The 55,114-nt window shown below is 61.8% G+C and carries 59 protein-coding genes and 1 pseudogene (2 of these 60 only partly in view); 23 read left to right on the forward strand and 37 right to left on the reverse strand.

Features of this window, described 5'->3' with window-relative positions:
- Positions 1-1,367 carry the 3' end of a DNA polymerase III subunit alpha gene (gene dnaE, locus D4A92_RS15260; RefSeq protein WP_203015032.1) on the forward strand. 2,134 nt of this gene lie to the left of the window's left edge, so the window shows 1,367 of its 3,501 coding nt (coding positions 2,135-3,501); its start codon lies beyond the left edge, outside the window; it ends in the stop codon at positions 1,365-1,367.
- A 3-nt stretch (positions 1,368-1,370) separates the two neighbouring features.
- Here the strand turns inward: dnaE and D4A92_RS15265 are convergent, their stop codons facing one another.
- From D4A92_RS15265 to D4A92_RS15285, 5 genes are all read right to left on the reverse strand, one after another.
- Entirely contained in the window at positions 1,371-2,603 is a 1,233-nt protein-coding gene (locus D4A92_RS15265; RefSeq protein WP_203015041.1) for a L,D-transpeptidase family protein, read from the reverse strand.
- Positions 2,604-2,742: 139 nt separating this feature from the next.
- Positions 2,743-3,537: a YoaK family protein gene (locus tag D4A92_RS15270; RefSeq protein WP_203015042.1), complete on the reverse strand. Its 795-nt coding sequence runs from the start codon at positions 3,535-3,537 to the stop codon at positions 2,743-2,745.
- 8 nt (positions 3,538-3,545) lie between these two features.
- The gene (locus D4A92_RS15275; protein WP_203015043.1) at positions 3,546-4,829 is read right to left on the reverse strand and encodes a DNA polymerase IV; all 1,284 of its coding nucleotides are present in this window, start codon (positions 4,827-4,829) and stop codon (positions 3,546-3,548) included.
- 90 nt (positions 4,830-4,919) lie between these two features.
- The gene (locus D4A92_RS15280) at positions 4,920-5,555 is read right to left on the reverse strand and encodes a hypothetical protein (protein WP_203015052.1); all 636 of its coding nucleotides are present in this window, start codon (positions 5,553-5,555) and stop codon (positions 4,920-4,922) included.
- The gene (locus D4A92_RS15285; protein ID WP_054150643.1) at positions 5,555-5,848 is read right to left on the reverse strand and encodes a DUF3572 domain-containing protein; all 294 of its coding nucleotides are present in this window, start codon (positions 5,846-5,848) and stop codon (positions 5,555-5,557) included. Before D4A92_RS15285 ends, D4A92_RS15280 begins: the two co-directional genes overlap by 1 nt.
- A 138-nt stretch (positions 5,849-5,986) precedes the next feature.
- Here D4A92_RS15285 and D4A92_RS15290 point away from each other — a divergent pair, with 138 nt between their 5' ends.
- Together D4A92_RS15290 and D4A92_RS15295 are read left to right on the forward strand one after the other, a co-directional pair.
- Positions 5,987-6,358, forward strand: a complete 372-nt coding sequence (locus D4A92_RS15290; RefSeq protein ID WP_054150644.1) for a response regulator — start codon at positions 5,987-5,989, stop codon at positions 6,356-6,358.
- Between the two features lie 12 nt (positions 6,359-6,370).
- Entirely contained in the window at positions 6,371-7,744 is a 1,374-nt protein-coding gene (locus D4A92_RS15295) for a PleD family two-component system response regulator (RefSeq protein ID WP_203015068.1), read from the forward strand.
- A gap of 753 nt (positions 7,745-8,497) precedes the next feature.
- On the opposite strand, the gene rpmG is transcribed toward D4A92_RS15295, so the two are convergent.
- The 5 genes from rpmG to topA all read right to left on the reverse strand — a co-directional run bounded on the left by rpmG (position 8,498) and on the right by topA (position 15,713).
- Positions 8,498-8,665 (reverse strand): 50S ribosomal protein L33, encoded by a 168-nt coding sequence (rpmG, locus tag D4A92_RS15300; RefSeq protein WP_006727600.1) that lies wholly within the window; start codon positions 8,663-8,665, stop codon positions 8,498-8,500.
- A 90-nt stretch (positions 8,666-8,755) separates the two neighbouring features.
- Positions 8,756-9,940: an MFS transporter gene (locus D4A92_RS15305; protein ID WP_203015071.1), complete on the reverse strand. Its 1,185-nt coding sequence runs from the start codon at positions 9,938-9,940 to the stop codon at positions 8,756-8,758.
- A gap of 240 nt (positions 9,941-10,180) precedes the next feature.
- The gene (locus tag D4A92_RS15310; protein ID WP_203015083.1) at positions 10,181-10,630 is read right to left on the reverse strand and encodes a DUF983 domain-containing protein; all 450 of its coding nucleotides are present in this window, start codon (positions 10,628-10,630) and stop codon (positions 10,181-10,183) included.
- 23 nt (positions 10,631-10,653) lie between these two features.
- The gene (gene rnr / locus D4A92_RS15315; RefSeq protein ID WP_203015098.1) at positions 10,654-13,017 is read right to left on the reverse strand and encodes a ribonuclease R; all 2,364 of its coding nucleotides are present in this window, start codon (positions 13,015-13,017) and stop codon (positions 10,654-10,656) included.
- The gene (gene topA / locus D4A92_RS15320; RefSeq protein WP_203015101.1) at positions 13,014-15,713 is read right to left on the reverse strand and encodes a type I DNA topoisomerase; all 2,700 of its coding nucleotides are present in this window, start codon (positions 15,711-15,713) and stop codon (positions 13,014-13,016) included. The genes rnr and topA overlap by 4 nt, the downstream gene beginning before the upstream one ends.
- 245 nt (positions 15,714-15,958) lie before the next feature.
- Here topA and D4A92_RS15325 point away from each other — a divergent pair, with 245 nt between their 5' ends.
- Positions 15,959-16,192 (forward strand): hypothetical protein, encoded by a 234-nt coding sequence (locus tag D4A92_RS15325; RefSeq protein WP_203015105.1) that lies wholly within the window; start codon positions 15,959-15,961, stop codon positions 16,190-16,192.
- On the opposite strand, the gene dprA is transcribed toward D4A92_RS15325, so the two are convergent.
- From dprA to D4A92_RS15345, 4 genes are read right to left on the reverse strand one after another with little or no spacing between them, the layout of a single operon-like run.
- Positions 16,145-17,299, reverse strand: a complete 1,155-nt coding sequence (dprA, locus tag D4A92_RS15330; RefSeq protein ID WP_203015118.1) for a DNA-processing protein DprA — start codon at positions 17,297-17,299, stop codon at positions 16,145-16,147. The two genes, D4A92_RS15325 and dprA, sit on opposite strands and share 48 nt — an antisense overlap.
- 9 nt (positions 17,300-17,308) lie before the next feature.
- Complete coding sequence (gene plsY, locus D4A92_RS15335) at positions 17,309-17,920, reverse strand: glycerol-3-phosphate 1-O-acyltransferase PlsY (protein WP_203015121.1); 612 nt, start codon at positions 17,918-17,920, stop codon at positions 17,309-17,311.
- Positions 17,921-17,942: 22 nt separating this feature from the next.
- On the reverse strand, positions 17,943-19,235 hold the full coding sequence (locus D4A92_RS15340; protein WP_203015124.1) for a dihydroorotase: 1,293 nt from the start codon (positions 19,233-19,235) through the stop codon (positions 17,943-17,945).
- Positions 19,232-20,188 (reverse strand): aspartate carbamoyltransferase catalytic subunit, encoded by a 957-nt coding sequence (locus D4A92_RS15345; protein ID WP_136558595.1) that lies wholly within the window; start codon positions 20,186-20,188, stop codon positions 19,232-19,234. The genes D4A92_RS15340 and D4A92_RS15345 overlap by 4 nt, the downstream gene beginning before the upstream one ends.
- Positions 20,189-20,402: 214 nt before the next feature.
- Between D4A92_RS15345 and D4A92_RS15350 the strand changes: the two genes are divergently transcribed.
- Positions 20,403-22,046 carry an acyl-CoA dehydrogenase family protein gene (locus tag D4A92_RS15350; protein WP_203015142.1) on the forward strand — a complete coding sequence of 548 codons (1,644 nt, stop codon included), beginning with the start codon at positions 20,403-20,405 and terminating at the stop codon, positions 22,044-22,046.
- Here the strand turns inward: D4A92_RS15350 and D4A92_RS15355 are convergent.
- A complete protein-coding gene (locus D4A92_RS15355; RefSeq protein ID WP_203015145.1) occupies positions 22,028-22,963 on the reverse strand; it encodes an AEC family transporter in 936 nt (311 codons plus the stop codon). The two genes, D4A92_RS15350 and D4A92_RS15355, sit on opposite strands and share 19 nt — an antisense overlap.
- A 143-nt stretch (positions 22,964-23,106) precedes the next feature.
- Here D4A92_RS15355 and D4A92_RS15360 point away from each other — a divergent pair, with 143 nt between their 5' ends.
- Both D4A92_RS15360 and D4A92_RS15365 read left to right on the forward strand, forming a co-directional pair.
- Entirely contained in the window at positions 23,107-23,352 is a 246-nt protein-coding gene (locus tag D4A92_RS15360; protein ID WP_203015147.1) for a hypothetical protein, read from the forward strand.
- Complete coding sequence (locus D4A92_RS15365; protein WP_006727613.1) at positions 23,349-23,684, forward strand: DUF6105 family protein; 336 nt, start codon at positions 23,349-23,351, stop codon at positions 23,682-23,684. The genes D4A92_RS15360 and D4A92_RS15365 overlap by 4 nt, the downstream gene beginning before the upstream one ends.
- Here the strand turns inward: D4A92_RS15365 and ruvX are convergent.
- Both ruvX and D4A92_RS15375 read right to left on the reverse strand, forming a co-directional pair.
- Positions 23,618-24,115, reverse strand: a complete 498-nt coding sequence (gene ruvX, locus D4A92_RS15370) for a Holliday junction resolvase RuvX (protein WP_203015150.1) — start codon at positions 24,113-24,115, stop codon at positions 23,618-23,620. The genes D4A92_RS15365 and ruvX overlap by 67 nt on opposite strands.
- Positions 24,116-24,128: 13 nt before the next feature.
- Entirely contained in the window at positions 24,129-24,425 is a 297-nt protein-coding gene (locus tag D4A92_RS15375; protein WP_006727615.1) for an alkylphosphonate utilization protein, read from the reverse strand.
- A gap of 146 nt (positions 24,426-24,571) precedes the next feature.
- On the opposite strand from D4A92_RS15375, the gene D4A92_RS15380 reads away from it, so the two are divergent.
- The 4 genes from D4A92_RS15380 (at position 24,572) to D4A92_RS15395 (ending at position 27,664) form a co-directional block, all read left to right on the forward strand.
- Positions 24,572-25,276 carry a metal-dependent hydrolase gene (locus D4A92_RS15380; RefSeq protein ID WP_203015152.1) on the forward strand — a complete coding sequence of 235 codons (705 nt, stop codon included), beginning with the start codon at positions 24,572-24,574 and terminating at the stop codon, positions 25,274-25,276.
- Positions 25,277-25,342: 66 nt separating this feature from the next.
- Positions 25,343-25,630, forward strand: a complete 288-nt coding sequence (gene gatC / locus D4A92_RS15385) for an Asp-tRNA(Asn)/Glu-tRNA(Gln) amidotransferase subunit GatC (protein ID WP_076395817.1) — start codon at positions 25,343-25,345, stop codon at positions 25,628-25,630.
- A gap of 76 nt (positions 25,631-25,706) precedes the next feature.
- Complete coding sequence (gene gatA / locus D4A92_RS15390) at positions 25,707-27,188, forward strand: Asp-tRNA(Asn)/Glu-tRNA(Gln) amidotransferase subunit GatA (protein ID WP_203015155.1); 1,482 nt, start codon at positions 25,707-25,709, stop codon at positions 27,186-27,188.
- Positions 27,182-27,664, forward strand: a complete 483-nt coding sequence (locus D4A92_RS15395; protein ID WP_203015158.1) for a GNAT family N-acetyltransferase — start codon at positions 27,182-27,184, stop codon at positions 27,662-27,664. The genes gatA and D4A92_RS15395 overlap by 7 nt, the downstream gene beginning before the upstream one ends.
- Positions 27,665-27,667: 3 nt before the next feature.
- Here D4A92_RS15395 and D4A92_RS15400 read toward each other — a convergent pair whose 3' ends face one another.
- The 3 genes from D4A92_RS15400 to D4A92_RS15410 are packed head-to-tail and all read right to left on the reverse strand — an operon-like array spanning position 27,668 to position 28,474.
- Positions 27,668-27,964: a type II toxin-antitoxin system RelE/ParE family toxin gene (locus tag D4A92_RS15400; protein WP_348649883.1), complete on the reverse strand. Its 297-nt coding sequence runs from the start codon at positions 27,962-27,964 to the stop codon at positions 27,668-27,670.
- A complete protein-coding gene (locus D4A92_RS15405) occupies positions 27,948-28,220 on the reverse strand; it encodes a hypothetical protein (RefSeq protein ID WP_203015164.1) in 273 nt (90 codons plus the stop codon). The genes D4A92_RS15400 and D4A92_RS15405 overlap by 17 nt, the downstream gene beginning before the upstream one ends.
- Entirely contained in the window at positions 28,217-28,474 is a 258-nt protein-coding gene (locus tag D4A92_RS15410; RefSeq protein WP_203015168.1) for a YjhX family toxin, read from the reverse strand. The genes D4A92_RS15405 and D4A92_RS15410 overlap by 4 nt, the downstream gene beginning before the upstream one ends.
- 274 nt (positions 28,475-28,748) lie before the next feature.
- Between D4A92_RS15410 and D4A92_RS15415 the strand changes: the two genes are divergently transcribed.
- Positions 28,749-29,258: a GNAT family N-acetyltransferase gene (locus tag D4A92_RS15415; protein ID WP_203015171.1), complete on the forward strand. Its 510-nt coding sequence runs from the start codon at positions 28,749-28,751 to the stop codon at positions 29,256-29,258.
- Here the strand turns inward: D4A92_RS15415 and D4A92_RS15420 are convergent.
- Complete coding sequence (locus D4A92_RS15420; RefSeq protein WP_203019980.1) at positions 29,255-29,590, reverse strand: DUF1294 domain-containing protein; 336 nt, start codon at positions 29,588-29,590, stop codon at positions 29,255-29,257. The two genes, D4A92_RS15415 and D4A92_RS15420, sit on opposite strands and share 4 nt — an antisense overlap.
- A gap of 138 nt (positions 29,591-29,728) precedes the next feature.
- Here D4A92_RS15420 and gatB point away from each other — a divergent pair, with 138 nt between their 5' ends.
- Together gatB and D4A92_RS15430 are read left to right on the forward strand one after the other, a co-directional pair.
- Positions 29,729-31,234 (forward strand): Asp-tRNA(Asn)/Glu-tRNA(Gln) amidotransferase subunit GatB, encoded by a 1,506-nt coding sequence (gene gatB, locus D4A92_RS15425; RefSeq protein ID WP_203015174.1) that lies wholly within the window; start codon positions 29,729-29,731, stop codon positions 31,232-31,234.
- Positions 31,235-31,240: 6 nt separating this feature from the next.
- Entirely contained in the window at positions 31,241-31,738 is a 498-nt protein-coding gene (locus D4A92_RS15430; RefSeq protein WP_203015183.1) for a GNAT family N-acetyltransferase, read from the forward strand.
- 27 nt (positions 31,739-31,765) lie between these two features.
- Here the strand turns inward: D4A92_RS15430 and D4A92_RS15435 are convergent, their stop codons facing one another.
- The gene (locus D4A92_RS15435) at positions 31,766-32,179 is read right to left on the reverse strand and encodes a hypothetical protein (RefSeq protein ID WP_203015185.1); all 414 of its coding nucleotides are present in this window, start codon (positions 32,177-32,179) and stop codon (positions 31,766-31,768) included.
- Between the two features lie 78 nt (positions 32,180-32,257).
- Between D4A92_RS15435 and D4A92_RS15440 the strand changes: the two genes are divergently transcribed.
- From D4A92_RS15440 to D4A92_RS15460, 5 genes and pseudogenes are all read left to right on the forward strand, one after another.
- Entirely contained in the window at positions 32,258-32,725 is a 468-nt protein-coding gene (locus D4A92_RS15440; protein WP_203015194.1) for a GNAT family N-acetyltransferase, read from the forward strand.
- A gap of 108 nt (positions 32,726-32,833) precedes the next feature.
- Positions 32,834-33,232, forward strand: coding sequence for an NADH:ubiquinone oxidoreductase subunit NDUFA12 (locus tag D4A92_RS15445; RefSeq protein ID WP_006727630.1), 399 nt, complete (start codon positions 32,834-32,836; stop codon positions 33,230-33,232).
- A 93-nt stretch (positions 33,233-33,325) separates the two neighbouring features.
- Positions 33,326-33,760 (forward strand): annotated as a pseudogene (locus D4A92_RS25115) (DUF2155 domain-containing protein); the annotation flags it as partial.
- Positions 33,761-34,299: 539 nt separating this feature from the next.
- A complete protein-coding gene (locus D4A92_RS15455) occupies positions 34,300-34,539 on the forward strand; it encodes a hypothetical protein (RefSeq protein WP_203015198.1) in 240 nt (79 codons plus the stop codon).
- Positions 34,540-34,660: 121 nt separating this feature from the next.
- Positions 34,661-35,695, forward strand: coding sequence for a sensor histidine kinase (locus D4A92_RS15460; RefSeq protein WP_203015211.1), 1,035 nt, complete (start codon positions 34,661-34,663; stop codon positions 35,693-35,695).
- A gap of 164 nt (positions 35,696-35,859) precedes the next feature.
- On the opposite strand, the gene D4A92_RS15465 is transcribed toward D4A92_RS15460, so the two are convergent.
- From D4A92_RS15465 to coxB, 3 genes are read right to left on the reverse strand one after another with little or no spacing between them, the layout of a single operon-like run.
- Positions 35,860-36,195, reverse strand: a complete 336-nt coding sequence (locus D4A92_RS15465) for a hypothetical protein (RefSeq protein ID WP_203015214.1) — start codon at positions 36,193-36,195, stop codon at positions 35,860-35,862.
- Between the two features lies 1 nt (position 36,196).
- On the reverse strand, positions 36,197-38,722 hold the full coding sequence (gene ctaD / locus D4A92_RS15470) for a cytochrome c oxidase subunit I (RefSeq protein ID WP_203015217.1): 2,526 nt from the start codon (positions 38,720-38,722) through the stop codon (positions 36,197-36,199).
- A complete protein-coding gene (coxB, locus tag D4A92_RS15475; protein WP_246753956.1) occupies positions 38,719-39,429 on the reverse strand; it encodes a cytochrome c oxidase subunit II in 711 nt (236 codons plus the stop codon). Before coxB ends, ctaD begins: the two co-directional genes overlap by 4 nt.
- 39 nt (positions 39,430-39,468) lie before the next feature.
- Between coxB and D4A92_RS15480 the strand changes: the two genes are divergently transcribed.
- Positions 39,469-39,966, forward strand: a complete 498-nt coding sequence (locus D4A92_RS15480) for a DUF2231 domain-containing protein (protein ID WP_203019982.1) — start codon at positions 39,469-39,471, stop codon at positions 39,964-39,966.
- Here the strand turns inward: D4A92_RS15480 and D4A92_RS15485 are convergent.
- From D4A92_RS15485 to D4A92_RS15495, 3 genes are all read right to left on the reverse strand, one after another.
- Positions 39,944-40,444, reverse strand: a complete 501-nt coding sequence (locus D4A92_RS15485; protein WP_203015220.1) for a CopD family protein — start codon at positions 40,442-40,444, stop codon at positions 39,944-39,946. The two genes, D4A92_RS15480 and D4A92_RS15485, sit on opposite strands and share 23 nt — an antisense overlap.
- On the reverse strand, positions 40,444-41,187 hold the full coding sequence (locus D4A92_RS15490; RefSeq protein ID WP_203015222.1) for a cytochrome c oxidase assembly protein: 744 nt from the start codon (positions 41,185-41,187) through the stop codon (positions 40,444-40,446). Before D4A92_RS15490 ends, D4A92_RS15485 begins: the two co-directional genes overlap by 1 nt.
- A 161-nt stretch (positions 41,188-41,348) precedes the next feature.
- Positions 41,349-43,628, reverse strand: coding sequence for an FdhF/YdeP family oxidoreductase (locus D4A92_RS15495; RefSeq protein ID WP_203015236.1), 2,280 nt, complete (start codon positions 43,626-43,628; stop codon positions 41,349-41,351).
- Positions 43,629-43,873: 245 nt separating this feature from the next.
- On the opposite strand from D4A92_RS15495, the gene D4A92_RS15500 reads away from it, so the two are divergent.
- Positions 43,874-45,358 carry a phospholipase D-like domain-containing protein gene (locus D4A92_RS15500; RefSeq protein WP_203015238.1) on the forward strand — a complete coding sequence of 495 codons (1,485 nt, stop codon included), beginning with the start codon at positions 43,874-43,876 and terminating at the stop codon, positions 45,356-45,358.
- Positions 45,359-45,368: 10 nt separating this feature from the next.
- Here the strand turns inward: D4A92_RS15500 and D4A92_RS15505 are convergent, their stop codons facing one another.
- The 8 genes from D4A92_RS15505 to D4A92_RS15540 form a co-directional block, all read right to left on the reverse strand.
- On the reverse strand, positions 45,369-46,451 hold the full coding sequence (locus D4A92_RS15505) for a MerR family transcriptional regulator (protein WP_203015240.1): 1,083 nt from the start codon (positions 46,449-46,451) through the stop codon (positions 45,369-45,371).
- 217 nt (positions 46,452-46,668) lie between these two features.
- A complete protein-coding gene (locus D4A92_RS15510) occupies positions 46,669-47,004 on the reverse strand; it encodes a helix-turn-helix domain-containing protein (protein WP_203015243.1) in 336 nt (111 codons plus the stop codon).
- A complete protein-coding gene (locus D4A92_RS15515) occupies positions 47,001-47,369 on the reverse strand; it encodes a type II toxin-antitoxin system RelE/ParE family toxin (RefSeq protein WP_203015246.1) in 369 nt (122 codons plus the stop codon). The genes D4A92_RS15510 and D4A92_RS15515 overlap by 4 nt, the downstream gene beginning before the upstream one ends.
- Before the next feature lie 121 nt (positions 47,370-47,490).
- Positions 47,491-48,105, reverse strand: coding sequence for a leucyl/phenylalanyl-tRNA--protein transferase (gene aat, locus D4A92_RS15520; protein ID WP_203015249.1), 615 nt, complete (start codon positions 48,103-48,105; stop codon positions 47,491-47,493).
- A 5-nt stretch (positions 48,106-48,110) separates the two neighbouring features.
- A complete protein-coding gene (gene accC / locus D4A92_RS15525) occupies positions 48,111-49,463 on the reverse strand; it encodes an acetyl-CoA carboxylase biotin carboxylase subunit (protein WP_203015252.1) in 1,353 nt (450 codons plus the stop codon).
- A gap of 4 nt (positions 49,464-49,467) precedes the next feature.
- Positions 49,468-49,944, reverse strand: coding sequence for an acetyl-CoA carboxylase biotin carboxyl carrier protein (accB, locus tag D4A92_RS15530; protein WP_054150688.1), 477 nt, complete (start codon positions 49,942-49,944; stop codon positions 49,468-49,470).
- Between the two features lie 23 nt (positions 49,945-49,967).
- Entirely contained in the window at positions 49,968-50,408 is a 441-nt protein-coding gene (gene aroQ / locus D4A92_RS15535; protein WP_054150689.1) for a type II 3-dehydroquinate dehydratase, read from the reverse strand.
- Between the two features lie 143 nt (positions 50,409-50,551).
- Positions 50,552-51,313, reverse strand: coding sequence for a DsbA family protein (locus tag D4A92_RS15540; protein WP_203015266.1), 762 nt, complete (start codon positions 51,311-51,313; stop codon positions 50,552-50,554).
- 193 nt (positions 51,314-51,506) lie between these two features.
- On the opposite strand from D4A92_RS15540, the gene D4A92_RS15545 reads away from it, so the two are divergent.
- On the forward strand, positions 51,507-52,673 hold the full coding sequence (locus D4A92_RS15545) for a pyridoxal phosphate-dependent aminotransferase (RefSeq protein WP_203015279.1): 1,167 nt from the start codon (positions 51,507-51,509) through the stop codon (positions 52,671-52,673).
- A 115-nt stretch (positions 52,674-52,788) separates the two neighbouring features.
- A complete protein-coding gene (locus tag D4A92_RS15550; RefSeq protein ID WP_203015281.1) occupies positions 52,789-53,346 on the forward strand; it encodes a GNAT family N-acetyltransferase in 558 nt (185 codons plus the stop codon).
- 75 nt (positions 53,347-53,421) lie between these two features.
- Here the strand turns inward: D4A92_RS15550 and D4A92_RS15555 are convergent, their stop codons facing one another.
- Positions 53,422-55,114, reverse strand: the 3' portion of a protein-coding gene (locus D4A92_RS15555; protein ID WP_203015283.1) for an Rne/Rng family ribonuclease. 1,229 nt of this gene lie beyond the right edge of the window; only the last 1,693 of its 2,922 coding nucleotides appear in the window; its start codon lies off the right edge, out of view — the gene reads right to left on this strand; its stop codon occupies positions 53,422-53,424.

Genomic DNA, 55,114 nt, shown 5'->3' on the forward strand with positions numbered 1-55,114 from the left:
CGCAGGTCCTGTCGGGTTATTCGCTCGGCGAAGCAGACCTTCTGCGCCGCGCCATGGGTAAGAAGATCAAGGCGGAAATGGACCAGCAGTCGGTCCGTTTCGTCGATGGCGCAATGAAGAACGGTGTCTCGAAGCCGCAGGCCAACAACATCTTCGAGCTGCTGGCCAAATTCGCCAACTACGGCTTCAATAAGTCGCACGCTGCAGCCTACGCCATCGTCTCCTATCAGACGGCCTATATGAAGGCGCATTATCCGGTCGAGTTCCTCGCCGCATCGATGACGCTCGATATGTCGAACACCGAAAAGCTGGTCGACTTTCGTCAGGATGCCGGCCGCCTCGGCATCGAAGTCGTGCCGCCTTCTGTCCAGACCTCCTACCGTCACTTCCAGACCGGGCCGAACCGCATCTACTATGCGCTCGCCGCCCTCAAGGGTGTCGGCGAAGGCGCCGTCGATCACATCGTCGAGGTGCGCGGCGACAAGCCCTTCGACAGCATGGAGGATTTCTGCCTCAGGATCGACCCGAAGCAGATCAATCGCCGTGTTTTCGAAAGCCTGATTGCCGCCGGCGCCTTCGACTGCTTCGGTCGCGACCGTGCGGAACTCGTCGGCAGCATCGATCGCATCATGGGTTATGCCCAGCGCGCCCAGGAAAATGCCGTCAGCGGCCAGTCCGACATGTTCGGCTCCGGCGGTGCAAGCGGCCCTGAGCGGATCGCTTTTGCCCCATATACGCCCTGGCTTTCCTCCGAAAAGCTGATGCGTGAATTCCAGGTGCTCGGCTTCTACCTGTCTGCCCACCCGCTCGACGCTTACCGAGACTTGCTCGACAAGCTGCGCGTCCAGAATTTCGCGGATTTCTCGGTGGCCGTAAAGCAGGGCGCCTCCGCCGGCCGCCTCGCCGGCACCGTCATCTCGCGCCAGGAGCGCAAGACCCGCACCGGCAACAAGATGGGCATCATTACCTTCTCGGATGCCTCTGGCCAGTATGAAGCGGTTCTCTTCTCTGAAGGCCTCAACCAGTATCGCGACCTTCTGGAAGCGGGGAAATCGCTGGTGCTGACAGTTCAGGCGGAAGAGCGGCCCGAGGGCATCGGATTGCGCATCCAGACGGCGCAGTCGCTGGAAGAACAGTCGATCCGCATGCAGAAGGCGATGCGCGTCTTCGTCCGGGATTCCGGTCCCTTGCGCGCTGTCGCCGCACATCTGAACGCAAGGGGCGACGGGCTCGTCTCCTTCATCGTGATCAAGGACGAAGGCCAGCGCGAAATCGAGGTGGAACTGACCGAACGCTTCCGAATCTCCCCCGAGATCGCCGCCGCCATGCGCTCGACCCCCGGCGTCCTCGACGTCGAACTGGTTTAATTGTCAGGCCCGCGGCTTGGCCCGGGTCACTGTGATGAAATCCGTCCCGTCGCCGGTCTCCGGGCCGATGCCGGTATCCGAGATTGTGATCGAGGATCCCTCGCTCAGCATGGTTTCGATGCGGGCGCGCACGTCGTCCGGGATGACGATGCGCGAAAGCGCTGCCTCGGCCGAGAAGATCGACTTGTCGTCCGCCGGGGTGACGATGCCAAGACGCTTCTGCGTCGATGCAGGAAGATGGTCATCCAGCGTCACGCCACGCCATTCGGCCTTGCGCTTGTAGCGATCGACCGCAGTCGCTTCGATGAAATGGGTGCCAAGCGCCTTCTCTGGCTCCCGGATATTGACGGGGGCTGAAACGAGTGGCGTGAATTTCTGCCGGATCATCAACTGGCCCATCGGCGGGTGGTCTTCTCCGGCTTCCATATAGAGGGCGTTCAGAAAAACCTCGGACAGGATCTGCGGGTCCTTCTCGATACCCTTCTTTTCCTTGAACGCCTTGATCGCCGAAATCGTCCGCGTGCCGAGCAAGCCATCGGAAACGCCGGCATCGAAGCCGAGCGTGCCGAGAAGCCGCTGGACGTCGGACACGACGTCGCGCTGGGTGCGACGTGTAATCAGGATGCGCAGCGGAGGCGGTTCCGCGACGGTCACTTTTGTCTCGGCGCCACTACGCGGTGGAACCGCATTCATTGCCACTTCAACGGGCGCCAGCCCCGCCTCGACGCGAGCGGGCCTGAGCTCCACATCCGAGAGCAGCCCACCATCGTCAACCGGCAGGCGCGGCGTGAACAGATTGGCGTGGGTGATGGATTGCGGCGCGATGGGATCGTCGGTGATGATCACATGCGCGCCACGCTCGGTCATGGAAAAGAGCGTCTTGGCAAAGCCGTTCGGCAGGCGCACGCAGCCATGTGAAGCCGGATAGCCAGGCAGCTTGCCTTCGTGCAGGGCAATGCCCGACCAGGTCAGACGTTGCATGAAGGGCATGGGCGCGTTCGAATAAAGGTTGGACTCGTGATACTTGCGCTTCTCCAGGATCGAGAAGATCCCCGATGGCGTGGTATGTCCGGGCTTGCCGGTCGAGACTTTTGTCGTCGCCACCACCTCGTCCCCGTCATAAACGGTCAGCGTCTGTTCCGCCTTCGAGATATAGATCTGCAGGGGCCCATCGGCAGCAAGCGCCGTGCTGGAGAGCAATGACAGGCTGATGGCGAGGGCGAAACGCTGAAACATGATCGACCATTCGAAACGCGATACACAAGCGTCCGCAGTCTAAGCGACGATGTTTAAGAAAAGTTTCGCGAAAAGACCTCGATGTGCCACTCACGCGGCTGTGATCGTCTGTCCACAGATGCCGCGAGCAGTGCCTTCGTCATGGGGCATGCGACGGGCGTGGTCTCAGTTGCGGCGAGGCGACCACCAGCAGCAGGGCAGCAAGCGGCAGGGAAAAGGCATGGCCTATGTGCTTGAAGCCGAGCGCACCGACGAGCCCGCCGACGAAGAACATGCCGACGATGGGCAGCAGGATGCCGAGCTTGCGGCTGTCCGTTGCAAGCGGTGGATGATCGAGGAGCCGGGCGATCCGGCCATAGGCGAGCTTGCCGAATTCGATGCCGACATCGGTAATCATGCCGGTCAAATGGGTGGTGCGGATGCGGGCGCCGGAGATCTTGGTGATCGTCGCGTTCTGGAGGCCCATCACGAAGCAGAGGAGAAGGGCGGTCACCGCTGCGGCTGAAGCCGCCGGCACGAGGGCACCGATCCCGGCAAAGGCAATCAGCAGGCCGGATTCGAGCGCCAGCGGATAGGCATACTGCTGTCGGCGCGCATGGCGCCGGGCCCAGTTGATCAGGACTGCCGAGCACGCAGCGCCGAGCGTAAAGCTGATGAGAAGTGCGATGCCAGCGCCGACCAGCCCGAAAAGCCCGAGTGCCAGATTGTCGGCAATCGCGGAGACGATGCCGGTCATGTGCGATGTATAGTGACCGATGGCAAGGAAGCCGCCGGCATTCATCGCGCCCGCGACAAAAGCCAGGATGGTGCCGAGCAGCAGGTCGTTAGGCCGCGTGCGGCGATGGGCGGCGGCAAACCGCAAAAGCCGCATGTGTCCGCCCTGGCGCCCTGGGAGCCGGCTGTGATCCGTGATGATGGAGGGTGCCTGCGTCACGGAATCGCCTATCGCTTGGACGAGAAAGTGTAACCCGTCTGAACCGTACCCTTGCCGAATTTGTCACGCAATTTGTCCATCGCGGCCTCTGCCGCTGCCCGCCGTGCAGCCTGGACATCGACAAGGTCAGGCGGATCGGCAAGCGCCGGATCCTGCAGATCGCTGACACCGATCCCGATCAGGCGGAAGCGCGTTCCATCCGCTTCCTTCTCCAGGAGCGACATGCCGGTGCGAAAGATCCGGTCGGCCAACTGGGTGGGGTCGTCGAGCCGTCGGTTGCGCGTCCTGAGTTTGAAGTCGGCCGTCTTCAGTTTCAGGACGACAGTCTGCCCGGCGATCTCGTGTCGCTTCAGCCGCCAGGCGACCTTTTCGGACAGGGCCCGCAGATGCACTACGAGATCGTCGAGCCGGTGAATGTCGTCGAAGAAGGTCGTTTCGGCCGAGACGCTTTTGGCCGGGTCATTCGGGTGTACCGTCCGCTCGTCAATTCCACGGGACAGGCGCGCGAGGCGTTGCCCCATCGAGCCATAGCGGCGCATGAGATCGCTCTCGTCCATCACCTGCAATTGCCCGATGGTCCGGATACCGTCGGCCTGTAGCGTCGTGGCAAAGGCCTTGCCGACACCCCAGATCATCGTCACCGGCTTGTCGGCGAGGAAGGTCAGCGCCTCGGCCTCGCCGATCACTGAGAAACCGCGTGGCTTCTGAAGGTCGGAGGCGACCTTGGCGAGGAACTTGCAGTAGGAGAGCCCGACGGAGACGGTAATGCCGATCTCCTGCTCGATGCGTCGGGCAAGCCTCGCCAGCACCCGGGCGGGCGGATCGTGATGCAGCAGTTCGGTGCCGCGCAGATCGAGAAAGGCCTCGTCGATCGAAATCGGCTGCACGAGCGGTGTCAGCTCCTCCATCATCGCCCGGATTTCGCGGCCGACACGGGAATACTTCTCCATGTCGGGCTTGATGACCACCGCCTGGGGACAGGCCTCGAGCGCCTTGAACATCGGCATGGCCGAGCGCACGCCGTGAATGCGCGCCACGTAGCAGGCGGTCGAGACGACCCCGCGCTTGCCGCCGCCAATGATCACCGGCTTGTCGATCAGTTCCGGATTTTCGCGCTTCTCCACCGAGGCGTAGAAAGCATCACAATCGATGTGAGCGATCGACAGGTCGTAAAGCTCGGAATGATAGACGAGCCTCGGGCTGCCGCAGGAACGACAACGTCGCGCACCCTCGGCCTGCCCGGTCAGGCAGTCACGACAAAAGCCGGAATGATCAGGAGCAGCGCGCGTCATGGCCAGAACAAAGGTTGAACAAGGCGACCATAGGCCGCCCTTTGAACGCAGGCAAGTGCGGCGATGCCGGGAAGGGGGCTCGCCGCCAGATTAGCCAGCGAAATGCGATCGGATCAGCTCGGACGCCTCCGGCCAGGTGCTGACACGCCGGACGGTTTGGGGTGGCTCGGGCGCGAAGCGGAAGATTTCGAGCGGTGGCGGAAGATAGATCAAAAGGCAGTCCGGCACGTGCTGGCCGACCGAGTGCAGATTGTGCACCATGTCGTCGACGAAGACGACGGGCAGGGGCCGTTCCCCTTGCAACGCCGCCACCATCGGCCCCTTGGCCTCTTCCGTTGCAATCATGGGGAAGATCAGTGTCAGCTGGTCGAGCAGGCGTCGCCGCACTTCGGCGTGGCGAGGCGGCATGGCAGTGAGGAAGACGAGATCCGCATCCTGGCCGAGCGCATGAAGGCTGTCGACCGCATCGGCAAACGGCGTCTGCCAGCGCTCCTGCTCGACGAAGAAATCATCGATCAGCGCCTTGACGGCTGGCGCTTCGATCACGCTTTCGTCGGCGCCGGTGACGATGTTTCCGGTCAGCTTGAAGGAGCGCGGCAAAAGCCTGTGGCCGCGGCTCTGCAGGAACGCCTCGAACGGAGCGGCGAACTGCAGGACGACATCATCGACATCGCAGACGATTAACGGCCTATCCGTCAGGCGGATGTGGTCGAGATCCGTCAGCATCAGAAATCGGCCGAATCGAAGCTCGGACCGGCGTAGCGGTGATAGGCCTCGACCACCGTCTCAGGCTTGGTGTCCGTCGCGGTGCAGAATTCCATCAGCGTTGGCTCGTGCTGCATCAGAAACTCCAGCATGCCGGCGAGAAAGGCCGGGTCGCCGACGGCCTGGCGCAACTGTGTCGGCTGCACGCCAGACAGCGCGAGGAAACGCGACAGCATCTCCGGTTCGTTTGCCAGCCAGCCGAGCACGGCAACTGCAGTGGCTTCGGCATCGGCAGGTATATCTCTGTTTTTCATAAAGTCTTTTCCTCTTGCCCTGGCAAATTACCGATTTCGAAACCAAATAGCACTAGCATGCTCGAAGACGGAAGACGCAACTCGCGCTGGGTCCGGTGTTCCGGACTGGGTGAATGCGCGAGACAAAGGACCGGGTGAATGCCGAAAAAAGTGATGATTGTCGAAGACAACGAGCTCAACATGAAGCTCTTCCGCGATCTGATCGAGGCATCCGGCTATGAGACAGTGCAGACCCGCAACGGCATGGAAGCCATGGATCTCGCCCGGCGCCACCGCCCGGATCTGATCCTGATGGACATCCAGTTGCCGGAGGTCTCAGGTCTTGAAGTGACCAAGTGGCTGAAGGACGATCCCGAGCTCCACGTCATCCCGGTGATAGCCGTCACGGCATTCGCCATGAAGGGCGATGAGGAACGGATCCGGCAGGGTGGCTGTGAAGCCTATGTCTCCAAACCCATCTCGGTCCCCAAGTTTATCGAGACGATCAAGACCTATCTCGGAGATGCGTGAGGACTGACAGCCATGACTGCCCGTATTCTGGTCGTCGATGATATACCTGCCAACGTCAAGCTGCTCGAAGCGCGGCTGATGGCGGAGTATTTCGACGTGCTGACGGCAAGCAATGGCCGCGACGCGCTCGATATCTGCGATCGCACCCAGGTCGACGTCATCCTCCTCGACATCATGATGCCGGAAATGGACGGCTTCGAAGTCTGCGAAAGGCTGAAGTCTAACCCGCGTACGGCGCATATCCCGGTGGTCATGGTTACCGCCCTCGACCAGCCCTCCGATCGCGTCCGGGGTCTGCAGGCCGGCGCTGATGATTTCCTGACGAAGCCGGTCAACGACCTGCAGCTCATCTCGCGGGTGAAGAGCCTCGTGCGCTTGAAGACGCTGACGGACGAGTTACGCATCCGTCATGACACGACCCGCGAGGCCGGCATCGGTGATGTCTTCAGGCTTCAGGAGGGGCGCCTCGAAGAGCAGGCGCAGGTTCTGCTCGTCGACAGCCGCGGTGCCTCCCAGGAACGCATCATCAAGGCGCTGAAGCCGATTGCCGAAGTCAGCGCCATGTCTGACCCGCAGGCGGCGGTGTTCGAGGCGGCTGAGAACGCTTTCGATCTGGTCATCGTCAACAGCAATCTCGAAGACTACGACCCCTTGCGTCTCTGCTCGCAGATCCGGTCGCTGGAACGCACCCGCTTCATCCCGATCCTGCTGATCACCGAGCAGGGGGATGAGCAGATGATCATCCGGGCGCTCGATCTCGGCGTGAACGACTACATCGTGCGCCCGCTCGATCCGAACGAGATGATTGCCCGCACGCTGACCCAGGTCCGTCGCAAGCGCTTCAACGACCGGCTGCGCAACAGTGTGCGCCAGACGATCGAGCTTGCCGTCACCGATGGGCTCACGGGCCTCCACAATCGCCGCTATCTCGACACGCATCTGCGCACCTTGTTTGCCCGCGCCAAGGTGCGTGGCCGGCCGCTGACGCTGTGCATCACAGACATCGACCGCTTCAAGCAGGTCAATGATGTCTATGGCCATGATGCCGGCGACGAAGTGCTGAAGGAGTTTGCCGGCCGTATACGCTCGACTGTACGCGGGGCCGATCTAGCCTGCCGTTTTGGCGGCGAGGAATTCGTCGTCGTGATGCCCGACACACCGGCGGAAGTCGCCGCAACCGTTGCCGAGAGGCTCCGTGGCATGATCGAAGCCCGTCCCTTCCAGCTTCGTTCCGGCGAGAGCCCGCTGATGCTGACGGCATCCATGGGCATCGCCACGATCGGTCCTGGGGTTGAAACGCCCGAGCAGCTTCTGAAGCAGGCCGACCGGGCCCTCTATGAAGCGAAGAACTCCGGTCGCAACCGCGTTGTGGCCGCCGCCGCGTGACCGAGAGGGCCAGCGGGTGGCGTTAAAAGCTTAAGTTCTGCAGGCTGTCAGAAAGATTTTCACAGGTTTTTTCAATTGCCGCCATCTGGGGCATGCCGGGTAAATCTTGCTGACTTTTTGAGCAGTTACAAAACGACTTATTTTCCGCGAGGCGAATAGTGTTGATGCTGATCCGGTCGAGCAGACCTGCGCTGAGCGCGAATGTGCTTACTCGGGTTTGTATTTAATTGAATATTAGAGTGTTCTGGTGCCGTCTGATCTCGTGCAGCCAAGTCAGTCCTCGTCGTGTGGTCAAACTAAGCTTGAGAAGATCTGGAATGCATCTTCGGTAACCTCAAGTTTCAATGTGTGTAGAACTGACTATCGCGTGAGAATCGTAAGTTCAACCGAACCTAATTTAACCATAAAGCAGCGAGGCCCGGGTAAGCAGTTAATAAACTGTTGATTTTTGTCTCTACTTGAGAGAACTTGCAGCCATCGGACAAGACCCCTTCGGAGGTCATCAATACCCCATGATGCTCAGGTCCGCCGCATCTCCTGGGTCGTGGGGTCGGTCGGTTGGTATGCAACGTCAAAAACGGTTCCTCGTGCCGTGTTGTGTGCCGGCCGACCCCCTAATCAGACACCGGTTTCCGCAAGGAAGCCGGTGTTTTTCGTTTGGTGTCAGTGTCCGGGCAGGCGAGGATCGCTGCAAAAGAAAAAGGCGCGTCGCAGGAAGCGACACGCCTTTTTTGAAAAGCCCTCGATCAAGTCTTACTTGATCTTGGTTTCCTTGAACTCGACATGCTTCTTAGCAACCGGGTCGTACTTGGTCTTCGTCATCTTTTCCGTCATCGTGCGGCTGTTCTTCGTGGTCACGTAGAAGAAACCCGTGTCAGCTGTCGACAGAAGCTTGATCTTGATGGTTGTAGCCTTGGCCATGGTCGTCCTGCCTCTAATAAACGAAGCCGTGGACGACCGAACGAGGCCCACGGCAAATCTGGCGCGAAACTACAAATCGCGCCCGAAAAGTCAAGTGCGTTTCGGCTTAAAAAGCAGGCGTCCCAGGGAAAGCACCACATAGAGCGCAAAGAAGCCCGCAATTGCCCAGGCAAATCCGTCATTGCCGGTGATATCGATGGCCGCTCCGATGGCCTGAGGACCCGCGACCGTGCCGACTGCATAGCAGAAAATAAAAGCGGCATTGGCCGCCGCTAGGTCGGCGCCGGTGAGTCGCGAGCCGAGATGGCTGAGGCCGACAGTGTAGAGGCCGGCGACACATCCCCCCCAGAACAGCAGAACGATGGCCATCAGGTGCCAGTGGCCGGACAGCCAGGGCAATGTCAGGGATCCGGCAAGCCCGACAATAGCGAGAATCGATAAAAGCAGGCGCCGGTCACGCATTCGGTCGGAGATCAGTCCTAGCGGGATCTGGAAGATCATGTTGCCCACACCCATGACGGTGAGGAGAAGCGCTGCCTGTGTCTCGGTAAAGCCGCTGCGGGTGGCATAGATCGGGAAGAGGGAAAGGCCGCCGGCCTCAACCGCCCCGAAGACGAAAACGGCAACCGTCGCTGTCGGCACCAGGAAAATGTAGCGGAAGAAATGCATCTCCGGCTTTTCGCTGAGCACCGGGCTTTCGTTGCGGGCGATGTAGATCGGGATGGCGGCCGCGAGGATCGCGATTGCGCCGACCGCAAAGGGCAGGAGCCCGTCGCTTCCAAGGACGGAGAAGAGCAGGGGACCACAGGCAAACCCGACAGCGAGCATCGTCGCATAGATGCCCATCACGAGGCCGCGTTTGCGCGAAGGGGCTGCCGCATTGATCCAAAACTCGGAGAGGATGAAGAGAGTCGTGGTTGCGCCGTGAAACACGATGCGCAAGGGAAACCACATCCAGAACTGTTCGGCATAGTAGAAGCCGATCGCGCTGATCGCTGACAGCACCACGGCCCAGAGCATGGTCGGCACGACGCCGAGCTTGTGGGCGAGTTTGGTGGTCACGGGAGCAGCCGCCATGGCAGCAATGCCCGCCATAGCCGAATTGAGCCCGATCAGCGTCGAGGAGATGCCGCGCTTTTCGAGAATGATGCTGAGCAGCGGCAGGCCTAGGCCGATCGCAATGCCCACGGCCGAGATCGCCGAAATCGCCGCGAAGAGCGAGGGCCAGTGGATGTCCTCGCGGTCGCCGTTCAGGCCGCCATTGGTCTCAGACATCGGACACCCGGTCGTTCATGTCGCGTTCCTGCCTGAGGCATGACCGCAGGCGCGCAGGTGTCGAAATCTGTGATGGCATCGGCGCGTACCAGCTCCCGGGCATAGTCGATCGGCGCGGCATGTTCAGACTGGAAACCCCGCGCCTGTCAAGCGCTTCTGATATCCCCGGTCCGAATCAAGACTGCGCCTCTGGGCGACGTTTAACGACAAACCGCCACAGTCACGTGACGGGTCTGTGACTTAATCGCGGCTGTCGCCGAAGGCGTCCGGCTGCTCGTCATGCCCGCCGAATCCGTGCATGCGCAGCGCCCATTGCAGGCCCACCACGCCGCCCTTGATCGGCTGCAGGCACAGGAGGGACATGACGACGCCGATCGGTGCCCAGATGGCAAAATGCACCCAGGCCGGCAACACGAAGACCAGATCGGTAGCCATGAAGCCGCCGACGAGAATGTGGCCGAGGATGAGGATGACGAGATAGGCCGGCAGGTCGTCGGCCCGATGGTGGTGATAGTCCTCGCCGCAGGCCGCGCAATTGTCCACCACCTTGAGATAGCTGCGGAAGAGCTTGCCCGAGCCGCAGGACGGACATTGATTGAGCATGCCACGCTTGATCGAGCGACCAAGCGGGCGATCGGCCTTCTCGCCGTCACCATATTGGATCGTTGCCTGGGTCTGATTGCCGCTCATCTGCTGCCTCCGGGGCGAAAGTGTCAACGTCGCGAGCGCGGCGGACGTGTACCGGGCTGCTTGCGCCCGTTCCGCCGTCCGGCCTTGTGGAAGGAACGCGTCGCCGCCGGCATCTTGCGTCCCTCGCTCAGCATCTCGAAGCGCAGCGCGCCGGCCAGCGGCACTGCTTCCACAAGCTTGACCTCGACGACGTCGCCGAGCTGATAACCGAGCCCGGACTTCTCGCCCGTCAGGGCCTGATGCGCTTCGTCGTAGATATAGTAGTCCCGGCCCAGTGTTGAAACCGGGATAAAGCCATCTGCGCCAAATTGCGGCAGGGCAACGAACAGACCGGACTTGGTCACGCCGCGGATCTGCCCCTCGAACTCATCGCCGATGCGTCCGGCAAGATGATGCGCGATCAAGCGGTTGACCGTGTCGCGCTCGGCCGCCATCGCGCGGCGCTCAAAGGTCGAGATCTCGGCGGCGATATCCTCGAGGCTCGCTTCCTCGTCCGGCGTGATCCCGCCTTCGCCCAAGCCCAGCGACCCCACCAGCGCCCGATGCACGATCAGGTCGGCATAACGGCGGATCGGCGAGGTGAAATGGGCGTATTTCATAAGGTTGAGGCCGAAATGGCCGATATTCTCGGGGCTGTAGATCGCCTGGCTCTGGCTGCGCAGCACCATCTCGTTGACGATGGTCTGATGCGGCGTGTCCTCGGCTTTCGCCAGAATGCCGTTGAACGAGTTGGAGCGCATGTTGCCGCCCTTGACCAGCGACATGCCGAGCGTTGCAAGAAACTCTCGCAGGACTTCCTGCTTGGCGAGTGTCGGTGCGTCATGGATGCGGTAGATCAGCGGTTGGCGCTTCTTCTCCAGCGTCTCGGCAGCCGCGACGTTCGCCTGGATCATCATTTCTTCGATCAGCTTGTGGGCGTCGAGCCTCTCGGGCACATGCACGCGATCGACCGTGCCGTCTTCCTTGAGGATGATCTTGCGCTCCGGCATGTCGAGTTCGAGCGGCTGGCGACGGTCACGGCCGCGCTTCATCACGGCGTAAGCATGCCACAGGGGCTTCAGGATCGGCTCCAGCAACGGACCGGTCTTGTCATCGGGCTTGCCGTCGATGGCGGCCTGCGCCTGTTGGTAGGACAGCTTGGCCGCGCTCTTCATCATGATGCGATGAAAGGTGTGGCTCGCCTTGCGGCCCTCATGCGAGAAGACCATGCGCACGGCGAGCGCCGGACGGTCGACGCCTTCGCGCAGCGAGCAGAGATCGTTCGAGATCCGCTCGGGCAGCATCGGCACGACACGATCGGGGAAATAGACGGAATTGCCGCGTTTCAGAGCTTCGCGATCCAGCGCCGATTTCGGCCGGATGTAATAGGAGACATCGGCGATCGCCACCGTCACGATCACGCCGTCAGGATTGTCCGGCGAGGTGTCGAGCTCGGCATAGACGGCGTCGTCATGGTCCTTGGCATCATGCGGGTCGATGGTGATGAGCGGCAGGTCGCGCCAGTCTTCCCGATGCGACATGGAAGCAGGCTTGGCGGCCTCGGCCTCCGAGATCACCGACTGCGGAAAGATGTGCGGAATGCCATGAGCGTGGATTGCGATCATCGAGATCGCCTTTTCCGAGGCAACCGATCCGACGACGTTGAGTACCTTGGCCCGCGCCAGGCCGAAACGAGCTGAACGACCGACCTCCACCTCGACGAGGTCGCCATCCTTGGCCTCGCCGATGTCGCTGGCGTCGATCTGCATTTCCTCGCCGCGGCGCTCGATCGGCATCAGGCGCGCGCCACCGTCAGGCATCATCCGTACCACGCCCATCACGGCGCCGACATGGCGATCGAGGATCTTGATCACGCGGGCGGTATAGGCCGGGCCGGAGCGGTCCTTGTTGGCGAAGATCTTGGCGAGCACACGGTCGCCAAGGCCACCAACAGGCGCCTTGCCCTTGGAACGGTCGGAACTCGACTGGCGGATCAGAACGGCCGGTGCCGCGCCTGCCTCTTCCGGCCACTCGGCCGGCCGGCCGATCAACTCGCCGTCCTTGTCGCGCGTGGTGATGTCGAGAACCGTGACCGGGGGCAGGGCGCCGGGTCGTGTTAGCGACTTGCGGCTCTTCTGCACGAGGCCGTCCTCTTCAAGATCCTTCAGCGCCTGCTTCAACTCGACGCGCTGCTCGCCCTTCAGCCCGAAAGCCTTGGCGATCTCGCGCTTCGAGGCGCGATCCGGATTGTCGGTGATGAACTGCATGAGCACTTCACGAGGCGGCACTTCCCCATGGATTAAGGCCGTGGGGTTTTCGGTCCTAGCCTTGGCCGCGCCTTCCGCCCGCCGGCTCTTGCGGTTACCGGAGCCGGGTGTTTCGGAGGGGTCGCGGTGTCTCTTGCTCAAGTCGCACTCTTCTTCGTTGTCTTTGCTTTTGTGGCCGTCTTGGCCGGCGCCTTCTTGGTGGCTGCAGCTTTCGGCTTCGCGACCGTCTTCTTCGGCTTTGCCGCCGCACCGTCTTCCGACTTTGCCTTGGCAGACTTGGCCGGAGCCTTCTTGGCCTTGCTCTTGCCGCCGCTATCCTTGGCCGCCCGCTCGGCGATCAGCACCAGGGCTTCCTCGACGGTGACGCTTTGCGGATCCTTGCCCTTCGGCAGGGTGGCATTCACCTTGCCCCAATTGACATAGGGACCAAAACGACCTTCACGGACCGTCATGGCGCCACCGTCAGGATGCTCTCCGAGCTCCTTCAGCGCAACCGCAGCCGTGCGGCCACGGCCGCCCGGATTGGCCTTCTTTTCGGCAAGCACGGTGACGGCACGGTTGAGGCCGATCGAAAGCACGTCCTCTATCCCTTCGAGGTTGGCATAGGTGCCGTCATGCAGCACGAAGGGCCCGTAGCGGCCGAGCCCGGCCGAAATCATCTTGCCGGTTTCCGGATGCACCCCCACGTCGCGCGGCAGCGACAGAAGCGACAGCGCCTTTTCGAAATCGATATCCGCTGGCGCCCATCCCTTCGGCAGCGAGGAGCGCTTGGCCTCCTTGCCATCGCCGCGCTGGACGTAAGGTCCGAAACGACCAGAGCGCAGCGTTATCTCTTCCTCTGTCACCGGATCCTTGCCGAGTGCCCGTGGCTCATTGCCGCCGGCTTCGGCTTCGGCACCGCCGTCGCTGGTCAGCTGGCGGGTGAAGTTGCACTCCGGATAGTTCGAACAGCCGACAAAGGCGCCGTATTTGCCGAGCTTCAGCGACAGATTGCCCGTGCCGCAGACCTGGCAGATGCGCGGATCGGACCCGTCCTCGCGCTTCGGGAAGACGAGCGGCGCCAGCGCCTCGTTCAGCGCGTCGAGCACGTTCGTGACGCGCAGTTCCTTGGTGTCTTCGATCTGGGCGAAGAAATCCTGCCAGAAGGCGCGCAACACGTCCTTCCAGTTCAACTCGCCGGCCGAGATCTTGTCGAGCTTCTCTTCAAGATCGGCCGTGAAGTCGTATTCGACATATTTGGTGAAGAAGTTCTCGAGGAAGGCCGTGACCAGCCGTCCCTTCGAATGCGGGATCAGCTTGCGCTTGTCCATGATGACATATTCGCGGTCGCTGAGCGTCTTCAGTGTCGCGGCATAGGTCGACGGACGGCCGATGCCGAGCTCTTCCATCTTCTTGATCAGCGAGGCTTCCGAATAACGCGGCGGCGGCTCGGTGAAATGCTGGCTCGAATTGATCTTGTTCTTGGCCAAGGCCTCGCGGGCATTGATCTCGGGCAGGCGACCATCCTCGTCGTCGCCATCCTCCGCCGGTTCGCCCTCTTCGCGCTGGTCGGTATAGGCGGCAATGAAGCCGTCAAAGCGGATGACGGAGCCGACGGCACGCAGGCCTGCCTTGTCGCCCTTGTTGTCAGCCAGGATCTCGACCGTGGTCCGCTCGATTTCGGCAGACGCCATCTGGCTGGCGATACCGCGCTTCCAGATCAGGTCATAGAGACGCAGCTGGTCGGCGTCGAGGAAGCGGCGCACCTTGTCCGGCGAACGGTTGAAGTCGGTCGGGCGGATCGCTTCGTGGGCTTCCTGGGCGTTCTTCGCCTTGGTCGAATAGATGCGCGCCTTTTCCGGCACGTAGCGCGGACCGAATTGATCGAGAACAGCCGAACGCGCAGCCTCGATCGCTTCAGGCGCCATCTGCACGCCGTCGGTACGCATATAGGTGATCAGACCGACGGTCTCACCGCCGATATCGATGCCTTCATAGAGCTTCTGCGCCACCTGCATGGTGCGCGAGGCCGAGAAGCCGAGCTTCGAGGATGCGGCCTGCTGCAGGGTTGAAGTGGTGAAGGGCGGGCCTGGATTGCGCTTGACCGGCTTTGCCTCGACGCTGTCGACAGCAAAGGCTGCACCTTCGAGCAGGGCCTTGATGCCGGCTGCCTGATCACCATTGGTGACCGAGTTGCGCTGCATGCGCTTGCCTTGATGCGAGACGAGCTTCGCCTCGAATTCGTCACCGCGCGGTGTCTTCAGAAGCGCGGAGATGTTCCAGTATTCTTCTGCGACGAAGCGTTCGATCTCGGTTTCACGGTCGCAAACGAGGCGTAGCGCCACCGACTGCACGCGGCCGGCTGAGCGGGCACCCGGCAGCTTGCGCCAGAGAACCGGCGACAGATTGAAGCCGACGAGATAGTCGAGCGCGCGGCGGGCGAGATAGGCATCGACCAGCGGTGTGTCGATATCGCGCGGATTGGCCATGGCATCGAGCACGGCCTTCTTGGTGATCGCGTTGAACACGACGCGCTTTACCGGCTTGTCGCCGATCACCTTCTTCTTTTTCAGAAGGTCGAGCACGTGCCACGAAATCGCTTCCCCTTCGCGATCAGGGTCGGTCGCGAGAAACAGGCCGTCGGAGGACTTCACCGCATCGGCAATGTCCTTCATGCGCTTTTGCGAGGCCGTATCGACCTCCCAGAACATCTCGAAATCCTGGTCTGGCAGAACGGAGCCATCCTTGGCCGGCAGATCGCGCACATGGCCGAATGAGGCGAGCACCTTGTATCCGGGACCTAGATACTTGTTGATCGTCTTGGCCTTGGCCGGGGATTCTACGACTACGACGTTCATTGGACAGCTATACCTTCAACGCATCCGATCAGCGGCACCGCACCACAGTCTTCGGAACACGGTTTTCCGACATGGAGGGCGAAACGGCTGCGGTCAAGAGGCGGGGCCTATTTTCCGACCTATGGATATATGCAACCTGTGGGGGATCATAGGTAGATTGCAATCTTAGATAAATGGTCTATTGTGTTTTACCGGGGATGGCGAGGCTGGGTTGTGACGGCCTCTTCGGAAGACGGACAAGAGCGATGGCACGAGACACAGTCGACATGAACGGTCGCGCGACCCGCACGATGGAAAACATCGCATACATCCGTCAGATGCTCGCCGAGTTGCGGCTGGTTGCCGAAAACGAAGGGGCGGAAATGCTCTGTTATCTGATCGAGATGGCCTATGTCGAAGCCGGCGATGTCCAGTCCGGCCGTCGTTCGCTTTCAATCCATCATGCTCAGCGAGACAAACCCTCCCGCATGCCGCTCTAGCCGCCCGGCGATATCGAGCTCCAGCAAGACCAGATACACCGAAGACGCCGGCAAGGCCGTGTGACGGATGATATCGTCGATCTCGACGGGCGTCGGGCCGAGCGCCTGCACGATGACGAGCCGTTCGTCATCATTCGGCGGAGGAGCAAGCGGTCTGTCTCCCGCCTCGTCGGCAGGCTCGTCTGCCTCGGTCGGGCTGAAGAGATCAAGTTCGGAAATCGGCGCCAGCGCCTGCAACACATCCTGTGGTCTGGTGGTGACGGTCGCTCCGTCCTTGAGCAGACCGTTTGTGCCCTCGCAGCGCGGATCGAGGGGTGAGCCGGGAACCGCAAAGACCTGGCGACCGAATTCCCCCGCAAGTCTTGCGGTGATCAGCGATCCGGACCGCGCTGCCGCCTCAATGACCACCACGCCCAGAGCCACACCAGCGATCAGCCGGTTGCGTCGGGGAAAATCGCGCGCCCGCGGTTCCCAGCCGAAGGGCATCTCGGAAATGGCGAGACCGCGACCGCTGCAGATCTGGTCCAGAAGATCGATGTTCTCGGGAGGGTAGGGCTGATCGAGGCCGCCGGCCATGGCTGCAATTGTGCCGGTGTCGAGGCTGGCCCGATGGGCTGAGGCATCAATGCCGCGAGCAAGGCCGGACACGATGGTATAGCCGGCACGCCCGATCTCCCGCGCCATCATCGCCGCAAATTTCGCACCGCTGATCGAGGCGTTGCGCGATCCGACGATGCCGACGGCCGGAAGGCTCGCGACCTCAAGGTCGCCCTTGGCGGCAATCAGGGGAGGGGCCGCATCGATCTGTCGGAGTGCGGCGGGATAGTCGGGCTCGCCGATGCCGATGAATCGCGCGCCGAAACGAGAGGCTGTCTCGATTTCGCGCTCGGCCTCACCAACGGTTGCGATGCGAATGCTGCGGGTCGATCCGCCCCGCCTCGAAAGCTCCGGAAGGGCCTCGATCGCCGTCTCGGCCGAGCCGAAGTGGTTGATCAGGTCCCGGAAAGTGGCGGGGCCGACATTGTCGCTGCGGATCAGCCTCAGCCAGGCGATCCTCTGGCGGTCCGTCAGCGCAATCCCCTTTCGTCTTGCGCCGCCTGAACCCATGGCTCTCCTCTAGCCTTTTTTGCCGATCTTGCTCTCGGTTCCCGCGATCAGCCGCCCGATATTCTCTTTGTGACGCCAGTAGGTGATGACGGTCATGACCGCCGTCACGATCGCAGCCTCTTCAACCCCAAGTATCCACAATACAACCGGGATGACAAGTGTGGCGATGAGCGCGGACAACGAAGAGTAGCGGGTGATGAAGGCAACCGAGAGCCAGACGATGGCGAAGACAAGAACCATGAGAGGCGCAACGCCGAGCAGCGTGCCGATATAGGTTGCGACACCCTTGCCGCCCTTGAAGCCAAGCCAGATGGGGAAAAGGTGACCGATAAAGGCTGCGAAGCCGCCGAAGAGAGCAGCATTGTGACCGAAGACCGCATGCGCGATCAGGGCTGCAGCCGTGGCCTTCAGCGCATCAAGGAGGAGGGTGGCGGCCGCCAGCTTCTTGTTGCCGGTGCGCAGCACGTTTGTCGCGCCGATATTGCCCGAGCCGATCGAGCGCAGGTCGCCGAGGCCAGCCATCTTGGTCAGCACCAGCCCGAAGGGGATGGAGCCGAGCAGGTAACCGAACAGGAGGACGATGGCGAGGTTGCCCCAGCCGAGGGCGGAAATGTCGATCATGGGTATCCCTGTCCCCTTTGGTCTAGAGCGAGTGGACGCACTGGCCTGCAACATAGGTTGCAACGGCCCGGCCCGAGAAGCGCGCATCTTCGAAAGGCGTGTTCTTCGAGCGTGCAAGAAGACTGTCGCGTAACACGAGCCACGGCTCGTCGAGATCGACGAGCGTGATGTCGCCGTGAGCTCCCGGCTTCAGCGTGCCACCGGGAAGGCCAAAGATTTCGGCGGGCCTCGTCGACATGGCATCGATCAGCCGCATCAGCGGCACCTGGCCGGCATGGTGCAGCCGAAGCGCTGCCGACAGCATGGTTTCGAGCCCGATTGCCCCGTCCGCCGCCTCGCCGAAGGGCAGGCGCTTGGTGTCGACGTCCTGCGGATCATGCGAGGAAACGATGATGTCTATCTGCCCCTTGGCCAGCGCATCGACCATCGCCATGCGATCGTCTTCCGAGCGCAGCGGCGGATAGAGCTTGAAGAAGGTCCTGTACTCGCCGATGTCGTTTTCGTTGAGGCTCAGGTGATTGATCGAGATGCCGCAGGTGACCTTGGCACCGCGCTTGCGCCCGAGCTCAATCGCCTCGACCGATTCTGGAATGGAGATCTGCGAGGCGTGATACTTGGCCCGCGTCAGTGCTGCGATCCTGAGGTCGCGCTCCAGGGGAATGAGTTCGGTTTCACGCGGAATGCCGCCGAGCCCAAGCCAGCTTGCGAGCAGTCCCTCGTTCATCACGCCATTGGCAGCGAGATACTTCTCCCGCGTTTCGAGCGCGATCACGGCGCCGAATTCGCGGGCATAAGTCATCGCGCGACGCAAAACCTGTGTGTCGTTGAGCCCGTGGCGGCCATTGGTGAAGGCGACAGCGCCAGCCTGCTGCAGGAGGCCCATCTCTGTCATCTCGGCGCTGGTCATGCCCTTGGTCAGAGCCGCTGCCGGATAGACGCGGACATCGGCCGTATCGCGGGCCGTCTTCTTGACGAACTCCACAAGCGCGATGTCATCGATGACGGGATCCGTTTCCGGCATCATGATGAAAGAGGTAATGCCGCCGGCCGCTGCCGCCTTGCTGGCCGAGGCGATGGTTTCGCGGTGTTCTGCTCCGGGCTCGCCGACGAAGACGCGGGCATCCACGAGACCTGGGATGGCGGTGAGGCTTCTGCAGTCACGGATTTCGGCGCCCTCGGGCGCGCCCTGGTTTTGCGCATCGGCGCCGGACGCGAGGATCTTGCCGTCGGCACCGACGATGATGGTCCCGATTTCGTCGAGCTTGCGCGAGGGATCGACGATGCGAGCATTCTTGAGAACGAGAGGCTTTTTCATGCGCCCATTCCCTCCGAACGCGGTCCCTGGTTCTGCGAGACGAGCAGAGTTTCCATGACGGCCATGCGAACCGCGACCCCCATCTCGACCTGGCTTTCGATCACGCTCTGCGGACCGTCTGCGACTTCAGACGCGATCTCGACGCCCCGGTTCATCGGGCCCGGATGCATCACGAGCGCATCCTCCTTGGCGGCCTTCAGCTTTTCGGCATCCAAACCATAGAAGTGGAAATACTCACGCACCGACGGCACAAAGGAGCCGGACATGCGCTCGCGCTGCAGCCGCAGCATCATCACGACGTCGGCATCCTTCAGGCCTTCCTTCATGTCATGGAAGACCTCGCAGCCCATGTCGGCGATCCCGGCCGGCAGAAGCGTCGCCGGTGCCACGACCCGGACGCGGGCGCCCATGGCATTGAGCAGCAGGATGTTGGAGCGCGCGACGCGCGAATGCAGGACGTCACCGCAGATCGCGACGATGATGCGCGACAGCTTGCCCTTGGCACGGCGGATGGTGAGCGCATCGAGCAGCGCCTGGGTCGGATGCTCGTGCTGCCCGTCACCGGCATTGACCACCGAGCAGGCGACCTTTTGCGACAGAAGCGCGGCAGCGCCCGCCGAAGAATGGCGCACCACGAGCACATCAGGCCGCATGGCGTTCAGCGTCATGGCCGTGTCGATCAGCGTCTCACCCTTTTTGACGGATGAATTTCCGACCGACATGTTCATCACGTCGGCGCCGAGGCGCTTGCCCGCCAGCTCGAACGAGGCTTGCGTCCGCGTGGAGGCTTCGAAGAAGAGGTTGATCTGGGTGAGGCCCCTCAGCGTGGAAGTCTTCTTCTCCCGCTGGCGGCTGATTTTGACGGCTTCGTCTGCCTTGTCCAACAGGAACGTGATGTCCTGCTCGGTAAGGCCCTTGATGCCGATGAGATGGCGATGGGGAAAGAAGACCATGGACGTCCTCCTGAGATGTCACGCGGTCTATAAAGTGTGGGATCGGACCCGGCAAGCACATGCTAGGTGGATTGACGCACGGTCCCCATGTAATAGGAGCGAATGCACGGTAGGGAACACCGGCGGTTTCGCCTTGGATGCTCCAACCGCAATGGATGACGAAGACGAAGCGTTGGCGGACCAACCTGCGTCTCCCACAAGATCGGCAGGATTGATGAACCGTACGGAAGAAAAACTCGCAGCGCTCAACCAGCCCAAGCCCTGGTCCGGCATCAATGCCTACCGCGCCGATCCGCTGCTTGTTGATCTGACATCCTCACTGTCGCGTCCGCTGCGGGAGGAATACGACGTCATCGGCAAATACGTGACTTCGCCGGAAGCACAGGAACTGGCGCGCATGGCCAATGCCAGCCCGCCGCAGCTCAGGACCCATGGCGTGCGCGGCGAGCGCCTCGACGTCGTCGAATTCCACCCCGCCTGGCATGCCCTGATGCGCCGCTCGATGGCCTCGGGCTTGCATTCCTCGGTGTGGGAAAATGCGCCGGAGGCCCGTGGTCACGAACACAAGGCGCGCGCCGTTCGCTTCTTCCTGACGGCCCAGCTCGAATCGGGGCATCTCTGCCCGCTCACCATGACCAGCGCTTCGGTCACAGCCCTCGTCGCCTCTCCGGCCGTCCAGAAGGAATGGACGCCGCGGATCCTATCGCGCAAATACGACAGCAGCAACAAGCCGCCGATGCAGAAGAGCGCCGTCACCATCGGCATGGGCATGACCGAAAAGCAGGGCGGCACGGATGTCCGCGCCAACACCACCATGGGCGAGCGAGTGGGTGAGGGGATCTACCGCCTGTCCGGCCACAAATGGTTCATGTCCGCCCCGATGAGCGACGCCTTCGTGATGCTCGCCCAGACCAAGGACGGTATGGGGTGCTTCCTCGTGCCGCGCCTGCTCGAAGACGGCTCCACCAATGGTTTGGAGTTCCAGCGCCTGAAGGACAAGCTCGGTAACCGGTCGAACGCCTCTTCCGAAGTCGAGTTCTCCGAAACCTTCGGCTTCCTGCTCGGCACGCCGGGGGACGGCGTGCGCACCATCCTCGACATGGTAACGCTGACCCGCCTCGACTGCGCGCTCTCCTCCGCCGGCATGATGCGCGCCTCCATGGCCGAGGCTGTCCATCACGTGCGCGGCCGCATGGTTTTCGGCAAGAACCTCATTGATCAGCCGATGATGACTCGCGTGCTCGCCGACATGGCGCTCGATGTCGCAGCAGCGACGGCACTCGCCTTCCGTCTCGCCGACAGCTTCGACAAGGCGCGCGAAAGCCCTATTGACGCGGCCTATGCCCGTGTCATGACCCCGGTTGCCAAATACTGGGTCTGCAAGATCGCCCCGTCCCTCATCTATGAGGCCATGGAATGCATCGGCGGCAGCGGTTACGTCGAGGAGCGCCCGATCGCTCGGCACTACCGTGAAGCTCCGGTCAATGCGATCTGGGAAGGCTCCGGCAATGTCATGGCGCTGGATGTGCTGCGTGTCTTGAGCCGCGGCAAGGATCTCTTCGAGACGCTGTTTGCCGGGCTTGAGCGCGACCTCGGCCCCTCCGGCAAGAAGACCGTCGAAGTCTTGCGTGCTGCAACGGCGCTTGCGGAACGCGACGAAGCCGCCGGCCGTCTGCTCATCGAGCAGCTGGCGCTCGCGGCCGGTGCCGCCGAGCTCTACCGGCTGGGTGCCGGCAAGATCGCCGATGCCTTCCTCGAATCACGTCTCGCCGGTGGCTGGCGCCATACCTATGGCGTGCTCGATGCGCGTTTCGATTCGCGTTACGTGCTCGATCTTCTCTATCCGCCGGCTGCCTGACCGGCGAGATAGAGCACGACGGGGATGGTGAAGAAGGCAGCGACGGTCTGCACGGTGGCCGCTGCCGCATAGAGATCGGCATCGCCACCCATCTGCTTGGCGAGCACATAGCCATTCATGGCGGTCGGAACCGCGGCACCCAGCGCGATCATCACGAGGATTTCGCCTGAGAGACCGAAGGCAAGCGCGAGCAGCACTGCGACGGCCGGGAACACCAGGAGCTTCAGCACTACCGTCATCAACACGCTCGGCCTCGGTTTGAGGGCATCCGCGACACGCAGACCTGCGCCGACGGTCACTAGACCCAGCCCGAGCGAAGCGCTGGCAATCAGGTCGACCGCGGTCATGACAGGTGCGTAGATCGAAATCCCTGCAAAATTCACGAGCACACCCAGCAAGGCACCGATGATGATCGGATTGGTGATGATCCTGACGACGAAGGTCTTCAGACCCCGACTCTTGCCGGAGAACCAGACCATCACCCCGACATTGATGAGGTTGAGCGGTATGATGATCGACGCCATGATGATGGCGATGACGGACAGGCCCGTCTGTCCCGTCAACTTCTCCGCAATGGCGAGCGCCATGAAGCCGTTCCAGCGCGTCGATGTCTGGAATACCGAGGTGTAGGAAGGTTCGCTCATGCCGCGCGACTTGAGAAGCGGCCAGATCGCAAGAACGAGTGCAGTCATGACACCGACCGCGAGCAGGGAAACCAGTCCGACGCTACCGCTGTCGAGTGCCGAGAAGTCCGTGGTCGACAGTGTCTGGAAGAGCAGCGCCGGAAACAAAACGAAATAGCCGAACTGCTCCAGCCCGCTCCAGAAGCTCTCGTTGATGAGCGTGGTGCGCTTCAACACGACGCCGAGAATCACGAGCAGGAAGATCGGCAGAATGCTTTCGAATATGATGAGCATGGCGGGTCCTGGATGGCGGGCAGGGGAGGGGTAGTCCTGGCACCCCCTGCTTTCAATCGAAAATCGTGTCCCGACGACATTTTCGGCCAAGTGGCTGTAACTGCTCATCCACAGGCGCCGTTAACCTTAACAAAGGGTTTACGTTGCGTGTTCGTGCCGAACAGGCCACCTTTTGCACGGGACAGACGTTAAAGGGCGAAGTGGTGACGGACGCGCTTGTTGCACGACCGGTGGCAACCATCATGATGATGGTATTTTTCTCGGGATTGGCGCTCGATATCGCCGTCCCGGCCGCCGTGCTGTCCGTCATGGCTTCCCTGAAATGGCTGGTGGAAAACTGGCCGGCGACAAATGATTTGTCGTTCGATCAAAAGGCGGAAACGGCATGAAGACACTTCTGCTCTTGTGGGCTTTGCCCATCACGATCCTGGGCGCCTGGTACGGTCTGTCCTACTACGACATGAGCTTCGGCATTTTCATGCTGACGCGGGACGCCCATGATCTGGTCTTCCAGATCTATGGCAACGTCCTCGGCATTGCGCCCGAGACGATCCCGCCTCTGGTCGCGCGGGCGATCGTCGTCGATAGCCTGATCCTGTTTGCGATCATCGGCTTTCGCCGCCGCAAGCAGATCAAGGCCTGGTGGGCCGCCCGTCAGGCGAAGTCGGCGGAACTGTCCGAGGTGCGGGCAAGCCCGGAGAGCCTGTCAAGCGCTCCCTGAAGAATGAAGCTCGCAGCGGCGGAATCGATCCGCTCGCTGCGCTTGGCTCTCGAGACGTCCATTTCCAGAAGCGCTCTTTCGGCAGCGACCGTCGACAGCCGCTCGTCCCAGTAGACGAAGGGGATATCGGTTTTCTCCGACATCGAGCGCACGAAGGCGCGTGTCGCCTGGACGCGAGGACCCGACGAGCCATCCATGTTGACCGGCAGGCCGATGACGAAGGCGGCAATCTTCTCTTTCGCCGCAAAGGCGAGCAGAACTTCGGCATCCTGCGTGAATTTCACCCGCTTGATAACAGGGCGAGGGGTGGCAAAGCGCCGGCCGAGATCGGACGCCGAAAGTCCGATCGTCTTCGTGCCGAGGTCGAGCCCGGCAATGGCTTCACCGGGTTTCAACCGTTCAGCCAGTTCCTCGATCGTCAGGGTGGCCATCTTGTCTCGCCGATCAACGCTTGCGTACGAATTCGGTTCTGAGCACCAGACCCTTGATCCCGTCAAAGCGGCAGTCGATTTCCTCGGGATCATCCGTCAACCTGATCGAGCGGATAACCGTGCCCTGCTTCAGCGTCTGGCCGGCACCCTTCACCTTGAGATCCTTGATCAGCACGACCGAATCGCCGTCGGCAAGTTCGGTGCCGGAGGCGTCGCGGGCGATGGGCTTGGCGGCGGCCGCTGCTGCAACTTCGGACGCCGGACGCCATTCGCCGGTCGCCTCGTCATACACGTAGTCGTCATCGGCCATGGTGGTTCCTTTCTTGCGCTCGGCGCTACGGCTGTCATGCTGGTCGCTTAGACCAGCATAGGCATAGAAGCAACTCGGCGCGACTGTTGCCGATGGAGCGCCCCGCCATATATTGCGAACGATATCAAGGACCGGAGACTCAACGCATGAAAATCACCTGGCTCGGCCACGCCGCCTTCCGTCTCGACTCGGCCAAGGCCTCGATCCTTATCGATCCCTTCCTCACCCATAATCCTGGCTTCGCCGGTCTCGACCGCAAGGACATGACCAAGGGTGTGACGCACATCCTGCTCACCCACGGTCACGGCGACCATGTCGGCGATACGGTGCAGCTAGCGCAGGAAACCGGCGCCACGGTGCTTGCCAATGCCGATCTCGCCGCCTGGCTTGGATCCAAGGGTGTCGACAAGCTGGAAATGGGCAACACCGGCGGCACCATCCATTTCGAGGGCTTTACGGTGACCTTCACCAATGCGCTGCATTCCTCCGCTCAGATCACCGAAGACGGCGTGTCGCACGCGCTTGGCAACGCCAACGGCCTGATGCTGCATTTCGACGACGAAGCTTCGGTGCTCCACATGGGCGACACCGATATCTTTTCCGACATGAAGCTGATCCACGAATTGCACCAGCCCGATGTCGGAATCGTCCCGATCGGCGACCGCTTCACCATGGGCGGTGCAGTGGCAGCACTGGCCTGCCAGCGCTTCTTCGACTTCAAGACGGCGATCCCCTGCCACTACGGGTCCTTCCCGATCATCGACCAGACGCCGGAGAAATTTGTCGCCGGCATGGATGGAACGCGCACCCGTGTGGCGACTCCGCAGGCCGGCACGGCCATCGAGGTCTGACAAACCCCGTTGCCTCAGCGCTTGACGGCCATTATAGCGAAGAAAACAGCTTATCCGGAGAATGCCATGTCTGTTGACCTCGCCACCGTCAAGCGCGTCGCGCGCCTTGCCCGCATCGCTGTCAGCGAAGAGGATGCCGCACGCATGACCGGAGAATTGAATGGCATTCTCGGTTTCGTCGAGCAGTTGAACGAAGTGGACGTGACCGGTGTCGAGCCGATGACCTCGGTGACCCCCATGGCCATGAAGAAGCGTGAAGATGTCGTCACCGACGGCAACAAGGCCGACGACATCGTCGCCAATGCGCCGGCCACCGATCGCAATTTCTTCCAGGTGCCGAAGGTCGTCGAATAAGACGCCTGACCGAACCCTGAGCGCCTCCCGATTATCAGGGCCTGCCGGCCCACCGACAGTTTGAAGTGAACCTGCCATGAGCGAATTGATCAGCCTCACCATCGCCGAAGCCCGCGCGAAACTCGCCGCCAAGGAGATCAAGGCCGTCGAACTGACGGACGCCTATCTCGCCGCGATTGAGGGTGCGAATACCGATCTGAACGCCTATGTCGCCGTGACCCCGGATGTCGCTCGCGAGATGGCGAAGGCATCCGACGCCCGCATCGCAGACGGCAAGGCCGGCGTGCTCGAAGGCATTCCGCTCGGCGTCAAGGATCTTTACGCCACCCGCGACGTGCATACCCAGGCCTGCAGCCACATCCTCGACGGCTTCAAGCCGAAGTATGAATCGACCGTGACCCAGAACCTCTGGGATGCCGGCGCCGTTATGCTCGGCAAGCTCAACATGGACGAATTCGCCATGGGCTCGTCGAACGAGAGCTCCTATTACGGTCCTGCCGTTAACCCGTGGAAGGCCAAGGGGTCGGATGAGAAGCTGGTTCCAGGCGGCTCCTCCGGTGGCTCTGCTGCAGCCGTTGCCGCGCATCTCTGCGCCGGTGCCACGGCAACCGACACCGGCGGCTCGATCCGCCAGCCGGCTGCTCTCACCGGCACCGTCGGCATCAAGCCGACTTACGGCCGCTGCTCGCGTTTCGGCATCGTCGCATTTGCCTCGTCGCTCGATCAGGCCGGTCCCATCGCCCGCGACGTCCGCGATGCTGCGATCCTTCTGAAATCCATGGCCAGCGTTGACCCGAAGGACACGACTTCTGTCGACCTGCCGGTTCCGGACTACGAAAAGGCCATCGGCGGCTCGGTGAAGGGCATGAAGATCGGCATTCCCAAGGAATACCATATCGAAGGCATGTCAGAAGAGGTCCTGGCCCTCTGGCAGCAGGGCATTGCCTGGCTCAAGGAGGCCGGCGCCGAGATCGTCGACATTTCCCTGCCGCACACGAAATACGCGCTGCCGGCCTATTACATCGTGGCACCCGCCGAAGCCTCGTCGAACCTCGCCCGCTATGACGGCGTTCGTTACGGTCTGCGCGTCGACGGCAAGGACATCGTCGACATGTACGAGAAGACCCGGGCCGCAGGCTTCGGCAAGGAAGTCCAGCGCCGCATCATGATCGGGACCTATGTGCTGTCTGCCGGCTATTACGACGCCTACTATCTGAAGGCCCAGAAGGTCCGCACGCTGATCAAGCGCGACTTCGAACTCGCCTTCGAAGCCGGCGTCGACGCAATCCTGACGCCGATCACGCCGTCGTCTGCCTTTGCGATCGGCGACAAGGAACTCGCGGCCGATCCGGTCAAGATGTACCAGCAGGACGTCTTCAGCATCACGCTGAACATGGCCGGTCTGCCGGGCATCTCGGTTCCCGCCGGCCTCGATGCCAAGGGCCTACCACTCGGTCTTCAGGTCATCGGCAAGCCCTTCGAGGAGGAAACCCTCTTCAAAACGGCTCATGTCATCGAACAGGCTGCCGGCAAGTTCATGCCGGCCAAGTGGTGGTAAAGGACTTCGTCATCCGTGACATGACAGCGGCCGATGCGGACAGCGTCGGCCGCGTCGGTTTCGACGCCTGGGCTGCGAACCCCGTGCTGAATGCCTTCGGCGTCGACATGATGGTTCGCATTCGCCTGAGCTTCCGCCGTTTTGCCCAGGAGCATTACAGCCTGATCACCGTCGGCGAGCTCGGCGACGAGATTGCTGGCTGGATCGCCCGTGACGGTGCGCGCGACTACATCTCCGATCTCTGGGTGAGCCCCGCCCATCAGAGTCTCGGCATCGGCTCGGCGCTCGTCTCGAGGCTCCTGCGCGAGATGCGCGCCGAAGGTTTGAAGCGAGCGCGGATTGACACGCATGCCGCCAACGAAGGCGCAATCCGGCTTTACAAGGATCTGGGCTTCACTATCTTCTGGCGCGGCATGCAGAATTCGCCGTCCATGGGAATGGCGGTCGACAAGGTGAAGATGCAGCTGGTGTTTTGACCCTCAGTCTTCCGATGGCGGATAAAGCATGCGCTGATGAAGAACTGTCACTATGTCGAGTTGTGCGGTTGAGACCATTCGATAAATGATCGTGTAAGGGAGCCCGTGCACCGGAAACTCGCGAGTGTCGGCGACAGAACCCGGTCGACCGAGCATCGGATAATGCCCTAGTGTCTCGGTGGCCTGTCGGAGACGTGACAGAATCCTGTCGGCAGCAAATTCGTCTCGGTCGGAGATATACGCATGAATGGCGATGAGATCTGCATTCGCTTGTGGTGAGAACTTAACGTTCAAAGCCAAAGCGCTCCCAAACCTCGGCGGCCGGGATCATCGATTCTCGATCCTCGCACTGCTTGAGAGCGTGGGTGATCTTCTTCACCTTCCAGGCCTCATACTCCGCCGGGGACGCGTTCGCCGACGGCGGGGCGAAGTCGATGTCTTCTAAAGCTTGTGGTTTCGATTCAGCCATTAGACGACAATAGCGCAACTTGGATCCAGGGCCAACTGGATCGATAGGGACCGGCACCGCGTTCAGCGGTGCCGGTCCCAAGCTCACCTATTATCCAGCTCAGCCCTGACGAGCCTCAAGCCTCGTTCGGTAATCCGATAGGGCTTGCCATCTCTCGAACTGATCGCCTTCAGGCGTTTCAGCCGCCGGAAGAGTTCGATGTCGAAGCCGGGATAGAGCCAGCCGTCGCGGGAGAAGCACAAGGCCTTCTCGATCTTGCGTCGGTCGTCGCGGTGGAGTTCGATCCAGCCGCCTTGGGCCATGAGATGAAGGATACGCTGGTCTGAGCGTGAAATGTCCATGATGAGATGTCCGGAGAAACGCGCTGCGTAGCGCGCATGAAAACGGGTCCGGCGCCTGAAGGCGTCGGGGCTTCGTTTTCTGGCCCTGGCCGATCGCTCCCTCGAAGGGGCGCGGGCAGGGCCTTTACCGGGTCTCGGACAAACCGAACATCAAAACTCCTGTAGACGGTGTCCTCATATCACGACGCACCGCGGGGCGTCGATGACCGCAATGTCACACGCTCTGGCCAAGAATCATCACCGATGTTTTACTGTCGCCAACAAAGAGGTGAGGATGGTCACGATCCGCAAGGCACGACAGGACGATGCAAGGCTGCTGACGGAGATCGGCATGCGCGCCTGGCGCAAGGCCATGGCGTCCGTCGGCGAGGCGGAGGAAATGGCGGCCAATGCACGGGACGCTTTTGCGCGCTTCGCGGAAGACGGCTGGATCACCATAACTGTCGTCGAAGTCTCCGGCGTGCCCGCCGGTTGGGCGGCGCGCGAGGACATGGATGAAAACATCACCGATTTCTGGATCGAGCCGGATCTGGAAGGCCAGGGGCTCGGCACTGCCTTGCTTGAGGCGGTCGAGGATGAACTCAGGGCACAAGGCATCCCGCTCGCCCGCCTTCAGACCCATGCGATGAACAGCGATGCACTGAAGTTTTTCGAAAGAAAGGGTTACCAGGTGAACTGGCTGACCGTCAGCTATAATCCCAAGCTCGATCGCGACGTGCAGTCCGTTGGCCTTTCCAAATCGCTGTCTGAAGCCGGCGGCAGCGGCTATGGCCAGGAATTCTAAATCAGCCGGTTAAGAATTAGAGCAGCCTGGTCCACCGCCTGAAGGAGCGCATCTGGAACAAGTGTGATCAGCAGGACGATGGTGAGGTGCAGCCCCGCCATGAGCGGCAGCAGGACAGGAAAAGGGCCCTTCCGCGTCTTGTGCCGCATGAGGCGCTGACAGGCAAAGGCGCCCAGGCCGCCGCCGAAAACCGCAAGCAGGATGAGGGCGTCTTCCCGCACGCGCCAAGCTCCTTGCGTGGCCGCCATCTTGTCGAACGCATAGACGCAGAACACGATCCCGTTCCAAAGGGCGAAGATCGCAAGCAGGGTGAGGACGGAGTCGGGTGTCATTGCCACAATAATCTAGGCAATCTTTGTGCGTTTTCCGTCAACGGCGGGTCGCGTTGCGAACATCCCACAAGTCTTGCACCTTCGGCCCAATTGCTCTACCTCACGAGACAACACGTCCACGCATGACACGAGCATCCGATGACCCTGGTAGACACCCGCACGCCTGATCCGAAACGCTTCATCCCCGGCGCCACCGGCGATTGGGAAGTCATCATCGGTATGGAGGTCCATGCCCAGGTGCTGTCGAATTCCAAGCTGTTTTCCGGCGCCTCGACCGTCTTCGGCAATGCCCCCAATTCCAACGTCTCGCTCGTTGATGCCGCCATGCCCGGCATGCTGCCCGTCATCAACGAGGAATGCGTGGCCCAGGCCGTGCGCACCGGTCTTGGCCTGAAAGCCCAGATCAACAAGCGCTCGATCTTCGACCGCAAGAACTATTTCTATCCCGACCTCCCGCAGGGCTATCAGATCTCGCAGTTCAAGGACCCGATCGTCGGCGAGGGCAAGATCATCATCTCGCTCGGTCCGGACCGTCAGGGCAATTTCGAGGATATCGAGATCGGCATCGAACGCCTGCATCTGGAACAGGATGCCGGCAAGTCGATGCACGACCAGCATCCGACCATGTCCTATGTCGACCTGAACCGCTCGGGCGTCGCCTTGATGGAAATCGTGTCGAAGCCTGACATGCGCTCCTCGGACGAAGCCAAGGCCTACATGACCAAGCTGCGCTCGATCGTGCGTTATCTCGGCACCTGCGATGGCAACATGGACGAGGGCTCGATGCGCGCCGACGTCAACGTCTCCGTACGCAAGCCGGGTGGCGAATTCGGCACGCGCTGCGAGATCAAGAACGTCAACTCGATCCGCTTCATCGGCCAGGCCATCGAATACGAAGCCCGTCGCCAGATCGCGATCATCGAGGATGGCGGCACGATCGACCAGGAAACCCGTCTTTTCGATCCGGGCAGGGGCGAGACCCGCTCGATGCGCTCCAAGGAAGATGCGCATGACTATCGTTACTTCCCCGATCCGGACCTGCTGCCGCTCGAATTCGATGATGCCTATATCGAGAACCTGAAGAAGGATCTGCCAGAACTGCCCGACGACAAGAAGGCCCGTTTCGTGTCGGAGCTTGGTCTCTCCGTCTACGACGCGTCCGTGCTCGTCTCGGAAAAGGCAATCGCCGACTATTTCGAAGCCGTGGCAGAAGGCCGTGACGGCAAGACGGCCGCCAACTGGGTCATCAACGACCTACTGGGCGCCTTGAACAAAGCCGGCAAAGCCATTGAAGAGACTCCGGTTTCGCCCGCCCAGCTCGGCGGCATCATCGACCTCATCAAGGCCGAGACCATCTCCGGCAAGATTGCCAAGGACCTCTTCGAGATCGTCTGGAACGAGGGCGGCGATCCGGCCGAGATCGTCGAAGCGCGCGGCATGAAGCAAGTGACCGACACCGGCGCCATCGAAAAGGCTGTCGACGAGATCATCGCGGCCAACCCGGACCAAGTCGCCAAGGTGCTGGCCAAGCCGACGCTCGCCGGCTGGTTTGTCGGCCAGGTCATGAAGGCGACCGGCGGCAAGGCCAACCCCCAGGCGGTTCAGGCACTGGTCAAGGCCAAGCTTGGCCTGCCAGAGGAGTAAGCACCGGTGTTCTTCGTCCGTACGGCCAACGATCGGGATGTCGAACCGCTCCGCGCCCTGCTGACGCAGAGTTTCCACGCGACCTATGACCGGTTCTACGGACCGGCCAAGGTTGCCGAGTTGATCGCCGCCTGGCACTCGCCGGCCGAGATCAAGCGGCGCATCCACGTCAAAGGCGGCGAATATCTCGTCGCCGACGACGGCAAGCGGATCGGCGGCATGGCTTTTGCTGCGATCTCCGAAAAGCTGACCAAGACCGCAATCCTGCACCAGCTCTATGTGCATCCCGACCATCAGCGCCAAGGCATAGGTCGGGATCTCTTTGCCGAGATCGAGACCTGCTTCCCGGATGCTGAGATTTTGCGGCTTGAAGTCGAGCCGCAGAATGCCGGCGCCATCGCTTTCTACGAGGCGCATGATTTCGTCGAGGTCGACAGGACGAAGAATTGCGGCTGTCCCGACAGCGGGATCGAAGCGGTGATCATGGAAAAGCCGCTCAAGTGAGCGGCTTTTTGCTTGCGGGCACGAGGTTCAGTTGAACGGTGCTTCCGTCACCGTGCCGTCTTCGTCAATAAGTTGAACGGCCGTGCATTCGATCAGTCCGTTATCCGGTGCATTGCTGCAGGCAAGCTCGGCCGCCTTCAATGCCAATTCCTTCGATTGCCAGCCGCAAGAGAACTGATGCCAGTGCGGCCCGCCATCCGCCATCATGAAGACATCGACGCTCCAGTTGGCCGGATAGCAGACGGCATTCACCTCGCAGGCCTCCACCGTCCCGCCGCCCTCGATGCACTGCTTGACGGCGCAGTCGATGGCGCTTGCCGCATCCTTCTCCGCGCAGAGCCCCGAGCTCATTTCCGGTGCCTGCACATAGGCGATGGCCTTGCGACCCTCGTCCTGCGCCTGTACGGCCACGGTCGAAAGCATTACGCACAGAATTGTCACCAGTCGTCGCCTGCCTGTCATCAAGAAGTCCCCCGGGATCGCTATGGAGGGCAAGACTAGCGCAACAGCGGGGGCAGCATGCAAGCGCATTCGACACGGATCCGGGAAGCCACCGAGAATGATCTGGAGGCGATCGTCTCCCTCTTCGCCGATGATCCCTTGGGCGGCCATGGCGACACGACCGATCCTGAGGCCTTGCCCTGTTATCGCGCCGCTTTTCGGAAGATTGCCGCGTCTCCAAACGAGACGCTCTATGTCGCGGAACTTGACGGTCAGGTGGTCGGTACCTTCCAGACGATGGTCACCACGACAATGACGGCGCGCGGCTCTTCCTCGCTGATCATTGAAGCGGTTCAGACCCGCGCTGACATGCGGGGCAGGGGCATTGGTGCCGCCATGATCGGTTTCGCCATCGAGAAAGCCCGCAGGGACGGCATGCGCCTCGTTCAGCTGACGTCAAATGCCGTGCGCAAGGATGCCCATCGTTTCTATGAGCGGCTCGGCTTCACACCTTCCCATATCGGCTTCAAGTTGAAGCTGAAATGACGGTGGTGCGACGGGGAATCACTGGACAAGCCGAGAGTGAGGCGGCATAAGCGACGAAGGTTCGACAAGGCCGTCCTGCGGCCTGCGGTAATTGCCCAAGGATAAGACATGAAGCAGCTTCTCTTGCAGATCTTCACCTGGTGGAACGGTCAGACCATGGGGACCCGCTTCTTTACCTGGCGTCACGGCAAGCGCGTCGGCGAAGACGAGTTCGGCAATGTCTATTACGAGGGCCCGATGACGAGCTGGGGCCAGCCGAAGCGTTGGGTAATCTACAACGGTTACGCCGAAGCCTCGAAGATTTCTGCCGGCTGGCATGGCTGGATGCATTACCGCACCGACACGCCGCCGTCGAAGGAAGATTACAAGCCGCGTGAATGGGAAAAGGCGCATCGCCCGAACCAGACCGGCACGGCTGCCGCCTATCGCCCGCAGGGCTCGATTTCCGCCACCGGTGAGCGTCCGCGCGTCACCGGCGACTACGATGCCTGGACGCCGGGCAGCTGATACCCGATTTGGCCATAATCCGGCATTAGGGCCTCTATCGTGAGGCCCTTCTTGTGTCTGGGCTCAAGTGGATCGACGAAAGCGAGCGGAACGATGAAGTTGAGTGCATGGGCATGGGCCATTCCGGTTCTCGGGCTTGCCGCCACGGCATCGCTCGGCTTGGCTGGCAAGGCTGATGCCGCTCGCCTCGAAAATCCCGTCGCCGAATTCGCCGGCATCGACAAGATCACCGGCCGCATCACCACCTTCGACGTCTATGTCAACGAAACGGTCCAGTTCGGCGCCCTCCAGGTGACGCCCAAGGTCTGCTATTCGCGCGACGAGACCGAAGCCCAGAAGATCGACGCCTTCATCGAGGTCGACGAGATCACGCTCGACCGCAAGATTCGCCGCATTTTTTCCGGCTGGATGTTCGCCGACAGCCCGGCGCTGAATGCCGTGGAGCATCCGATTTATGACGTCTGGCTGACCGGCTGCAAGGTGGAGTCGGAAGTTCCCCCGCCGCCTGGTGTCGAGGCCGTCGCCAAGGTTGCTCCGGAACCGGCAAAGCCTGCCAATGCCGCAACGCCGGCCCCGACCGTAACCTCGGCAGATCCGGGGGCCGCAGTCACGGATCCGTCCCAGGCCACGGTACCGGGTGCCGATCCAAACCAGACCGTCGTTCCGCCGCTCGACGCACCGGTGGAAGTCCCCGACGAGGTCTTCGGAGGCGCGCTGCCGGAGCAGGACGGTCTGCAGCAGGACGATCTCATTCCGGACGGCCAGCCGCTGCCGCCACCGACCCAGGTGACACCGCCTCCGGGCGTCGGTCTCTTCTGAGGCGATTAAGGTCGGTCATACCAGACACGATCGCTGCGTTTCCGGACTACCGGGCGCCGCACCTGTTTTCGCGCGGTGCGTTCTCCCTCTGCTTAGGCGGTGCCCGACTTCGACAAGAGTTTTACCTAAGAGCAGCGGTTCCCGGGAAACCACAGCGCCTTTCAGCAGGCGCCTCAACGGCGAGACGCTTCGCGGTTGACATCCTCCCCGATAGGGAGAACAAGAGGCGAACGAACAGGAGTTCACCCATGTCTCTCTCTGAAAAATTCATCGTCCTTCCCTTCAAGAAGAACCGCGGCAATATCGTGCCCGGCGAGATGCGGCAGGCCTCCAGCGCCGCTTCGGCCGAAAAGATCGCTACCGCCATGTCCGCCCGGCACCTCGGCGTCGCCGCCTATTCCATCCAGGTCGACGAGGAGAGCGGTGACATGACCAGCCCCAAGCTGATCATCGCCTACGGCGAGACAGCGGACCTGACGGTGAACTAACAGAGCCTTCACGTCCCTGGCATGACGTTTCTGGGTTGCCACCTGTCGTTTTTGATAGCAAGGATTCAGCCGGATATTTTCTTTTTGAATTGGACCGATATTCGAGATGGATGACCCTGTGATGCGGTCCACAACGACGGCTGGTGCCGTTGACAGCATGGTTGGCGAACTGACGGCGGCTGATCCGCTATTGGTCGGCAACGATGCGTTTCTTGCGGCGGTCCTGAGTGGCTGCGGCGACTGCATCAAGGTGCTCGATCTCCAGGGTCGCTTGCAATTCATGAGCGAAGGCGGCAAGCGGGTCATGGAAGTTGACGACTTTGCCCCGCTCAAGGGCTGCCCCTGGCCGGATTTCTGGAGTGGCGACGGCAACACCGCCGCTAGACAGGCCGTGGAAGCGGCGATTGCCGGAAAGCCATCGCGCTTCGTGGGTGAAGCGAACACCGTGAAGGGCAATAGCCGCTTCTGGGATGTTCAGGTGGCACCGATTTTCAAGGCCGACGGCAGCCCCTCCCATATCCTGTCGATATCCAAGGACATCTCCGACGTTACCGACGCCCGGCAGCGGCTGGAGCTCTTGAACGGTGAACTGCAACACCGCATCAAAAACACGCTCGCCGTGGTTAGCGCTATCGCGCGTCAGACGCTGAAAGGCGACGATATCCGTGATCGCCGCGATGCCTTTACCGGCCGTTTGCAGGCGCTGGCCGAGGCCAATGACATGATTTCCAGGAAGGCCCTGCAGGATGCACCGATCCGTGCCGTGGTCGAAAACGCGCTGCGCCCGCATGTGCAGAGCGAGCAGCGGTTCTCGATTTCCGGTCACGATCTCGACCTGACCGCCAAACACGCTTTGACGGTGGCGCTCACCATCCACGAGCTTGCCACCAACGCGACGAAGTATGGCGCGCTCTCCGATGGCAATGGCAAGATTGACATTCGCTGGCAGGTCGACCGCAGGGCTGACAATCCCAACGAAGCTTTCCATTTCATCTGGCAGGAAAGCGGTGGGCCGCATGTGCATGAGCCAAAGACGCAAGGATTTGGCTCGAAGCTTATTTCGCGGATCTTCGCTGCCGATTTCGCCGGACAGGTCAGCGTCGAATATCACCCGACCGGCCTCGTCTGCACGATGAGGGCGCCGATCCCGCAATAAGCGAGATCACGGCGACCCTAAAGTAGCCCAGCCGCCGCTCTATGACAGGCGCGAGAGAGCTATGGCCGCCGGCGACGGCGAAGCGGGCGTTTGAAGCGATGAGGGAAGAGAGCAAGATCTGCATCGCGAAGATCGTCGCGGCTGGCCGTGGCTGAGGCGAGCCACTAGCACAAGGTCAGCCACATTACACCGCCATAGGTGATCAGCGTCGCAACCAGGGCGGCCGCCTGCAGCATCCCGGCGATCTTGTGCAGCAGCCGTACCTCATCGGTTTGCGGCTCTGTGAGTGCCCTGGTCGCAAACCAGTGTAGCCCACCGATCAGCACCAGAACAATGACGAGCATCATCGCGAGCAACAGCCGCAGCGCCGAGATTGGGCCGACATCGATCTGGTGCCAGCCGAGATGGCATCCGGTTGCCTGCACCCCATAAAGAAGCAGGAAGGCACCTGACCAGATTACGAAGCCTGTCAGTAGCAGGAGGAACGGGGACACCTTCATCTCATCGCCCTCCGATCCCGGTCAGGCTCTGCAACACGAAGGGGAAGGCGAGTCCGATCAGGCCGGCCACGGCCGTGTAGTCGTGCCACAGCCGTCCGATGCGCAGATCGAGCACGCGTGACGGCCCGATATACCCGCTATTCCAGCGCCACAGCCCGTAGATCGCCAGCACCGCGCCGATCGCTGCTTGCAGCGCAACGTAAAAGGCGACCGCAAACGCCGAAGCGGAGGCAGCATGCCCGGTCGGTGCGGGGATCGACATCAGCAGCACTGCGACCGCACCGACGCTGATCACATGCGCACCAAGCGTTACCGCCAGGCTCGTGACCGTCCGGCCGGGCTGACCATCGGCGAAGCGTCCCGCGATCGCTGCCATGACGAGGGCGCCAGCACCGACCAGCGACGGCAGGACAAAGGTGAAGTCGAGATCCGGCGGCGGCCAGTTGGGGGCGGATAGCCAGAGGAAGAAGGCACCGAACACCAGGGACGTGTAGAGCGTCGCATTGGCGGCAAGGGCAAAGACCACGGCCCACCAGGAGGGCGGCTGCGCCACTTCCTGGTGGTGCAGGGCCCGTTCGCCCCGCCCGATCTCGAGTGGGCCTATATCTTGCTTCAGCCCCGTCGCCGGCGTCCACAGGAAGAAGAAGATGATGACCACGACGAAGGCGACCGGCGTCAGCCAGTAGAGCTTGGCGAGCAGACTGGCGAAAAAGGCCGCCGTGGCCATCGCCGTCCAGAGCGGCAGATAGGTGGGGCGGGGAAGCACGACCACATGGTCGAGGCGGCCGCTCACCATGTCCACCGTCAGCGTCTCCATCCAGCCATTGCGCATGAAGCCGAGATAGCCGCGTCCGGCGGCGAGCTCCGGGCCGAGGCTGCGCGGCTCGAGCGCATCGGCGCGGACGTCGATATGCGGCAACGAGCCGAAATTGTAGGATGGCGGCGGCGTGGGCGTCGCCCATTCCAGCGTTCCGGCTTCCCAGGGGTCGCGCCGGAATGGCCGGCCATGGCGAATGAGCATGATCAGGTCGAGGGCCACCAGCGCAAAGCCGATCGTCATCACGAAGCTGCCGACCGAGGAGATGAAGTTCAAGACCTCCCAGCCGGCTGCCTGCGGGTATTCGAAGACACGGCGCGGCATGCCGCGCAGGCCCGTCAGGTGCATGATGAAGAATGTGACATTGAAGCCGATGAAGACCAGCCAGAAGGCGGGCTTCGACAGGTGCTGCACGGGCTGGCGCCCGGTGATGTGCGGCAGCCAGTAATAGGCCGCTGCCATCATCGGAAAGACGAAGCCGCCGACCAGCACGTAATGCAGATGCGCCACGACGAAATGCGTGTCATGCGCCTGCCAGTCAAAGGGCACCATGGCCAGCATCACACCAGTCAGGCCACCCGCCACGAAGACGAAGAAAAAGCCGAAGACATGCAGCATGGGGATCGAATAGCGCGGCCTGCCATGCGCCATGGTCGCAAGCCAGGCGAAGATCTGGATGCCGGTCGGGATGGCAACGAGCGCACTTGCCGCCGAGAAGAAGGAAAGCGCCACATGCGGAATGCCCACCGTATACATGTGGTGGACCCACAGCCCGAAGGACAGAAACGCCATGGCGACGATGGCGGCGACGATCAGCCCGTAACCTTCCAGTCGCGTACGACACAGGACCGGAATGATGGTCGACAGCGCGCCGGCGGCAGGCAGGAAGATGATGTAGACCTCCGGATGCCCGAAAAGCCAGAACAGGTGCTGCCAGAGCAGTGGATCGCCACCGCGGGTCGGGTCGAAGAAGGGCAGGTCGAAGGCGCGCTCCACCTCCAGCAAGATGGAGCCAAGGATCAACGGCGGGAAGCCGATGATCATCATTCCTGCGACGACCAGCATGTACCAGGCGAAGATCGGCATCCGGGTGAGCGACATGCCCGGTGACCGGAGCTTCAGGATCGTCACCATGATCTCGATCGCTGCCGCCAGCGCCGAAATCTCGACGAAGGTGATGCCGAGCAGCCAGACATCGGCATTGATGCCTGGCGAAAAGGGGCGGGAGGAGAGCGGCGTATACATGAACCAGCCGCCATCGGGCGCAATCCCGAAGATGAGCGCTGCGACCAGGAAGGAGCCGCCGAACAGGTAACACCAGTAGCCATAGGCCGACATGCGCGGGAAGGCGAGGTCGCGAGCGCCCAGCATCTTCGGCAGGAGATACAGTGCCAGCCCCTCGAAGAAGGGGATGGCGAACAGGAACATCATGATGACGCCATGCATCGTGAAGACCTGGGCATATTGGGCGGCATCGAGGAAGGCGCTGTTGGTCGAGGCGAGCTGTGCCCGGATCAGCATGGCGAGTACGCCGCCGATCGCGAAGAACACGAGTGCCGTCACCATGAAGCGCTTGCCGACAACGGTGTGGTTCACCGCCGACAGCCTCTCCAGACCATGGCCCGAGCCCCAGACGGCGTCGAGCTCATGGTGCAGCCGGATCGCCGTTTCCGGTGTCTGATAGCCCGTCTCGGGTCTGGCGTCGTTCATGGTGCGGACACTCCTGCGGCAAGTGCGGTCAGACGTTGGCGATAGGTTTCGGGCGGATGGGCTTCGACGGTAAAGCGCATGCCGGCATGGCCGGTGCCGCAATATTCGGCACAGATGCCGCCATAGCGGCCCGGCACATCGGCCTTGATGCGCACGACCGTCTCATGCCCGGGCACGGCATCGATCTTGCCGGCGAGCCTCGGGATCCAGAAGCTATGGACCACGTCGGCACTGGTGACCCGCACCTCGACCACGCCGCCGGCCGGAATATGCAAGGTCCCGTCCGTCGCCACGTTGTCCCCGAGATCCGGATAGCGGAAACCCCAATGCCACATGGCGCCATGTGCCTCGACACGGGCGACCACCGGCTCGTTCTGCCAGGCGCCGATCAGATATTCCCCCTGCGCCATGCCATAGGCCATCAGCGCGACCAGCACGGGAACGGGCAGAAACAAACCGCCGGCAATCATCCAACCTTTAGGTGAGAGGCTGCGTCCGAAGCCGGGTTTGAAGAAGACGAGGCCGAGCAGCGCAAGCACCAGGCCCAGGATGAGACCAGAGCCGATCAGCATGATCCACCAGAGATTGGCGATCGCGCCGGCATAGGGGCCGGCCGGATCCAGTGTCGACAGATCGCCTGAACAGGCAGACAGTGTAAGGCCGATCACGCTAAGGCATGTGATACGGTGGAACATTCGGCCGCACATCGGCCTTTCCTCCGCAAAAGGAGGGCTTTCATGGCCAATATGTCTGAGACTGACGAACCGAACCCCGTCATTGAGCAGCTTGAGGAGAAGGACAAGACGTCCGCCGTGGCTGTTGCCGGTCACCCGCTGCATGCCATGAGCGTACATTTCCCGATCGCCCTGGTCTTCGGCACGCTCGCCGTCGATGTCTTCTACTGGTTCAGCGCAGATCCCTTCTGGCTGCGCGTCGGTCTGTGGACCTCCGGTACGGCCTTCCTCGCGGGTGTGGCGGCCGGCCTTGTCGGAACGGCCGAGCTGCTGCTGGTGCCCGGCATTCGCGCCCGCGCGGCAAGCTGGGCCCATGCCATTGCGGCCATCACCCTGATCTCGGTTGCCGGCGCCAACTGGGGCTTGCGGCTTATCGATCCGGAGGTCGTTCTGCCGCATGGTATGCTGCTTTCGGTTCTGGCGGCCGTCTTGACCGGCGTTGCTGGCTGGCACGGTGGTAAGCTGATCTTCGATCACGGAATCGGCCTCATGGTGTCGCCCAAGGATTGAATGGCTCAAGGAGGCGTTGCAGCCCGCCCGGTTCGTACATCACGGCCGGGAGGGTGAACTGGGGCGCCTCCTTGGCGAGCACGAGAATGAGAATTGCCAGAACCACGGCACAGCAGCTGACCGTTGCCACGACAAAGCGCCAGGCCGGATAGACTTCCCCCTTCTTGAAAAGCCGGATGACCACCAAGCCGGAAAAGACGTGGAAAATCGCAAGCAGCCCGACAAAGGCGAGCTTCCACGAAAACCAGGGCGCAAACACCTCTCGCATGAAGCTGAGTGCGATGCCGCTTGCCACAGCAATGAAAGCCGCTGGCGAGATCAGCACGACAAAGGCAAAGCGGGTCATCCGCTGCATGCGGTAGAGCGCATCGTCGTTCTCGACATGCGCCCGCTGCACGTAAAGGCTCGGCAGGCTGATGAGCCCGGCGGTCCAGATGGCGATGGCGGCGATATGCACGAATTTCAGGATGGCAATCATCAGCGCGGAGCCTCGCTGTCGAAGCTGCGCCCGGCAAACAGGCTGCGCAGCTTGAGAAGAGCGGCGAAAAGATAGGGCAGGGCCGCCGGCACCCACATCAGAAGCCCGGAAAGCTGCTGGTCGGCGAGCGGCGACAGGCCGAAGGGATGCGTCGTGTCCATATGGGCGGCAAACAGCGGCTCGCGTGAAAAGGTCAGCAAGGCCCCCAGCATGCCCATCTGGATCGTCGTGCCGAGCAGGAGTGCCACCGAAGGCCCAACCGTGCGCCGCGGCGACAGGATGTCATACCACAGCCAGACCGCCGATCCGATCAGCGTCAGTTCCATCAGCCAGTAGGCCGCAGGCGAGGAGAGGGCGAAGAGATAGGGCTCCGGGGCATGCCAGGCCCACATCAGGATCGTGTGCACCAGAAAGGAGAGCTGCGCCGGCAGGGGCTGACGCTCGCGCGCCTTCGGCGGGATCGCAAGGACGATGAGTGGGGCCAGAAACGTGACAAGCAGGATGTGATGCAGCACACGGGCCGAAAACAGCGCGGAAGCGAGCGCACAGAGCGGCGAGACAAAGGCGAGCAGCATGACGAGAAGTGCAGCGCCAGCGGCCATGCGTTGCCGGGGATTGCTGGCAGTGGTCATCAGCAGCACGAAAACCGCGCCGATTGCCGCAAGCAGGGGCGGGTCGAAATTCCAGTCGCGCCAGAGCATCTCCGGTGTCGGCGCCGGGCCGCAATAGATATTGAGGTTCATGATGTCAGTCCCGAATCGCCGTCAAAGTCGGTCATTGCCCCACGCATGCGCACCTTCCGCTTGGCCGCCGCCCTGCGAGGGCAACACGCGTCGTGCAACATTGTTCCATGCCAATTGTTCCATCGGCGCAGAAGTCTGGGGAAAAGCCTGACGGAACGACCTCAGCTGCCCCGCTCGATCCGCACCGGAACGGACTTGTAGGCCGGTGTTTTCGAGGCGCGGTCGTGATGCGCAAGCGGCACGAGCGGATTGAGCTCGGGATAATAGCCGCCGACACAGCCATCCGGCAGGTCGAAGGGCATGACCTCGAGCCCGCCGACGCGACGGTCGACCCCATCCTCGGCATCGCTGACCAGCGTCACTCGTTCCCCGACGGTGAGCCCATGCCGCTCGATCTCGGCGGGGCTGATCAGCAGAACGTCGCGCTTGCCCTCTATGCCGCGCAGGCGGTCGCTATAGCCATAAACCGTCGTGTTGAACTGGTCGTTGCTGCGCAGGGTCACCAGGCTCATTCGGCCCGGCGCGGGCTGAAAGCCGGTGGCCGAGAGCATCTCGGGCGTGATGAACTCGGCTTTGCCGCTCTCCGTCTTCCACTGCCGCTCGCGGGCGGAGTTGCCGCGATAGAAACCGCCGGGCGTAAAGATGCGGGTGTTGAAGTCGCGGAATTCCTCGGGATAGGTCTTCTCGATCAGATCGCGGACGGAGGCCGTGTCGCGCGCCCAGTGGCCCCACAGCATCTTCGGGTTCTGCGGCAGGGTCGCCTCGGCAAGCCGGCTGACGATCTCGATCTCCGATTTCAGGTGTTCGCTCGCTGGCGTGCGCTTGCCGACGGAGCCGTGAACGCAGCTCAGGCTGTCTTCCATCGACACCACCTGCGGATGGCCGGTCAGTGGATCCATCTCGCTGCGCCCGAGACAGGGCAGGAGATAGGCGATTTCGCCGTTGAACAGATGGCCGCGATTGAGCTTGGTGGCGATCTGCACCGTCAGCCGCTGCCGCGGCCAGGCCTCCTCCATCGCCTTCTGTTCGGGGATCGCGCGCAGAAAATTGCCGCCGAGCGCGACAAAGGCAGTGACCTCGCCCTTGAGAATGGCCTCGCAGGCCTCGACCGTGTTCATGCCTTTCTCGCGCGGCGGCGAGAAATCGAACATCTCCGCGAGCCGGTCGAGCGGCACGAGTTCCGGCTTTTCCGCAATGCCGACGGTCCGCTGACCCTGGACGTTGGAATGGCCACGTACCGGCGAAATTCCGGCACCTTGGCGGCCGATATTGCCCTTCATCAGCAGCAGGTTGGTGTAGGTCGAAATGTTCTCGAAGCCATGCACATGCTGGGTGAGGCCCATGCCATAGATGCCGATGGTGTTCTCGGCTTCGACATAGACGCTGCCCGCAGCTTCGATCGCCGCGCGCGTGAGCCCGGAGACCTCCTCGATCTCGGCCCAGTCGAGCGCCCTCAGCCGCGCCTCGAAATCTTCGAAGCCGACGGTATGCTCGGCGATGAAGGCGCGGTCGATGACCTGACGATGATCCGCTTGCGCCGCATCGTCGGCGGCCAGCACATGCTTGCAGAGCCCCAGCAGCACGGCGATGTCGCCGCCCGGTCTCACCTGGTGATACTGGCAGGACAGCGCCGTCTCGCTGCCCGTCACCATCGCCGTCGGCTCCTGTGGATTGATCATCTTTTCCAGCCCTCGCTCGCGCACGGGGTTGAAGGTGACGATCCGGCAGCCCCGCCTGACCGCCGCCTGCAGCACATGCAGGAAACGCGGGCTGTTGGAGCCGGTATTCTGGCCGAAGAAGAAGATCGCATCGCAATGTTTGAAATCGTCGAGCACGACGGTGCCGACCGGCGAGCCGATCACCTGTTTCAGCGTCACCGAGGTCGTCTCGTGGCACATGTTGGAACTGTCGGGCAGATTGTTGTGGCCATAGGCACGGGCAAACAGCGCCCAGCAGTAGGACGTCTCAAGGCTGGCGCGGCCGGAGGTGTAGAAGACCGTCTTCTTCGGATCCATGGCCTTCAACTCACGCCCGATCTCGGCGAATGCCTCGTCCCAGGAGCAGGGCACGTAATGGTCACTCGCCCGGTCATAACGCATCGGATGGGTCAACCGCCCCAGCTGCTCCAGATCGTAATCGCTGAAGGTCTTGAGCTCGCTCACGCTGTGCCGGGCAAAGACGTCCGGAGTGGCCGTTCGGCTGGTCAGCTCCCAAAGCGTCGCCTTGGCGCCGTTTTCGCAGAATTCCACGGGATGGTGATCGGCTGGTTTGGTCCAGGCGCAGGAAACACAAGCGAAGCCACCCGGCTTGTTCTGCTCCAGAAGTGTAGCGATGGCGCCAGCGCTGATGCCTTCGTCGCCGGCGATCCGGGCAATGCCCCGAAGCGAACCCCAGCCGCCTGCCGGCCCGTCATACGTCACCGTCGCATCATCCTTCGCCATTATCCGCTCCCTTAAAATGAGTTTCGAAGGGAGAACGACTGGGCTGGCGATTGGTTGCGCGGGGCGGGGAACAACAGCCTGCGCGTGGCACACAAACGGGTGAGGCTCCATACTGAGTGCGAGATGCACCGGGCATTCTTCACCTCCGCCGCTTGCAAGCCGGACCGCGGCCACTACCCTTAAGGCTGGACCTGACGCGCCGGTTACGCTAGCCGAGTGTTGCGACCCCGTGTCTGGAGTAAATGATGGCGCCTCCCTCCCTTTTTTCGCCTTCCCGGAACAGCTGGCGTATCGAGAAAGCTGACGACTTCTCGATCCTGATCGATGCCAATGACTATTTCGCCTCGATCCGTGCCTCGATGATGGCGGCGAAGCGGGTGATCTACTTCGTTGGCTGGGATTTCGATGCCTCGATCACCCTTGGCCATCCCAAAGTCGATGATGGAGCCCCGCGCGCGGTCGGCGACTTCCTTCTTTGGCTTGCCCGCCGCACCCCGGGGCTGCAAATCAAGATCCTGCTGTGGAGCCCGGCGCCGCTTGCCAGCTGGGCGAGGCCATCGAACCTGCCTTATCTTCTGCGCTGGAAGTGGAACAAGCAGATTTCCGTCCGTCTGGACGGCAAGCATCCGCTCGGCAGTTCGCATCACCAGAAAATGCTGGTGATCGACGATGCCGTTGCCTATTGCGGCGGTATCGACGTGACGCTCGACCGCTGGGATACGCGCGAGCATCTCGACGAAAACCCCGACAGACGCCGCCCGAACGGCAAGCCTTACGGCCCCTGGCACGACATCTCCAGTCGCTTCACCGGTCCGGCAGCCCTGGCCCTCGGCGAACTCTGCCGCCAACGCTGGATCCGTGCCGGCGGCAAGGATGTTGTGCCGGTCGCGGCAGAGACGGCTCAGGCAGAGGTGGCGCCGAACTTCTCCTTCGGCCGCGTCGACATTGCGATTGCCCGCACCAGCCCCGCCTATCAGGACGAGACTGCCGTCACCGAGATCGAGCAGCTCTATCTCGACATGATCAACGTGGCCCGACACACCGTCTATGCCGAAAGCCAGTATTTCGCCTCGCGCGCCATCGCACAAGCCATCGCGCGGAGGCTCGCCGAGCCGGACGGGCCGGAATTCGTGCTGATCAATCCGACGACCTCGGACAACTGGCTCGGCACGATCGCCATGGACACGGCCCGCGCCCGGCTTGCCGAATCCATGCGCCGACACGACGACCATGGACGCTTCAAAATCTATCACCCGGTCACCGCCGGAGGGCAGGCGATCTACGTGCACGCTAAGCTGATGATTGTCGACGACCGGTATCTCCGCGTCGGCTCGTCCAACATCAACAACCGCTCGATGCGCTTCGACCAGGAATGCGATGTGGCGCTTGAGGCGGGCGGTTCGGAAGACCTCTCGGCGAAGATCACAAGCTTCCGCAACGACCTGCTGGCCGAGCATCTGGGGGTAACACCCGACGCCATAGACCGGGCCATCCGCCGAGGCGGCTCGCTGATTGCAGCCATCGAGATGCTGAGGGCCGAGAACGAAGGCGCTGGGGGCGAAACGCTGAAGCCCTACGAGACGCCGACGATCTCAGACCTCGAAGAATGGCTCGCCGACCATGAAATTCTGGATCCCGAAGGCTCGGACGCAGTGTTCGAGCCGATCGAGAAGCGGGGGCTGTTTAGAGGGATGTTGAAGCGGCCGCGGCGGCGGAAGGCGGGCGGGTAGAGATTAGACCTCACATTAGCCGACGGAAGATTATTCCGTCGAATCGCCCGTCTGTCGCCAGCGAAAAGCTCCATTCCTGGCATCCCCTCTCGAAACTCACATCGTAGACGTCCCAGCCGTCATCCGTCACACCCATGAACGTGATACCTTTCAACGCTCCAAGCCGCTGCAACTCGCCCCGGATGATCTCGGCCTGTTCGCGCGCGATCGCGGCAAGCGGTGGAGTCATCTTGGCATAATCGGGTTCCCCTTTCTGATGCTGGTGCACGAGCTCTTGTAAAAGAAGCCTGCTGTTCTCAACGGGACGCTTCTCCCTGATCCTCTCCGCCAGTGTCGCCTCCAACGTTGCAGCCGTGCCAGTCTCCACCCGCTCGGCGGTCTCTTCGTGTCCGTTCTGATGCAGTGTCAGGGCCATGACCATACCCTCCGCATTCCGGATGAAGCTGATCTGTGCCGGCACCGCCTTGTAAAAGAACCGGTCGACCTCTTCGGCGAAAAGCTCGAGTTCGACTTGCCCGGTGACACGGGCAAAGAGCCTCTGATCCTCGTGGCGAATGGTGAAGACGACAGTGTCGAGCCGATAATGCCCCGCGTAGTCGGCATAGAGCCTACCGTCGATCGCCTGCTCCGTGCGAGGCCGCATCTGTTCATAACGCCGCCAGGCGATGGTTTCGGAGGTTGTTTCTGTCATCGAATGATCCCTTGCGAGTGCGAGCAGGTCGTCCGTGGAGAGGATCTCCCCGGTTGCCATCTTCGTTTGCATGTTATCGATGAGGGTAAGGCTTTGCTGGACGCGCACCATCTGTTCCCTAAGCGCACTCGCCTGGACGGACAGGACACGCTCAAGATCGGTTGCTTGCCCGGCCAGCAGCCGGCTGATCTGCTCCAGCGTGAGCCCCAGCCGCTTCAGCGTCAGGATTTCAGTAAGCCGCGCCAGATCCTGCGCCCCATAGAGCCGCCAGTTCTTCTCCGTGCGGCGCGGGGCGAGAAGCCCCGCCGCCTCATAGATCCTGAGCGCCCGCACGGTCAGCCCAGTGCGCTTGGCACACTGCGCCGCAGTTAGCCAAGAGTCCTTTGTTCTGTCGTCAGCCATGTCACCTCCGTCATCAATTGAGACGGTTGTAGGCTATGACCTTGGGTCCGGCTCAAGGGGATTTTGGGGAAACGGCAACTGATAATCCGCCGACACGGCTTGCGTTAGCCGTTAAAAGCTAGGTCCTGACAAGCCAAGCGTCGAAACTTTGGTCTTCACTCAGGTCTCAACGCGTCGCTGCCCAACTGCAAGTCAGTTGTTCGGTGGCCCCAGGCGATTACGAAATCGCCTCAATCCCTTTGCGGCGAATGATGTTCAGAAGCGCCAGCGCTGAACCGGTCGGCCGCTTTGTCCCGCGCTCAAGCTGCGAAACATAGCCCGGGGTCAAATTGAGATAGCGGGCAAATACCGCCTGACTCAGATGGGCGTCCTCCCGTAGCTTGCGGATTCCTTCAGGAGAAATTTCCTCATGCAAAGGCTCCTCATTGCGCCCGAGGTGCCGAAGAGTGATCTTTTCGTGTGCTTTGGAACTTAAAATCCCACTTCTGTTCATATCCGCAGCGGTTTCGAGCAACGCCTCAGTTAAGCGGCTAACCTGCTTGCTGTTAGTCATCCATCAACCTCTTGGACAGTTCCATCACTCAGTGCTTTCGCCAACATCGCATCTTCCGCCGCAAGCCAAGCTGCCCCGATCTCCCGCAATGTCAGCAATTCGTCCGGATCGATATTCTCCTGCTCGCTCTTGGCGAAACCATAGAGCAACACGGCCCGGTCACCTTCTCTGTAGGCAACGATCATGCGGTAGCCGCCAGAGCGTCCCTGACCGCTGCGTGCCACGCGCTGCTTGATAAGGCCACCTCCCAAGTCGGCATCCACTAAGCCGCATTCGGCTCGGTCAATCGCTTCACGCAGGCTGAATTCTGCTATCCGTTGCTTGCGGGCAAATCGCACCATCCATTTCGTTGCGAAGATACGCATGCAGGTGCCCTAGTTCAGTGAACTATAGTGCATAGAGCGATAATCTGCAATTGCTGAGGCGCGACGTCCAAAATGGGGTGGCACAAAAGGTAAGCTGCAGCACCTATCGACACCACACCCTCTAAAACCTCAACGTCTCGCTCTCCATCGCCCGGTCCAGCAGCACGCCATACTCCGCCTTCGGAATATCCACCGCCCCGAACGTCTTCAGATGCTCCGTGGTGAACTGCGTGTCCAGAAGCGTGAAACCACGCTCCCGCAACCGCTCCACCAGATGCACGAGGCAGATCTTCGAGGCATTCGTGCGCCGTGAGAACATGCTCTCGCCGAAATAGGCCGAGCCAAGCGTGACGCCGTAGAGGCCGCCGACGAGTTCGTCGCCCTCCCAGGCTTCGACGCTATGGGCGTGGCCGAGGCGGTGCAGCGCGCTGTAGAGGTCGCGGATGGTTTGGTTGATCCAAGTGCTCGGCCGGTCGTCGGCCGCTTCGGCGCATTTGGCCACCACCTGGTCGAAGGCGGTGTCGAAGCGGATGTCGAAGGGGGCTTTGCGGATCGCCTTTTGCAGGTTTTTCGAGACGTGGAAGTCGTCGAGCGGGATGATCCCGCGGATATCCGGCTCGACCCAGAAGAGTTCGGGGTCGTCGGCCGATTCCGACATCGGGAACATGCCGATGGAATAGGCGCGCAGCAGGAGCTCCGGCGTAATGCTTCGGTCCCTGCTGCGTCGCCCAGCCATCTTGTTTACTTGGCCGAGGTTTCGGCCAGATAGTGTTCCAGCCAGTGGATGTCGTAGTCGCCGTTGGCGATGTCCTGGTTGGCCACGAGATCCTGGAACAGCGGCAGCGTCGTCTTGATGCCGTCGACGACGAATTCGTCGAGAACGCGGCGGAGCCTCATCATGCATTCGACGCGGGTGCGTCCATGCACGATCAGCTTGCCGATCAGGCTGTCATAGTAAGGCGGGATCTTGTAGCCGGCATAGACGCCCGAATCGACACGAACGCCGAGACCACCCGGTGCATGGAAATGCGTGATCGTGCCGGGCGACGGCACGAAGGTGCGCGGGTCCTCGGCATTGATGCGGCATTCGATGGCATGGCCGGAGAACACCACCTGATCCTGCGTGACCGACAGGCCGGCGCCGGAGGCGACACGAATCTGCTCATGCACGAGGTCGATGCCGGTGATGGCTTCGGTGATCGGATGCTCCACCTGCAGGCGGGTGTTCATCTCGATGAAGAAGAACTCGCCGTTTTCGTAGAGGAATTCGATCGTGCCGGCGCCCCGGTATTTCATCTTCTTCATCGCGTCAGCGCAGATCTGGCCGATCTTCATGCGCTGTTCGACGTTGAGGGCAGGGGAATTGGCTTCTTCCCAGACCTTCTGGTGGCGGCGCTGCAGCGAGCAGTCGCGTTCACCGAGATGGATGGCGTTGCCCGCGCCGTCACCGACAACCTGCACTTCGATGTGGCGCGGTTTGCCGAGATATTTTTCCATGTAGACGGCGTCGTTGCCGAAAGCGGCCAGCGCTTCGGAACGGGCCGTCGACACGGCTTCTTCCAGCTCGGCCTCGTTCTTCGCCACCTTCATGCCGCGGCCACCGCCACCGGCAGTCGCCTTGATCAGCACAGGGAAGCCGATTTCGCGCGCAATCTTCATCGCGTTCTCGGGCAGCACTTCGCCGTCGGAACCCGGAACGACGGGAATGCCGAGTTCGACCGCGGTCTTCTTCGCCGTGATCTTGTCGCCCATCAGGCGGATATGCTCTGCCGTCGGTCCGATGAAGGTGATGCCATGGGCGTCGAGGATGTCGGCGAACTTGGCATTTTCCGACAGGAAGCCGTAGCCCGGATGGACTGCATCAGCACCGGTGATCTCGCAGGCAGCCACGATCTGGTGGATGTTGAGATAGCTGTCGCGCGACGGCGGCGGGCCGATGCACACGCTTTCGTCGGCAAGGCGCACATGCATGGCATTGGCGTCGGCGGTCGAATGGACCGCCACGGTCGCAATGCCGAGTTCCTTGCAGGCGCGAAGCACGCGCAGCGCGATTTCGCCGCGGTTGGCGATGAGGATTTTCGAGATACCGCTCATCGGATCACTCGATGATCACGAGAGGCTCGCCGTATTCGACCGGGCTTGCGTCATCGATAACGATCTCGACGACCTTGCCGGACTTGGGCGAGGGGATCTGGTTCATGGTCTTCATGGCTTCGATGATCAGAAGCGTCTGGCCTTCCTTGACCATCTGGCCGACTTCAACGAAAGCGCGCGCGCCGGGGGCCGGCGACAGGTAAACTGTTCCGACCATGGGGGCGGTGACAGCGTTGGAAAGGTCACGGGCGGCAGGAGCAGCGGGTGCGGCGACAGCGGCAGGAGCAGCAGCCGGTGCGGCCGGCGCCTGGTAGGCATAACCCTGCATCTGCTGCGGCATCATGACAGGCGTGCCGTTGCGCGAAACGCGGATGCGCAGGTCGTCCTGCTCCACTTCGATCTCGGTGAGATCGGTGTCGTTGAGGATGTTCGCGAGATCGCGGATCAGCTTCTGATCGATGCCCGATTTCTTTTCAGCCATGGGTGGATGTCCTGTAATTCTTGTTATTGCGTGATGGTTTTCAGCGCCTGAAGCGCCAGGATGTAGCTATGAGGTCCGAAGCCGCAGATCACGCCCTTGCACGCGGGCGCTATCACCGATTTGTGGCGGAATTCCTCGCGCGCATGCACGTTGGAAATATGCACCTCGATCACCGGAAGCGGAGATACGGCCTTGATCGCGTCATGCAGGGCAATCGACGTATGCGTATAGGCCCCGGCATTGATTGCGACGCCGACCGACTTCTCGCCTGCCTCGTGCAACCAGCTCACGAGGTCACCCTCATGATTGGACTGGCGGAAGTCGATGGTCAGCCCGAGCTCGGCGCCGGCGGCCTTGCAGTCTGCCTCGATATCGGCGAGCGTCTTGCCGCCATAGATCCCCGGTTCCCGCTTTCCCAGCATGTTGAGATTGGGGCCGTTCAGCACGAAAATGGTTTTGCTCATCTACGCTTCCGTCGACTTTCAACCGCCTCCTATAGACCGAGAGCCCCTGTAGGGAAAGCCCTTTGCCGTGATCGCGCCAAACCGTCCCCGGAAAACCGGGTATTGGGCAGGCGCGGGGAGGGGAAAGAGGGAGGTTTTGTCCCTCAGCAGGTGGCCTTGCCGCAGGCGCGCACATTACCGACCTTGGCGACGATCGCTTCCTTGCCAACGGCGCCAGGAACGGTTTCGTTGCCGATGACATAGGAAGGCGTGCCGGTGATGCCGAGGCTGGTCGCCAGCTGATAGGCTTCCTGCACCTGTTCGGCATTCGAGCTTTCGGCCATCTTGGCGCGAATGGCATCCTCGGCCAGGCCGAGCTCGCCGGCAATGGCGATCGCGCTCTCTTCCGAGGCGCGGCCGTCCTGGGTCATCATGGCGCGGAAGAAGGCACCGTAGTTGTCGGGCGACAGTTTGCGCACGGCATCCGACACCTTGTGCGCGGCTTCCGAGTCCGGTCCGAGGATCGGGAATTCCTTGAGGACGTAGCGGACATTCTTGTCCTCGGCGATGACGGCTTCCATGTCGGCATGGGCCCGTCGGCAATAGCCGCAATTGTAGTCGAAGAACTCGACCACGGTGACATCGCCCTCCGGATTGCCGATGGCCAGATCATAGGCAGAATTGAAGATCGCGTCCCTGTTGGTCGAGAGGGCCTCGGCCGAGCGCTGCGAGCGGATCTCTTCCTGCTTCTTCTGCAGGGATTCCTGCACTTCGAGCATGATTTCGGGGTTCTCGATGAGGTATTCGCGGATGAATTCGCCGAATTCCTTCTTCTGTGCATCGTCGAGAGCCACGGCCGGAAGCGGCAGCAGGGCGGGAAGGAGTGCCACGCTTGCGCTGGCGATCATCTTGAAGTTCAGGGCCATGTCGTTCCTCGTCCTTGCCGTCTTCATTCTTGGTGCCCGGCGCGATATCGGGTCGTCTTCACCGGCTGGCATCAAGCCTAAAGGCTCATGCTTTCAAGCGGAATGGCTTTTTTGCACTGCCTTGTCCAGCCTCTCCATTGTGATGACGCGCGCTTTACGGCAAATGTCGGGCATCTGATCGAGGAGCCAAGCATTGATTTCGATTTCCCGCCGCAGCGCCGTCGAACCCTTTCACGCCATGGATATTCTGGCCGAAGCCACCCGCAGACGGCAGGAGGGACGCCCGGTCATTTCCATGGCCGTCGGTCAGCCCGGCCATCCGGCACCCCAGGCAGCGCTTGAAGCCGCGCGTCAGGCGCTCGAAGGCGGCCGAATCGGCTACACGGATGCGCTCGGGTTGACGGGCCTGCGGCAGGCGCTCGCCGAGGAATACCGGCGCCGACACAACGTCTCCGTCGACTGGAACCGCATCGTCGTCACCACAGGCTCGTCCGCCGGCTTCAACCTCGCTTTCCTGTCGCTCTTCGACGTTGGCGATGCCGTCGCCATCGCAAGGCCCGGCTATCCCGCCTATCGCAGCATCCTCGCAGCGCTTGGCCTGAAAGTGGTCGAGGTCGCCGTCGGCCCGGACACCGGCTTTACGCTGACGCCGGAAAGCCTGGAGCAGGCGCAAGTCGAGGCGGGCGTTCGCCTCAAGGGTGTGCTGCTCGCCAGCCCCGCCAATCCGACCGGCACCGTGACGACCAAGGCGCAGCTGAAGGCGGTCTATGACTATTGCCAGGGTGAGGGGATCACGCTGATCTCCGACGAGATCTATCACGGCCTGACCTATGGCGCGGATGAGACGACGGCGCTGGAGATCGGCGACGATGCCGTCATCATCAACTCCTTCTCCAAATATTACTGCATGACCGGCTGGCGGATCGGCTGGATGGTGCTGCCGCAAGAGCTGGTCCGCCCGGTCGAATGCGTCGCCCAGAGCCTTTACATCTCCGCTCCGGAACTCTCGCAGATCGCAGCGCTTTCCGCCTTGAGTGCCACGGATGAGCTGGAGCACTACAAGGCCGCCTGCCAGGCCAACCGCGATTTCCTGATGGCCCGCCTGCCGGCGCTTGGCCTGCCGCTATTGTCGCCGATGGACGGCGCCTTCTACGCCTATGTCGATGCGAGCAGCTTTACGAATGACAGCATGGGCTTTGCGAAGCGCATTCTCGCCGAGACCGATGTGGCCGTCACGCCCGGCCGTGATTTCGATCCGGTGGAGGGCCATCTGGCCATGCGGCTGTCTTATGCCGGCACCATGGCAGAGATGGTCGAGGCGACGGATCGGCTGGAAAATTGGCTGTCGAAAAACGCTTAGGCATTGAGCGAAATTGATTCGCGATCAACGACTTCGCGCGAGTTTCTGAATCAGAGTGAGAGCCAGGTGATTCAGTCTCTGAAGTTTGTGGCCTGAATAGAGAGGGGAGCCGGGCATGACAATCAAGCGGATCACTTCGCTCGCCACGGCTCCTGACATTCTGACCGAGCGCACGCGCCTGCGGGCGCACCGCGTCGACGATTTCGAGCCGATGGTCGCCATGTGGCAGGACGAAGCCATCTACCGCCACATTATTGGCCGCCCCTCGACCGCGAGCGAAACCTGGTCGCGGCTTCTCCGTTACATTGGCCATTGGCATGCGCTCGGCTTCGGCTATTGGGTGATCGAGGACCGGGCAGATGGCCACTATATCGGGGAAGCAGGCTTCGCCGATTTCCGTCGCGACATGGATCCGCCGCTCGGGCCGGAACCCGAAGCCGGCTGGGCGATCGTCTCGGCAAGTCACGGACGCGGTCTCGCGACCGAAGTCATGCAGGCCGCCCATACGTGGATCGACGCCCATAATCCCCATGGACAGACCGTCTGTATCCTGGCGCCAGAACACGCTGCATCGATCCGCGTGGCCGAGAAATGCGGCTATACTCACGGGTATGACACCACCTTCGCCGGTGGTCCGACATCGGTGATGAAACGCGCACGTCCCCGCGCCTGATCGGCCGGATCCTTGTGACAAAAAAAAGGGCCCCGTGAAGGGCCCTTTTAGCATTCAATCATGGCTGCGCGGGTCTTAGAAGAAACCACCGCGCTTCTGCCACCAGCCGCCCTTCTTGGGCTTGGCATCGGCGCTGTCTTCCGTGGCCTTGACCGAAGTCACGACCGGTTCGGACGACGCCACGTTGGATTCGCGGTTGGCGCGGGCCGGCTTTGCCTCTTCGGCAGCCGGAGCAGGGGCCGGTGCAGCGACCGGAGCCGGTGCGGCAACCGGTGCTTTTTCGACGACGGCCTCGGCAACAGGTGCCACCGGCGCAGCGACAACGGCGGCAGGTGCCACCTCGGCCACAGCTTCGGGTTCGGCACTCACCTTGGCCTTGCGCGTGCGGCGCGGCTTCGGCTTGTCGGCTGCCGGAGCATCGGCGACAACTTCGGTTTCAACCGCTTCGACAACCTCGGCGGCATCAGCGGTTACGGCCTCGACCGACACCTCGTCCGCGTCATCGCCGTCACCATTGTCGTCGTTCTCGTCGGAAGCTTCCATCGAGCCTTCTTCGCCCGGACGATTGCGACGGCCCCCGCGCTTGCCGCGACGGCGGCGCTTGCGCTTCTGGGCGTCGTCACCATTGCCGTCTCCTTCGGCTTCGATTGCGCGGATCTCGCCATTGCTTTCGCCGGCATCGTCCTCGCCCTCGTCACCATCCTCATCATCGAGGTCGGCACCGTTGTCGCCATTCTGGCCGTCCGCATGGGTGCCGTTGCCGTTCTGGCCATTCTTGCCGCGGCGACGACGACGACGCTTGCGCTTGCGATTGCCGTCTTCGCTGTCGGCGCGAGCCGGCTGCGGCGCGGTCTCGGCCTTGGCGGCGACGACGATTTCTTCCTCGTCTTCGTCCTCGGCTTCCGGAACGTAGTCGTCCTCTTCCTCGATCTCGGGCAGAAGCGACAGCAGGCTTTCGATCTTCACCGGGTTCTCGACGGCCTCGCCGCGTTCGATGGTGAAGTGCTGCGAGCCGCCATGCTGGGCGGGCATGCCGCCGTCGATGACGATGGACACGCCGAAGCGGCCTTCATAGTCGACGATCGTGTCACGCTTCTGGTTGAGGAGGTAGAGTGCCGTCTCCGGCGTCGTGTGCACGATGATGTCGTGCGTCGTCGCCTTCAGCAGGAACTCTTCGATGCCGCGCAGAACATGCAGGGCAACGGAAGACTGCGAGCGGATGAGGCCGGTACCGGCGCAATGCGGGCAGACCTGCGTGGTCGATTCCAGAACCGAGGCGCGGATACGCTGGCGCGACATTTCCAGAAGGCCGAAATGCGAGATGCGGCCGACCTGAATGCGGGCGCGGTCGTTTTTCAGGCAATCCTTCAGCTTCTTCTCGACAGCGCGGTTGTTGCGCTTTTCTTCCATGTCGATGAAGTCGATGACGATCAGGCCGGCAAGGTCGCGCAGACGCAGCTGGCGGGCGACTTCTTCAGCGGCTTCCAGGTTCGTCTGGAGGGCAGTGTCCTCGATCGAATATTCGCGGGTCGAACGACCGGAGTTGACGTCGATCGACACCAGCGCTTCTGTCTGGTTGATGATGATGTAGCCGCCCGACTTCAGCGTCACCTGCGGCTGCAGCATCTTGTCAAGCTGGGCTTCGATGCCCGAGCGCGCGAAGATCGGATGCAGGTCGCGATAGGGCTGAACCACCTTGGCATGGCTCGGCATCAGCATCTTCATGAAGTCTTTCGCTTCACGATAGCCTTCTTCGCCCGAGACGATA

Origin of the sequence: Rhizobium rosettiformans (genome assembly GCF_016806065.1) — a bacterium.
Classification (GTDB): Bacteria; Pseudomonadota; Alphaproteobacteria; order Rhizobiales; family Rhizobiaceae; genus Allorhizobium.

Excerpts from the sequence above, each read along its gene's own strand:
- D4A92_RS15350 (WP_203015142.1), top strand. The coding sequence starts at position 20,403 with ATGAACCGTACGGAAGAAAAACTCGCAGCGCTCAACCAGCCCAAGCCC.
- ctaD (WP_203015217.1), bottom strand. The coding sequence starts at position 38,722 with ATGAACGACGCCAGACCCGAGACGGGCTATCAGACACCGGAAACGGCG.
- D4A92_RS15455 (WP_203015198.1), top strand. The coding sequence starts at position 34,300 with ATGTCTCTCTCTGAAAAATTCATCGTCCTTCCCTTCAAGAAGAACCGC.
- D4A92_RS15500 (WP_203015238.1), top strand. The coding sequence starts at position 43,874 with ATGGCGCCTCCCTCCCTTTTTTCGCCTTCCCGGAACAGCTGGCGTATC.
- D4A92_RS15355 (WP_203015145.1), bottom strand. The coding sequence starts at position 22,963 with ATGCTCATCATATTCGAAAGCATTCTGCCGATCTTCCTGCTCGTGATT.
- rpmG (WP_006727600.1), bottom strand. The coding sequence starts at position 8,665 with ATGGCCAAGGCTACAACCATCAAGATCAAGCTTCTGTCGACAGCTGAC.
- plsY (WP_203015121.1), bottom strand. The coding sequence starts at position 17,920 with ATGATCGACATTTCCGCCCTCGGCTGGGGCAACCTCGCCATCGTCCTC.
- D4A92_RS15280 (WP_203015052.1), bottom strand. The coding sequence starts at position 5,555 with ATGCTGACGGATCTCGACCACATCCGCCTGACGGATAGGCCGTTAATC.
- gatA (WP_203015155.1), top strand. The coding sequence starts at position 25,707 with ATGAGCGAATTGATCAGCCTCACCATCGCCGAAGCCCGCGCGAAACTC.
- D4A92_RS15340 (WP_203015124.1), bottom strand. The coding sequence starts at position 19,235 with ATGAAAAAGCCTCTCGTTCTCAAGAATGCTCGCATCGTCGATCCCTCG.
- aat (WP_203015249.1), bottom strand. The coding sequence starts at position 48,105 with ATGGCTGGGCGACGCAGCAGGGACCGAAGCATTACGCCGGAGCTCCTG.
- ruvX (WP_203015150.1), bottom strand. The coding sequence starts at position 24,115 with ATGGCCACCCTGACGATCGAGGAACTGGCTGAACGGTTGAAACCCGGT.
- D4A92_RS15415 (WP_203015171.1), top strand. The coding sequence starts at position 28,749 with ATGGTCACGATCCGCAAGGCACGACAGGACGATGCAAGGCTGCTGACG.
- D4A92_RS15285 (WP_054150643.1), bottom strand. The coding sequence starts at position 5,848 with ATGAAAAACAGAGATATACCTGCCGATGCCGAAGCCACTGCAGTTGCC.
- D4A92_RS15305 (WP_203015071.1), bottom strand. The coding sequence starts at position 9,940 with ATGTCTGAGACCAATGGCGGCCTGAACGGCGACCGCGAGGACATCCAC.
- topA (WP_203015101.1), bottom strand. The coding sequence starts at position 15,713 with ATGAACGTCGTAGTCGTAGAATCCCCGGCCAAGGCCAAGACGATCAAC.
- accC (WP_203015252.1), bottom strand. The coding sequence starts at position 49,463 with ATGAGCGGTATCTCGAAAATCCTCATCGCCAACCGCGGCGAAATCGCG.
- D4A92_RS15445 (WP_006727630.1), top strand. The coding sequence starts at position 32,834 with ATGAAGCAGCTTCTCTTGCAGATCTTCACCTGGTGGAACGGTCAGACC.
- D4A92_RS15505 (WP_203015240.1), bottom strand. The coding sequence starts at position 46,451 with ATGGCTGACGACAGAACAAAGGACTCTTGGCTAACTGCGGCGCAGTGT.
- D4A92_RS15265 (WP_203015041.1), bottom strand. The coding sequence starts at position 2,603 with ATGTTTCAGCGTTTCGCCCTCGCCATCAGCCTGTCATTGCTCTCCAGC.
- D4A92_RS15440 (WP_203015194.1), top strand. The coding sequence starts at position 32,258 with ATGCAAGCGCATTCGACACGGATCCGGGAAGCCACCGAGAATGATCTG.
- aroQ (WP_054150689.1), bottom strand. The coding sequence starts at position 50,408 with ATGAGCAAAACCATTTTCGTGCTGAACGGCCCCAATCTCAACATGCTG.
- D4A92_RS15490 (WP_203015222.1), bottom strand. The coding sequence starts at position 41,187 with ATGAACCTCAATATCTATTGCGGCCCGGCGCCGACACCGGAGATGCTC.
- D4A92_RS15465 (WP_203015214.1), bottom strand. The coding sequence starts at position 36,195 with ATGAAGGTGTCCCCGTTCCTCCTGCTACTGACAGGCTTCGTAATCTGG.
- gatC (WP_076395817.1), top strand. The coding sequence starts at position 25,343 with ATGTCTGTTGACCTCGCCACCGTCAAGCGCGTCGCGCGCCTTGCCCGC.
- dprA (WP_203015118.1), bottom strand. The coding sequence starts at position 17,299 with ATGGGTTCAGGCGGCGCAAGACGAAAGGGGATTGCGCTGACGGACCGC.
- D4A92_RS15380 (WP_203015152.1), top strand. The coding sequence starts at position 24,572 with ATGAAAATCACCTGGCTCGGCCACGCCGCCTTCCGTCTCGACTCGGCC.
- D4A92_RS15515 (WP_203015246.1), bottom strand. The coding sequence starts at position 47,369 with ATGCGTATCTTCGCAACGAAATGGATGGTGCGATTTGCCCGCAAGCAA.
- D4A92_RS15410 (WP_203015168.1), bottom strand. The coding sequence starts at position 28,474 with ATGGACATTTCACGCTCAGACCAGCGTATCCTTCATCTCATGGCCCAA.
- D4A92_RS15495 (WP_203015236.1), bottom strand. The coding sequence starts at position 43,628 with ATGGCGAAGGATGATGCGACGGTGACGTATGACGGGCCGGCAGGCGGC.
- D4A92_RS15540 (WP_203015266.1), bottom strand. The coding sequence starts at position 51,313 with ATGGCCCTGAACTTCAAGATGATCGCCAGCGCAAGCGTGGCACTCCTT.
- D4A92_RS15290 (WP_054150644.1), top strand. The coding sequence starts at position 5,987 with ATGCCGAAAAAAGTGATGATTGTCGAAGACAACGAGCTCAACATGAAG.
- D4A92_RS15375 (WP_006727615.1), bottom strand. The coding sequence starts at position 24,425 with ATGGCCGATGACGACTACGTGTATGACGAGGCGACCGGCGAATGGCGT.
- D4A92_RS15485 (WP_203015220.1), bottom strand. The coding sequence starts at position 40,444 with ATGATTGCCATCCTGAAATTCGTGCATATCGCCGCCATCGCCATCTGG.
- D4A92_RS15325 (WP_203015105.1), top strand. The coding sequence starts at position 15,959 with ATGGCACGAGACACAGTCGACATGAACGGTCGCGCGACCCGCACGATG.
- gatB (WP_203015174.1), top strand. The coding sequence starts at position 29,729 with ATGACCCTGGTAGACACCCGCACGCCTGATCCGAAACGCTTCATCCCC.
- D4A92_RS15460 (WP_203015211.1), top strand. The coding sequence starts at position 34,661 with ATGCGGTCCACAACGACGGCTGGTGCCGTTGACAGCATGGTTGGCGAA.
- D4A92_RS15295 (WP_203015068.1), top strand. The coding sequence starts at position 6,371 with ATGACTGCCCGTATTCTGGTCGTCGATGATATACCTGCCAACGTCAAG.
- coxB (WP_246753956.1), bottom strand. The coding sequence starts at position 39,429 with ATGTGCGGCCGAATGTTCCACCGTATCACATGCCTTAGCGTGATCGGC.
- D4A92_RS15420 (WP_203019980.1), bottom strand. The coding sequence starts at position 29,590 with ATGACACCCGACTCCGTCCTCACCCTGCTTGCGATCTTCGCCCTTTGG.
- D4A92_RS15310 (WP_203015083.1), bottom strand. The coding sequence starts at position 10,630 with ATGAGCGGCAATCAGACCCAGGCAACGATCCAATATGGTGACGGCGAG.
- D4A92_RS15550 (WP_203015281.1), top strand. The coding sequence starts at position 52,789 with ATGACAATCAAGCGGATCACTTCGCTCGCCACGGCTCCTGACATTCTG.
- D4A92_RS15345 (WP_136558595.1), bottom strand. The coding sequence starts at position 20,188 with ATGGTCTTCTTTCCCCATCGCCATCTCATCGGCATCAAGGGCCTTACC.
- accB (WP_054150688.1), bottom strand. The coding sequence starts at position 49,944 with ATGGCTGAAAAGAAATCGGGCATCGATCAGAAGCTGATCCGCGATCTC.
- D4A92_RS15365 (WP_006727613.1), top strand. The coding sequence starts at position 23,349 with ATGAAGACACTTCTGCTCTTGTGGGCTTTGCCCATCACGATCCTGGGC.
- D4A92_RS15480 (WP_203019982.1), top strand. The coding sequence starts at position 39,469 with ATGTCTGAGACTGACGAACCGAACCCCGTCATTGAGCAGCTTGAGGAG.
- D4A92_RS15510 (WP_203015243.1), bottom strand. The coding sequence starts at position 47,004 with ATGACTAACAGCAAGCAGGTTAGCCGCTTAACTGAGGCGTTGCTCGAA.
- D4A92_RS15275 (WP_203015043.1), bottom strand. The coding sequence starts at position 4,829 with ATGACGCGCGCTGCTCCTGATCATTCCGGCTTTTGTCGTGACTGCCTG.